At 65.9% G+C, this 56,387-nt stretch carries 51 protein-coding genes, 2 pseudogenes and 1 riboswitch (1 of these 54 running past the window's edge); of the genes and pseudogenes, 31 read left to right on the top strand and 22 right to left on the bottom strand.

Annotation, left to right across the window (positions count from 1 at the left end; all coding sequences use genetic code 11):
* The 5 genes from ACS8YF_RS10070 to ACS8YF_RS10050 all read left to right on the top strand — a co-directional run.
* Positions 1-1,195, top strand: partial view of an ABC transporter substrate-binding protein gene (locus tag ACS8YF_RS10070; protein ID WP_440850090.1) — the 3' portion only. The gene continues 32 nt to the left of window position 1, outside the view; 1,195 of the gene's 1,227 nt are visible here — the last part of the coding sequence; its start codon lies off the left edge, out of view; its stop codon occupies positions 1,193-1,195.
* Between the two features lie 167 nt (positions 1,196-1,362).
* Entirely contained in the window at positions 1,363-2,124 is a 762-nt protein-coding gene (locus tag ACS8YF_RS10065) for an ABC transporter ATP-binding protein (RefSeq protein ID WP_440850089.1), read from the top strand.
* A complete protein-coding gene (locus ACS8YF_RS10060; protein WP_440850088.1) occupies positions 2,124-2,846 on the top strand; it encodes an ABC transporter ATP-binding protein in 723 nt (240 codons plus the stop codon). Before ACS8YF_RS10065 ends, ACS8YF_RS10060 begins: the two co-directional genes overlap by 1 nt.
* 2 nt (positions 2,847-2,848) lie before the next feature.
* Positions 2,849-3,709: a branched-chain amino acid ABC transporter permease gene (locus tag ACS8YF_RS10055; protein ID WP_440850087.1), complete on the top strand. Its 861-nt coding sequence runs from the start codon at positions 2,849-2,851 to the stop codon at positions 3,707-3,709.
* Positions 3,706-4,677, top strand: coding sequence for a branched-chain amino acid ABC transporter permease (locus ACS8YF_RS10050; RefSeq protein ID WP_440850086.1), 972 nt, complete (start codon positions 3,706-3,708; stop codon positions 4,675-4,677). The genes ACS8YF_RS10055 and ACS8YF_RS10050 overlap by 4 nt, the downstream gene beginning before the upstream one ends.
* Positions 4,678-5,068: 391 nt before the next feature.
* Here the strand turns inward: ACS8YF_RS10050 and ACS8YF_RS10045 are convergent, their stop codons facing one another.
* From ACS8YF_RS10045 to ACS8YF_RS10030, 4 genes are all read right to left on the bottom strand, one after another.
* Positions 5,069-5,683 (bottom strand): trimeric intracellular cation channel family protein, encoded by a 615-nt coding sequence (locus tag ACS8YF_RS10045; protein ID WP_440850085.1) that lies wholly within the window; start codon positions 5,681-5,683, stop codon positions 5,069-5,071.
* Positions 5,680-6,384, bottom strand: coding sequence for a class I SAM-dependent methyltransferase (locus tag ACS8YF_RS10040; RefSeq protein WP_440850084.1), 705 nt, complete (start codon positions 6,382-6,384; stop codon positions 5,680-5,682). Before ACS8YF_RS10040 ends, ACS8YF_RS10045 begins: the two co-directional genes overlap by 4 nt.
* Before the next feature lie 96 nt (positions 6,385-6,480).
* Positions 6,481-6,609, bottom strand: coding sequence for a hypothetical protein (locus tag ACS8YF_RS10035; RefSeq protein ID WP_440850083.1), 129 nt, complete (start codon positions 6,607-6,609; stop codon positions 6,481-6,483).
* A gap of 181 nt (positions 6,610-6,790) precedes the next feature.
* Entirely contained in the window at positions 6,791-7,300 is a 510-nt protein-coding gene (locus ACS8YF_RS10030) for a flavin reductase family protein (RefSeq protein ID WP_440850082.1), read from the bottom strand.
* A 281-nt stretch (positions 7,301-7,581) separates the two neighbouring features.
* On the opposite strand from ACS8YF_RS10030, the gene ACS8YF_RS10025 reads away from it, so the two are divergent.
* A complete protein-coding gene (locus tag ACS8YF_RS10025; RefSeq protein ID WP_440850081.1) occupies positions 7,582-7,977 on the top strand; it encodes a hypothetical protein in 396 nt (131 codons plus the stop codon).
* 94 nt (positions 7,978-8,071) lie between these two features.
* On the opposite strand, the gene ACS8YF_RS10020 is transcribed toward ACS8YF_RS10025, so the two are convergent.
* Positions 8,072-8,446 carry a hypothetical protein gene (locus tag ACS8YF_RS10020; RefSeq protein ID WP_440850080.1) on the bottom strand — a complete coding sequence of 125 codons (375 nt, stop codon included), beginning with the start codon at positions 8,444-8,446 and terminating at the stop codon, positions 8,072-8,074.
* Positions 8,447-8,612: 166 nt separating this feature from the next.
* Positions 8,613-9,296, bottom strand: a complete 684-nt coding sequence (locus tag ACS8YF_RS10015) for a nucleoside/nucleotide kinase family protein (protein WP_440850079.1) — start codon at positions 9,294-9,296, stop codon at positions 8,613-8,615.
* A gap of 315 nt (positions 9,297-9,611) precedes the next feature.
* Between ACS8YF_RS10015 and ACS8YF_RS10010 the strand changes: the two genes are divergently transcribed.
* Positions 9,612-10,403, top strand: a complete 792-nt coding sequence (locus ACS8YF_RS10010) for a 3-hydroxybutyrate dehydrogenase (protein WP_440850078.1) — start codon at positions 9,612-9,614, stop codon at positions 10,401-10,403.
* A 75-nt stretch (positions 10,404-10,478) separates the two neighbouring features.
* On the opposite strand, the gene ACS8YF_RS10005 is transcribed toward ACS8YF_RS10010, so the two are convergent.
* Complete coding sequence (locus tag ACS8YF_RS10005; protein WP_440850077.1) at positions 10,479-11,855, bottom strand: NAD-dependent succinate-semialdehyde dehydrogenase; 1,377 nt, start codon at positions 11,853-11,855, stop codon at positions 10,479-10,481.
* A 130-nt stretch (positions 11,856-11,985) separates the two neighbouring features.
* Between ACS8YF_RS10005 and ACS8YF_RS10000 the strand changes: the two genes are divergently transcribed.
* Entirely contained in the window at positions 11,986-12,144 is a 159-nt protein-coding gene (locus tag ACS8YF_RS10000) for a hypothetical protein (protein ID WP_440850076.1), read from the top strand.
* A 3-nt stretch (positions 12,145-12,147) separates the two neighbouring features.
* On the opposite strand, the gene ACS8YF_RS09995 is transcribed toward ACS8YF_RS10000, so the two are convergent.
* The 5 genes from ACS8YF_RS09995 to ACS8YF_RS09975 all read right to left on the bottom strand — a co-directional run bounded on the left by ACS8YF_RS09995 (position 12,148) and on the right by ACS8YF_RS09975 (position 18,770).
* The gene (locus tag ACS8YF_RS09995) at positions 12,148-14,268 is read right to left on the bottom strand and encodes an FUSC family protein (protein WP_440850075.1); all 2,121 of its coding nucleotides are present in this window, start codon (positions 14,266-14,268) and stop codon (positions 12,148-12,150) included.
* 42 nt (positions 14,269-14,310) lie between these two features.
* Positions 14,311-15,201, bottom strand: a complete 891-nt coding sequence (locus ACS8YF_RS09990) for a DMT family transporter (RefSeq protein WP_440850074.1) — start codon at positions 15,199-15,201, stop codon at positions 14,311-14,313.
* A 134-nt stretch (positions 15,202-15,335) separates the two neighbouring features.
* On the bottom strand, positions 15,336-16,286 hold the full coding sequence (locus ACS8YF_RS09985) for a cytochrome C oxidase assembly protein (protein WP_440850073.1): 951 nt from the start codon (positions 16,284-16,286) through the stop codon (positions 15,336-15,338).
* A gap of 345 nt (positions 16,287-16,631) precedes the next feature.
* On the bottom strand, positions 16,632-17,537 hold the full coding sequence (hslO, locus tag ACS8YF_RS09980; protein WP_440850072.1) for an Hsp33 family molecular chaperone HslO: 906 nt from the start codon (positions 17,535-17,537) through the stop codon (positions 16,632-16,634).
* A gap of 408 nt (positions 17,538-17,945) precedes the next feature.
* On the bottom strand, positions 17,946-18,770 hold the full coding sequence (locus ACS8YF_RS09975) for an SDR family NAD(P)-dependent oxidoreductase (protein WP_440850071.1): 825 nt from the start codon (positions 18,768-18,770) through the stop codon (positions 17,946-17,948).
* Positions 18,771-18,940: 170 nt separating this feature from the next.
* Here ACS8YF_RS09975 and ACS8YF_RS09970 point away from each other — a divergent pair, with 170 nt between their 5' ends.
* The 3 genes from ACS8YF_RS09970 (at position 18,941) to ACS8YF_RS09960 (ending at position 22,304) form a co-directional block, all read left to right on the top strand.
* A complete protein-coding gene (locus ACS8YF_RS09970) occupies positions 18,941-19,966 on the top strand; it encodes an alcohol dehydrogenase catalytic domain-containing protein (protein ID WP_440850070.1) in 1,026 nt (341 codons plus the stop codon).
* A 131-nt stretch (positions 19,967-20,097) separates the two neighbouring features.
* A complete protein-coding gene (locus ACS8YF_RS09965; RefSeq protein WP_440850069.1) occupies positions 20,098-21,321 on the top strand; it encodes a multidrug effflux MFS transporter in 1,224 nt (407 codons plus the stop codon).
* Positions 21,322-21,407: 86 nt separating this feature from the next.
* Positions 21,408-22,304 carry a YihY/virulence factor BrkB family protein gene (locus tag ACS8YF_RS09960; RefSeq protein ID WP_440850068.1) on the top strand — a complete coding sequence of 299 codons (897 nt, stop codon included), beginning with the start codon at positions 21,408-21,410 and terminating at the stop codon, positions 22,302-22,304.
* A 4-nt stretch (positions 22,305-22,308) separates the two neighbouring features.
* Here the strand turns inward: ACS8YF_RS09960 and ACS8YF_RS09955 are convergent, their stop codons facing one another.
* Positions 22,309-23,397, bottom strand: a complete 1,089-nt coding sequence (locus ACS8YF_RS09955) for an AI-2E family transporter (RefSeq protein WP_440850067.1) — start codon at positions 23,395-23,397, stop codon at positions 22,309-22,311.
* 168 nt (positions 23,398-23,565) lie between these two features.
* Between ACS8YF_RS09955 and ACS8YF_RS09950 the strand changes: the two genes are divergently transcribed.
* The 5 genes from ACS8YF_RS09950 (at position 23,566) to ACS8YF_RS09930 (ending at position 29,111) form a co-directional block, all read left to right on the top strand.
* On the top strand, positions 23,566-24,876 hold the full coding sequence (locus tag ACS8YF_RS09950) for an MATE family efflux transporter (protein ID WP_440850066.1): 1,311 nt from the start codon (positions 23,566-23,568) through the stop codon (positions 24,874-24,876).
* A 76-nt stretch (positions 24,877-24,952) separates the two neighbouring features.
* Complete coding sequence (locus tag ACS8YF_RS09945) at positions 24,953-25,324, top strand: hypothetical protein (protein ID WP_440850065.1); 372 nt, start codon at positions 24,953-24,955, stop codon at positions 25,322-25,324.
* A 314-nt stretch (positions 25,325-25,638) separates the two neighbouring features.
* A complete protein-coding gene (locus ACS8YF_RS09940; RefSeq protein WP_440850064.1) occupies positions 25,639-27,381 on the top strand; it encodes a methyl-accepting chemotaxis protein in 1,743 nt (580 codons plus the stop codon).
* Positions 27,381-28,850, top strand: a complete 1,470-nt coding sequence (locus ACS8YF_RS09935) for a chemotaxis protein CheW (RefSeq protein WP_440850063.1) — start codon at positions 27,381-27,383, stop codon at positions 28,848-28,850. The genes ACS8YF_RS09940 and ACS8YF_RS09935 overlap by 1 nt, the downstream gene beginning before the upstream one ends.
* A gap of 102 nt (positions 28,851-28,952) precedes the next feature.
* A complete protein-coding gene (locus tag ACS8YF_RS09930) occupies positions 28,953-29,111 on the top strand; it encodes a hypothetical protein (protein WP_440850062.1) in 159 nt (52 codons plus the stop codon).
* Positions 29,112-29,340: 229 nt separating this feature from the next.
* Here ACS8YF_RS09930 and metH read toward each other — a convergent pair.
* The 3 genes and pseudogenes from metH to ACS8YF_RS09915 form a co-directional block, all read right to left on the bottom strand.
* Positions 29,341-32,076: pseudogene (metH, locus tag ACS8YF_RS09925) on the bottom strand (methionine synthase); the annotation flags it as partial.
* Positions 32,077-32,129: 53 nt separating this feature from the next.
* On the bottom strand, positions 32,130-32,519 hold the full coding sequence (locus tag ACS8YF_RS09920; RefSeq protein WP_440850061.1) for a GxxExxY protein: 390 nt from the start codon (positions 32,517-32,519) through the stop codon (positions 32,130-32,132).
* Positions 32,520-32,573: 54 nt separating this feature from the next.
* Positions 32,574-33,608: pseudogene (locus ACS8YF_RS09915) on the bottom strand (homocysteine S-methyltransferase family protein); the annotation flags it as partial.
* A gap of 150 nt (positions 33,609-33,758) precedes the next feature.
* A riboswitch (cobalamin riboswitch) is annotated at positions 33,759-33,987 on the top strand.
* A gap of 113 nt (positions 33,988-34,100) precedes the next feature.
* Here ACS8YF_RS09915 and ACS8YF_RS09910 point away from each other — a divergent pair.
* From ACS8YF_RS09910 to ACS8YF_RS09850, 13 genes are all read left to right on the top strand, one after another.
* Complete coding sequence (locus tag ACS8YF_RS09910; protein ID WP_440850060.1) at positions 34,101-35,993, top strand: TonB-dependent receptor domain-containing protein; 1,893 nt, start codon at positions 34,101-34,103, stop codon at positions 35,991-35,993.
* 18 nt (positions 35,994-36,011) lie between these two features.
* Positions 36,012-36,620 carry a cob(I)yrinic acid a,c-diamide adenosyltransferase gene (cobO, locus tag ACS8YF_RS09905; RefSeq protein WP_440850059.1) on the top strand — a complete coding sequence of 203 codons (609 nt, stop codon included), beginning with the start codon at positions 36,012-36,014 and terminating at the stop codon, positions 36,618-36,620.
* Positions 36,621-37,484: 864 nt separating this feature from the next.
* Positions 37,485-38,918, top strand: a complete 1,434-nt coding sequence (locus tag ACS8YF_RS09900) for a cobyric acid synthase (protein WP_440850058.1) — start codon at positions 37,485-37,487, stop codon at positions 38,916-38,918.
* The gene (locus tag ACS8YF_RS09895) at positions 38,915-39,922 is read left to right on the top strand and encodes a FecCD family ABC transporter permease (RefSeq protein WP_440850057.1); all 1,008 of its coding nucleotides are present in this window, start codon (positions 38,915-38,917) and stop codon (positions 39,920-39,922) included. Before ACS8YF_RS09900 ends, ACS8YF_RS09895 begins: the two co-directional genes overlap by 4 nt.
* Positions 39,919-40,695, top strand: a complete 777-nt coding sequence (locus tag ACS8YF_RS09890) for a heme ABC transporter ATP-binding protein (RefSeq protein ID WP_440850056.1) — start codon at positions 39,919-39,921, stop codon at positions 40,693-40,695. Before ACS8YF_RS09895 ends, ACS8YF_RS09890 begins: the two co-directional genes overlap by 4 nt.
* Positions 40,688-41,230, top strand: a complete 543-nt coding sequence (gene cobU / locus ACS8YF_RS09885; RefSeq protein ID WP_440850055.1) for a bifunctional adenosylcobinamide kinase/adenosylcobinamide-phosphate guanylyltransferase — start codon at positions 40,688-40,690, stop codon at positions 41,228-41,230. Before ACS8YF_RS09890 ends, cobU begins: the two co-directional genes overlap by 8 nt.
* A 768-nt stretch (positions 41,231-41,998) precedes the next feature.
* The gene (locus ACS8YF_RS09880) at positions 41,999-42,373 is read left to right on the top strand and encodes a hypothetical protein (RefSeq protein ID WP_440850054.1); all 375 of its coding nucleotides are present in this window, start codon (positions 41,999-42,001) and stop codon (positions 42,371-42,373) included.
* The gene (cobT, locus tag ACS8YF_RS09875) at positions 42,366-43,427 is read left to right on the top strand and encodes a nicotinate-nucleotide--dimethylbenzimidazole phosphoribosyltransferase (RefSeq protein WP_440850053.1); all 1,062 of its coding nucleotides are present in this window, start codon (positions 42,366-42,368) and stop codon (positions 43,425-43,427) included. Before ACS8YF_RS09880 ends, cobT begins: the two co-directional genes overlap by 8 nt.
* On the top strand, positions 43,420-44,040 hold the full coding sequence (locus tag ACS8YF_RS09870; protein WP_440850052.1) for a histidine phosphatase family protein: 621 nt from the start codon (positions 43,420-43,422) through the stop codon (positions 44,038-44,040). The genes cobT and ACS8YF_RS09870 overlap by 8 nt, the downstream gene beginning before the upstream one ends.
* Positions 44,037-44,807: an adenosylcobinamide-GDP ribazoletransferase gene (locus ACS8YF_RS09865; protein WP_440850051.1), complete on the top strand. Its 771-nt coding sequence runs from the start codon at positions 44,037-44,039 to the stop codon at positions 44,805-44,807. Before ACS8YF_RS09870 ends, ACS8YF_RS09865 begins: the two co-directional genes overlap by 4 nt.
* Positions 44,798-45,727 carry an adenosylcobinamide-phosphate synthase CbiB gene (cbiB, locus tag ACS8YF_RS09860; protein WP_440850050.1) on the top strand — a complete coding sequence of 310 codons (930 nt, stop codon included), beginning with the start codon at positions 44,798-44,800 and terminating at the stop codon, positions 45,725-45,727. Before ACS8YF_RS09865 ends, cbiB begins: the two co-directional genes overlap by 10 nt.
* Complete coding sequence (gene cobD / locus ACS8YF_RS09855; RefSeq protein ID WP_440850049.1) at positions 45,718-46,722, top strand: threonine-phosphate decarboxylase CobD; 1,005 nt, start codon at positions 45,718-45,720, stop codon at positions 46,720-46,722. Before cbiB ends, cobD begins: the two co-directional genes overlap by 10 nt.
* On the top strand, positions 46,719-47,648 hold the full coding sequence (locus ACS8YF_RS09850) for a cobalamin-binding protein (protein WP_440850048.1): 930 nt from the start codon (positions 46,719-46,721) through the stop codon (positions 47,646-47,648). The genes cobD and ACS8YF_RS09850 overlap by 4 nt, the downstream gene beginning before the upstream one ends.
* Before the next feature lie 62 nt (positions 47,649-47,710).
* Here the strand turns inward: ACS8YF_RS09850 and ACS8YF_RS09845 are convergent, their stop codons facing one another.
* Together ACS8YF_RS09845 and ACS8YF_RS09840 are read right to left on the bottom strand one after the other, a co-directional pair.
* Complete coding sequence (locus ACS8YF_RS09845; protein ID WP_440850047.1) at positions 47,711-47,959, bottom strand: hypothetical protein; 249 nt, start codon at positions 47,957-47,959, stop codon at positions 47,711-47,713.
* A gap of 881 nt (positions 47,960-48,840) precedes the next feature.
* Entirely contained in the window at positions 48,841-49,464 is a 624-nt protein-coding gene (locus ACS8YF_RS09840; protein ID WP_440850115.1) for a LysE family translocator, read from the bottom strand.
* A gap of 166 nt (positions 49,465-49,630) precedes the next feature.
* Between ACS8YF_RS09840 and ACS8YF_RS09835 the strand changes: the two genes are divergently transcribed.
* On the top strand, positions 49,631-50,224 hold the full coding sequence (locus ACS8YF_RS09835; protein WP_440850046.1) for a hypothetical protein: 594 nt from the start codon (positions 49,631-49,633) through the stop codon (positions 50,222-50,224).
* 50 nt (positions 50,225-50,274) lie between these two features.
* Here the strand turns inward: ACS8YF_RS09835 and ACS8YF_RS09830 are convergent, their stop codons facing one another.
* The 4 genes from ACS8YF_RS09830 to ACS8YF_RS09815 all read right to left on the bottom strand — a co-directional run bounded on the left by ACS8YF_RS09830 (position 50,275) and on the right by ACS8YF_RS09815 (position 55,438).
* On the bottom strand, positions 50,275-51,210 hold the full coding sequence (locus ACS8YF_RS09830) for a histone deacetylase family protein (protein WP_440850045.1): 936 nt from the start codon (positions 51,208-51,210) through the stop codon (positions 50,275-50,277).
* Between the two features lie 158 nt (positions 51,211-51,368).
* A complete protein-coding gene (gene thiC / locus ACS8YF_RS09825; RefSeq protein ID WP_440850044.1) occupies positions 51,369-53,240 on the bottom strand; it encodes a phosphomethylpyrimidine synthase ThiC in 1,872 nt (623 codons plus the stop codon).
* A 105-nt stretch (positions 53,241-53,345) separates the two neighbouring features.
* Positions 53,346-53,972: a bifunctional nicotinamidase/pyrazinamidase gene (gene pncA, locus ACS8YF_RS09820; RefSeq protein ID WP_440850043.1), complete on the bottom strand. Its 627-nt coding sequence runs from the start codon at positions 53,970-53,972 to the stop codon at positions 53,346-53,348.
* Positions 53,969-55,438, bottom strand: a complete 1,470-nt coding sequence (locus tag ACS8YF_RS09815; RefSeq protein ID WP_440850042.1) for a nicotinate phosphoribosyltransferase — start codon at positions 55,436-55,438, stop codon at positions 53,969-53,971. The genes pncA and ACS8YF_RS09815 overlap by 4 nt, the downstream gene beginning before the upstream one ends.
* A 170-nt stretch (positions 55,439-55,608) precedes the next feature.
* Between ACS8YF_RS09815 and ACS8YF_RS09810 the strand changes: the two genes are divergently transcribed.
* Entirely contained in the window at positions 55,609-56,316 is a 708-nt protein-coding gene (locus ACS8YF_RS09810) for a lysophospholipid acyltransferase family protein (protein WP_440850041.1), read from the top strand.
* Positions 56,317-56,387 lie beyond the last annotated feature (71 nt).

Below are 56,387 nucleotides of genomic sequence, written 5' to 3'. Positions count from 1 at the left end.
TCTGGCCGCCGGCTGTGCACCGTTGGCGGCCATGGCCGCTCAGACGCCGCTGCGTCTTGGTGCAGTACTGGCCTTGACTGGCGACCTGCAGTCCCAGGGCGGGCCAGGCCTGAACGGCGTCAAACTCGCCGCGCAGGAAATCAATGATGCTGGCGGCGTGCTCGGCTCGCCGGTCAAGATCTATTCGGGGGATACCCAGACCCTGCCGCAACCGGGCGTGGCGGCGGCGCAGAAGCTGGTGAACGCGAACAGCGTGGTGGGCCTGGTGGGCGCCATGTCCAGCGGCGTGACGATCCCGATCGCCCTGTCGGTAAGCAAGCCAAACCATATTCCACAGATTTCGACCGCGTCCACGTCGCCCAAGATCACCCATCTGGATGACGACGACTATTTGTTCCGCACCATTCCTTCGGATGCGTTCCAGGGCGTGGCGTTGGCCAAGGTCGTGCACGACGCCGGCGTGAACAAGGTCGGCATCATCTATGTCAACAACGATTACGGCGAAGGGCTGAAGGATGCCTTCGCCAAGGCCTACAAGGCCGATGGCGGCAGCGTCGTGGCCTCGGCCGCCTATGAACAGAAACAGGCCTCCTACGATGCGGAAATCAGCCAGGCCTACGGCGACGGTTCGACCCAGTCGCTGGTGCTCATCGGCTATCCGGAGAACGGTCAGACGATCCTGCGTCAGTCGTTGGAAGGCGGTAAGTTCAACCGGTTCTTCTTCGCCGACGGCATGAAATCGACGACGCTGGTAAAGAATCTGGGCGCGAAGTACCTCAACGGTTCGCTGGGTACGGTCCCGCAGGCCAATACCGATACGCCGGCGGCCAAGCATTTCGAGGCGGCTTACAAGAAGGCCTACGGTCAGTTGCCACCGCAGCCCTATATCGACACCGCCTATGACGCGACCTATCTGCTTGCGCTCGCCGCCGAGGACGCCAAGACGACCACCGATAGCAAGGCGATCAAGGATCATCTGCGCGACGTGGCGGATCCGCCCGGCGTCAAGATCTATCCCGGCCAATGGAAGAAGGCGGTCAAGCTGCTGCAGGCCGGCAAGAAAATCGACTATGTCGGTGCCGCCGGTGACGAGAACTTCGATCAGCATGGCGATGTCGCCGGCAGCTACGCGAAGTGGGCCATCAAGAACGGCAAGATCCAGACGGTCAATATTTTCACGCCGTCCAAGCAGTAGACGATCGACATCGCGATCGCAGACGACCCGACCCCGCTGGATCGGGTCGTCTGCGTTGGCGCGATGTGCCGAGGGCGCGCATCGTCGCCTCTCCGTGTGCAGGCAGGTAGCGCGGGCGGTGGCGGTTGGCGGTGCGCGGTGTTCCGATTCGTTGGACGGGTCCCGCTTTGATAAAAATCGAGAAGATATCCAAGTCGTTCGGCGGTATTCGTGCCGTCAATGAATGCTCATTCGAGGTCGCCAAGGGCAGCATCACGGGGCTGATCGGGCCCAACGGCGCCGGCAAGTCCACCCTGTTCGGCATCGTCGCCGGCTTCATCAAGCCCGATTCGGGGCGCATCCTGCTCGATGGCGAGGACGTCGCCGGCGTCGCGCCGCACCGGCTGTTCCGGCGCGGCCTGGTACGCACGTTCCAGACGCCGCACGAATTCTCGCGCATGACCATTCGCGAGAACCTGATGCTCGTGCCCGAAGGCCAGAGCGGCGAGAGTCTGCTGCAGTCCTGGCTGCACTGGGGGCAAGTCAAGGCTGAAGAGCACGCGCTGCTGGACCGGGTCGACGATGTGCTCGGCTTTCTCAATCTCGCGCACGTGGCCGACCAGAAGGCGGGCAATGTCTCCGGCGGCCAGAAAAAATTGCTCGAGCTTGGTCGCACCATGATGACCGACGCCAAGGTGGTGCTGCTGGACGAGCCCGGCGCAGGGGTCAATCGTACGTTGCTGGCCACGCTGGCCGAGGCGATCGAGCGGCTCAATCGCGAGCGCGGCTATACCTTCTGCGTGATCGAGCACGATATGGACCTGATCGGACGCCTGTGCGATCCGGTCGTGGTCATGGCCAACGGTAGCGTGATCGCGCAGGGCGATTTCGACAGCGTGCGCAGTAACCGGCAGGTCATCGATGCCTATCTCGGCGGCGAGGCGGCCTGATGAGTGAGCGCAATCAACCCATGCTGGCGGTCGAGAAGGTCAGCGGTGGCTACGGCGACGTCAACATTCTGCACGACGTGGACCTGGAAGTTCGGGCGGGCGAGCTGGTGGTCATCGTCGGCCCCAACGGCGCCGGCAAGTCGACCCTGATGAAGGCCGCCTTCGGCCTCGTGCGGATCAATGCCGGCAGCGTACGCCTGGCCGGTGAGGACATCACCAACGTCAGCCCGGACCGGCTGGTGCACAAGGGCATGTCCTACGTACCGCAGGAACGCAACGTGTTCCCGACGCTCAGCGTTCAGGAAAACCTGGAGATGGGCGCCTATATCCGCAAGGATGACGCGCGCCCCCAGATGGAGCGCATTTTCGATCTGTTCCCGCGCCTCAAGGAGCGTCGCCGCCAGCCGGCGGGGCTGATGTCGGGCGGCGAGCGCCAGATGGTGGCGATGGGCCGCGCGCTGATGATCGAGCCGAAGCTGCTTTTTCTCGACGAACCCACCGCTGGTCTGGCGCCGGCCTACGTGCATCAGGTGTTCGACTGGATCAAGGAGATCAACGCACAGAACATCAGCATTCTCATGGTGGAGCAGAACGCCAAGCAGGCGCTGCGCATCGCCGATCGCGGCTACGTGCTGGCTACCGGTCAGAACCGGCACGAGGATACCGGCGCAGCCCTGCTCGCCGATCCGGAAGTCGCGGACATGTTCCTGGGGGGACGATAGGGATGGACATACTGCAGCTGACCTACAACGGCATCGTGCTGGGCAGCATTCTGGCGCTCGGCGCGATCGGGCTGACCATGATCTTCGGCGTGCTGCGGTTTGCGCATTTCGCCCACGGCGACCTGATGACGGTGGGGGCCTACATCGCCTTCACTTTCGTCCACTGGCTGGGCTGGCCGCTCTGGCTGGCCGCGCTTCCGGCGATCATTCTGACCTCGGTGATCGCGGTGATTCTCGACCAGCTGTTCTACCGTCGCATGCGTCGCGTGGCACCGGTGATCCTGCTGATCTCCTCGTTTGCGACCGCGCTCATGCTGCGCGCGCTCGTCCAGATCATCTGGGGCCCGGACAACCAGGTCTACGAGACCGGCATCAGCATTCCCTATCGCGTGGCCGGTCTCGTGGTCACCCCGGACAGCCTCAAGGTGCTCGTTGGCGCGGTGGTGATGGTGGTCGTGGTGCATCTTTTCCTCGCCCATACCAAGATGGGCAAGGCCATGCGCGCGATGAGCGATAACGTCGATCTGGCGCGGCTGTCGGGTGTGCCCGTCAAACGGGTGATCTTCTGGACCTGGGTGTTCGCCGGGGCGCTGACCGCGGTCGCCGGCATTCTGCTCGGCATGGACACCCGCCTGATCCCGACCATGGGCTGGAACACGCTGCTGCCGATCTTCGCCGCGACCATCCTGGGCGGCGTCGGCCGGCCCTATGGCGCCATTCTCGGCGGCCTCGTCATCGGTCTGGCGATGAATTATTCTGTACTGATCATGCCCTCGGCCTACAAGCTCGCCGTGGCGTTCGTCATCATGATCGGCGTACTGATCCTCCGCCCGCAGGGCCTGCTCAAGGGCATCAGTCTATGAGTTACCTCGGTCTTTACCATTACGGCCTGTACTTTCTCGCCACGGCCGGCATCTTCGGCATCCTGGCCCTCGGCCTGAACCTGCAGTGGGGTCTGTCGGGCGTGTTCAACCTCGGCATCGCCGGCTTCTTTGCCATCGGGGCCTATGCCAGCGCGCTGCTGACCGGTGCACCGGACCCGGAGCACTGGGGCGGCTTTTCATTGCCGCTGCCGGTGGGCGCGATCGCGGCGATGATCATGTCGGGGGCAGTGGCCTTTGTCATCGGCGCCGCCACGATCCGCTTACGATCGGATTATCTCGCCATCGCAACGCTGGGCATCGCCGAAATCATCCGTCTGGTGATCAAGAATACCGGTGATCTGACCGGTGGCGTGCGCGGCATCGCCGGTATTCCGTCGCCGTTTCATGCCGACAGCCAGCTGGTACTGCTGATTGTCGTGCTGGTCGTGATCGTTGTGCTCTACTGGCTGGTCGAGCGGGCGCGGGTTTCGCCCTGGGGGCGCGTGCTGCGTGGTATCCGCGAGAACGAAGACGCCGCCATGGCGGCGGGCAAGTACGTCACGCGGTTTCGGCTCGAGGCATTCGTGGTCGGGTCGGCCTTCATGGGCCTCGGCGGCGCGCTCTATGCCAGTTCCATCGGCTTCATCAGCCCGGAAGCGTTCCGGCCGGAATACGGCACGTTCCTGATATGGGTGATGCTGATCGCCGGCGGCAGCGGCAACAACGTCGGCGTGTTGGTAGGTACCTTTCTGGTGTGGCTGGTCTGGTCGTTCTCCAGCCTGTTGACCGACCTCTTGCCCGGCGGGCTCGCCACCCAGGCCGGCGCCGTGCGGATATTTCTGATCGGTCTGCTGCTGCAGGTCATTCTATTGGTTCGCCCGGAAGGCCTGTTTCCGGAAAAATCGCCCCGGCTGATCGGGCGATCCCGCGCCGACGCCAAAAGCCGGCACTCGCCACGCGAAAGCTGACGCCGCGCCAGATTCGACGTCTCGGTGTCGGGCCGAGATCGATTGGAACGCGTGATATCAGTCCGACATGGCGCGCCCGCGGTGGCCACAGGCGCGTGAAGTCGACGCGGAATTTCCCGGCCCTAGGGCCTGTTGCCGTTTTGTACACGTGCCGCGTTGGAGACCGCAAATCCGTCGAGACAAGGCGCGCGTCGCCGGTCGTGGCGAGCCACGATCAAGACGCGCAACGCCGTATCGGCGGATTTGCGGCCCAACCCTTCGGGCCAAGCGCTGTTTTGCGGCAATACAGCGTTGTAGCTCTCTCACGTAGAACGACTACGCTACGTTCGCTACGCCTCGTCTTGCCGCAAAACTGCGCTTGGCGCGGACGCGGACGAAACGGCAACAGGCCCTAGTCCGGCAAACGGGGCACGGGCAGCCGCCAGCCGTGGCGCAGCGCCATGAAGCGCAGGCCGAAGCACAGGGCGGCGCCGGCAATGGCCGTAGCCGCCGGCGGTAGCGCCAGAACCGCGCCGAGTACGACCACCGCGGCCCCCGCGAGCGCAGCCACGGCATAGAGTTCGGCGTGCAGCACCGCCGGGATGCGCGCCAGCAGAATATCGCGCACGATGCCGCCGCCGATCCCGGTGAGCATGCCGAGCACGGCCGCCATGATCGGGTGCAGGCCGAAATCCAGCGCCTTGCGGGCGCCGACCACGGCGAACAACGCCAGGCCGGCGGCATCGAAGATCGAGACCGGGCTCTGGATGCGTTCGACCCGACGGTGGCCGAAAAAAGCCACCAGCGCCGCGATCAGCGATACCACCACATAGCGCCAATGGCCGATCGCGGCTGGCGGCGTCGCGCCGATGAGGACGTCGCGCAGAATGCCGCCGGCGTTGCCGGCCGCGAACGCCAGTACGGCGACGCCGAATATGTCGAGCCGCTTGTTCACGCCGGCCATCGCGCCACTGATCGCGAACACGAATGTGCCCGCCAGATCCAGCACGGGTAGCAGCTGGTTCAAGCGCTGCGTCCGGTCGGCGCCTGCGGGCGATGATGGCCGCTGCGTTGTCGAACCGCGAATCGCGCCACGCAGCCAGTCACGATCATCCGTACATCATCGAACCGGGCCTCGAGTTCGTCGCGCAGGCCAATCAGGCTGTCGTCGACGTTGTCGAAGATGCCGCGGGCGTTGTAGAGCGCCATCAACCGTGTCGCCGCGGACGAACGACGTACGCCCTCGGACAGGATGGTGGCGCCGAACAGCACGCCGCCCGGCGCCAGATAGGGCATCAGGTGATCGAAGGCGCGGGCCTTGTAGGTCATCGGCCCAGGCAGGCAGTGCAGCAGGTAGTTCATCGCGATCGAACCGAAGGGCTCGGTCTCGACCGTGATCTGGGCCAGCACATCGACACGCTCGGTGCGCGGTTCATGGCGGGCGATGCGCGCCCCAGCATGCGCCAGTGTCTCGGCGTTGAGGTCGAACAGCGTCAGACGCGGCCTGGGCACGGGGAAGTGGCAATGGTCGAGGAAATAACCGGTGCCGACGCCGACGTCGAGATGGGCGGCGGCCACGTGGCGATCGTAATCGGCGCGCAGTCTGGACGTCGGGCAGCGCCAGACCCAGCGGTTCGAGGCTCGCAGCACTACGGTGTCGTAAAGTGCCAGATTGCGCCGGGTATGGATGGCCTGGCCGGCATGCGAGGACGGGGTCGGTACGTTCATGGTGTGGGCACGTGCAGGGGGGTCAGATTCGCTTGCGACCCCCGGCGCGGTCAAGGCTGGCGTCGGCGTGGCACCGAGCGACATGGCAACGGTCGCTCAAAGCAGCAGTTCCGGCCGGAACAGGGCGCGCCTTTCGATCATGTCGCGCGACAACCGGAACACGCCGTCGCCGGTGTAACGCAGCATCTCGGGCACTGGCGGGGTCGTCGCGACACGGGCCTTCACGATCTCGAATACATGGGCCTGTTGCCGTTTCGTCCGCGTCCGCGCCAAGCGCAGTTTTGCGGCAGGACGAGGCGTAGCGAACGTAGCGTAGTTGTTCTACGTGAGAGAGCACCAACGCTGTATTGCCGTCGTGTCGTTAATCTTGGGGCGCTTGTCCCTTCGGGTTGGGCCGCCCATAAAATCAGCCAGGGTCCCGATACGGCGTTGCGCGTCTTGTCTCGACGGATTTGCGGTCTCCAACGCGGCACGTGTACGAAACGGCAACGGGCCCTACGAAATCGTAGCCGGCCACCAGGGTGTCGTCGTGTAACCGGCACTCGAAGCAGACATGGCACTCGCCGATCAGCGGTGCATCGACGCGCTCGGCCTCGATCGCGGTCAAGCCGAAGGCGCTGAACTTGTCGATCTCCCGGCCTGTGGTGTTGCCGACACGACAGACCGTGTCGACGAGATCGGCGCTCGGGACGTTGATCCCGCAGACGCCCGAAGCGCGGATCAGACGATGGCTGTGGTTGCCGCCCGAAATCATCAGCCCCACCAGCGAAGGCGAGAACGAGAGAATCGTGTGCCAGCCGAGCGTCATGATGTCGTGCTCGCCGGCATGACGGCACGACAGCAGGACCACCGGCCCCGGCTCCAGGTCGCGACGCGCCTGGGTCACCGGGAAATCCTGTTTGTCCGAAACGATCATGCCCTGTACTCGTGCGGAGGATCGCCGTTCGGTTTTAGCGGGATCGCCAAGGTCGTGCAATGGCCCCGGGGCTGGGCGCGGCACGCTGAGGCCGGCGCGGTATCGTTAATTACGGCCGCCGGCCGGCGAGCGATATGCAATGCAACTTATTGACTATAAATTGAAATACCATTTTTATTCCGGTCGAGTCATTCGTTCGAATTGCTTTTTTAAAGGGAGCAGCGTAATTACTGTTTCCCTTGAATAAAACGGACGGCCATATGCCGCGACAGGAGAACTCGATGCGTTTCATACAGCGCCCCGCCCATACGTCATTCATCGCCATCGGCCTGGCGGCCGGCGCGCTCGGCCTCATGGCCGCGAGTGTCGCGGTTGCCGCCGATACGAGCGATGCGCAGCCGGCCACCGGCGCGGCGTCCCTGCACGAAAAGGCCGGAACGCCCGGCAGCAATGCCATGACCTCGCGCATGGCGCCGACGCAGAATACAACCGGGTCGGGTGCCAACCCGGCCGCGAACAAAGCGCCCCGGATGGGCGGCAACGCGATGAGCGGCAGCAGCGGTCAGATGAAATCCGGCGCCGGCCACACGTCGATGCTGCCGCGGATGGCGCCCACGCAGAATACCAAGGGCTCCGGTCGCAATCCCAAGGCCAATAGCCTCAAGACCCAAAGCTAACCCTGGTCTGTCGCCTATCCCGAGAGCCGGGTCATTCGCCCGGCTTTTTTGGGCCGCGGCCTGGCCACGAAGCGGCAACGGCCACCCGCAGGCCCTAATCGGGCTTGTCGGTTCGGCGCTTGATGCAACTCCAGATGCCTTGATAGTCAGGGGCCCAGCGGTCCCGGCAGTATTGGGCGGCCTTGGCGGCCGGCTTGTCGGGTATGCGGCCCTGGTCCAGCATCTTCTCGCTCAGGTCGTGCTGGGCCAGGAACTGCCGGAATTCCAGCTGGTTGCGATTCTGAAGCTGCTGGCAGAGTAGATAGGTATTGTGATCGTTGGGCCATTGCCGCAGGCAGTACTGGCCCGAAGAAGTGGCCGCGGCGGCGCTTGCCGGGACCAGCATGGCGCCGGCGACCAGCAATGCAGCCAGCCCCGGGCACGCGCGCCCGGCGCGGTTTGACCGCTGCGGCGTAAATAACGAATTCATGTCCGTTTCCACCTGCCGGCGCCGCGAGGCCGCGGCGCGACCCCGATACATGTTTCATTGCCTGCAAGAGCAAGATGCGCCTTCCGCCCGGCGCGTGCAAGATGGCGCCAAGACAAGGAGCCCCGTATTCCGCCGGCGATGCGAAGCGCCGCGACCGCCGGTATTGCTATGTCGCCGGTTCGCTGAAACGCACGCAGGTACCGTCCCAGTACAACATGCGATCGGCACGAGACGCGCTGGCCACGATGCGTTCCGCGTTCGGGCGGTCGGTGGCGGCCATCCAGGCGCGGGCCTCGGACTCGCTGCGGCCGAAGCGCATATGTCGGGCGACCAGCCAATGCTCGCGACGGGCGGTTTCGACATCGAGATACCAGACGGCGTCGAGCTCGGCGGCGACAGCCGGCCAGGGGGCCTCGTCGAGCAGCAGATAATTGCCTTCGGTGATGACCAGCGGTGTGTCGGGCGGCACCGCCAGACTGGCGGCGATCGGCTCCTCGAGCTCGCGGTAGAAACCGGGTGCATAGACGATCTCGCCGGTGCCCGCGGCCGTGCGGATTCGGGCCAGCAGGGCACGATAGCCGTCGCCGTCGAAGGTGTCTGGGGCCCCCTTGCGCTCTGCCCGGCCCAGGATGTCCAGTTGCCGCTGCGACAGATGAAATCCATCCATGGGAATATTGGCGGCCCGGCCCGCCAGCGCGGCTGCCATTGCCGCGGCCAGGGTCGACTTGCCCGAAGCGGGCGCGCCGACCAGCCCCAGTATCCGCCGCTTGGGCCCGGCCGCCAGGGCGCGCACCGCGGCGAGGACGGCCGGGTCGATGGCGATGCGGTCGTCGATTGTGGCGTGGCTCATGGCAGCTGTCCTGATGCGGGGGCCTTGGCCCATTCGTCGTTTCAACGTCAAGTATGCCCAGCCGGGCCCGGGTCGCAACGTACCAGTCGTTTATTGTGCACAAAGTTCAGTCAAGGGCCTGACGGCGCGAGTGCGCGCGCAAATGAATCAGCAGTGCCTTGATCTTCCGTCTTATTCGCGTGCATTGGCGGACAAAATGCCCTGGCTTATTCAGCCCGCGGCCTGTCGTACATCATCAAGACGGACCATGGCCTTGCGGGGCGGTTTCGGCTGACCGATATTGACCGGGTCATTCCGCCTGCAGCTTTTATTGCCATGTCGAACTCGACCGTCAACCCCTCGTCCGTGCCCGCCTCGGGCCGGGCCGCGCTGGTCACCGGCGGCGCCAGCGGCATCGGTTTCGCCGTTGCCGAAGCGCTTCGCGCGCGCGGCGACGAGGTACTCGTCGTGGACTTGCCGGCCGCCGATCACCGGCCCGTGGACGCCCTGGGGGCGTATTTCTTCGCCGCCGATCTCACCGATGGCCTGGCCTGCCGTGACGCGGTGGCGGAAGCCGTGCGGCGGTTTGGGCGGCTCGATATTCTCGTCAACAATGCCGGTATCCAGCATGTGGCCGACATTGAATCGTTTCCGGAAGCACGCTGGCGAATGATGATGGATCTGATGCTCACCGCGCCGTTCGTGCTCACCCAGGCGGCCTGGCCGCACATGCGCGCCGTTGGCTGGGGCCGGATCGTCAACATCGCGTCCATTCACGCCAAGGTCGCCTCGCCGGGCAAGGCGGCCTACGTAAGTGCGAAGCACGGGTTGATCGGTCTGACCCGGACCGCGGCGCTCGAGGGCGGCGCCCACGGCATCACCGTCAATGCATTGTGCCCGGCTTATGTTCGCAGCCGGCTGGTCCAGGATCAGGTCGCGGATCAGGCGCGTCTGCACGACATGAACGAAGACGATGTCATCCGCGAGATCATGCTGGCCGGCGCGGCGATCAAGCGATTGATCGAGCCGAGCGAAGTGGCCGCGACGGTGGCGTATCTCGCCTCGGATGCCGCGGCGGCGGTGACCGGCGCGGCCTGGGACATGGATCTCGGCTGGACCGCGCGCTGACGCCGGCGCGGATCGCCTAGGCAGCAAGGACGAACGGCAGCCTGCGGGCTGCCGTTGGCCGCGGGAAGCCCCCGCCTATTCGGCGATCATCACCGACTTGATATTGACGAACTCGCGCATGCCGAAGCCGCCGTGCTCGCGGCCGTAGCCGCTGTCCTTGACGCCGCCGAAGGGCAGTTCCGGTTGGGCCATGTTGAAGCCGTTGACGTTGACCATGCCGGTGTCGAACAGATCGCGGGCGATATGGGTGGCGCGGGCGCGATCGCCGGCGAACACGCCGCCACCGAGGCCATAGCGCGAATCGTTGGCAATACGGATCGCGTCTGCCTCGTCGGCTGCCCGGATCAGCACCGCCACCGGGCCGAACAGTTCTTCCTCGTAGGCCGGCGTGCCGGCGGCCACGTCCTCGAGCAGGGTGACCGGGTAGAAGCTGCCGGGGCCTTCGGGCCGCTCGCCGCCGAGCGCGCAGGTCGCGCCCGCGGCGATCGAGCGCTGGACCTGATCGTGCAGATTGTCGCGCAGGTCGGCGCGGGCCAGCGGGCCGAGCGCGGTGTTCGGATCGGTTGGGTCGCCGTACTCGATCGCCGAGAGCTGTTCGAACAACCGGCGGCGGAATTCGTCGTAGATCGCATCCACCACGATGAAACGCTTGGCCGCGATGCAGGTCTGGCCGGCATTGTAGATCCGGCCCTGGACGCAGGCCGATACGGCGCTATCCAGATCAGCGTCCGCGAGAATCATGTAGGCATCGTTGCTGCCGAGCTCGAGCACCGATTTCTTCAGACAGGCGCCGGCCTTGGCGCCGACCGCGCGGCCGGCAGCCGGGCTGCCGGTCAGCGTGACGCCGCGCACATGGTCGTTCTCGATCAGGCGTGCGGTCTGGTCGGTGTCGATCAGCAGCACCGTGAACACGCCGTCCGGCAGGCCGGCATCGGCGAACAACCGCTCCAGCGCGAGCGCGGTGCCCCAGACGTTGGGCGCATGCTTGAGCAGCACGGCATTGCCGGCAATGATGCTGGCGATGGCATAGCGCACGACCTGATAAACCGGAAAATTCCAGGGCTGGATGCCCAGGATCACGCCCATCGGCTGGTAGGTGATCAGACCCTGGCCGCCGTCGAACGCGCGTTCTTCGTCGCCCAGCACGTCGGCCGCGTGGTCGGCGCTGTAATCGCAGATCGCCGCACACAGGCCGGTTTCCCCGCCGCACTGGGAGATCGGCTTGCCCATCTCGCGGGTCATCAGCTCGGCCAGTTCGTTCTCGCGCTCGCGCAGCAGCTCGCCGATGCGGCGCACGATGTCGCCGCGTTCGGCCAGCGGCCGGGTCTTCCATTGTGCGAAGGCGGCATGGGCGGCGGTCACCCGGGCGTCGACGGTATCGTCGCTCATCAGGGGATAGGTCTCGATGACCTCGCCGGTCGCGGGATTGATGGTCTGAATGCTGCGTGCCACGGTCGGTTCCGGTGCTGCGAATGGTCGGCTCAGTGTACGCCGTAAAATGTGATCACAAAATATACGAGCTGTTGTTGGCGTGCTGGCGGTCCGCGTTCGATAATGCGGCGAAGACATACGGAGGGTGGCCATGACGACATTCTGGATCGTGATCGGGGTGGCCGTGGCGATCGCGATCGTGGCGATTGTGTTCTTCTGGTATCAGAACCAGCGTGCCAGGGCGTCGATGCGCCGGGTCGATCGCAGCAAGCTCAGGAATCTCGACGAAGACGGCTGGGACGACTGGTAGCGCTCAGCCCGCGGCCCCGGCCGGTTCGGCCAGCGGCGATTCGCCGTGCGCGAAGGCCTGAACATAGTCGGACAACGCCGAGGAGACCAGTTCCGCGCAGATTGCCGCCCGGATGACCAGCCGGCGCTCGGCCGGGTTGGTCCCTGCTTCGCCGTGGCCCCGCAGACGCTCCGCCAGATCGTGCATGGCGCGGGCGCGATCGCCGATCTGCGCGATCGAGCCGGGGCGGCGCCCGGCGAACAGGGCGCGCAGGGCGTCCAGCTCGCCGCGAATGTGCGCGTCCAGGCCGGGCGGCAGATTGATACGCTCGGCGAGCACCACCAGTGAACGCGCTTCCAGCCCGATGTTGATGGCCGCCAGTGCGGCCTGGCGCGCCGAGAAGCGGAACGGCTCGTCGATCTCATCGAGCGCCAGCGCATTCAGCCGGTCGTACATCCGGGTTTCGAAGCGTTCGCGGCTGTGCCGCCCGCCGCCGGCCAACTCGTCGAATACGCCCAGCATCTGTTCGCGCAGCCGCTGGCGCGGCGATACCGGCAGTACCAGCCGGAATGCCAGAACGGTCAACCCGATTGCGCCGAAAATGCCGAGCACGATCTGAATATAAGTGGTGAAACTGGGCAAGGCCCCGTTCTGGACATGCACCAGCAGCGAGAACATCACCACCGAGATCCGCCCCGGCAGCGCCAGCCCCGGGTCGGGCACCGCCATCGCCAGCCCGCCGACGAAAACCACGGGCAGCATCGCCAGCATCAACATGGCGTAGCTGGCGGCCTGCGGCAGGACCAGAAAATCGATCACGAAGGCGGCCGCTGCGGCCATGGTCAGGCCCTTGGCAAACCCGCCGGCGGCCGCGACCGGGTTGGGCAGGGTGGCGAAGATGGTGGTCAGCGCCGACAGCAGAATCATCAGCAGCACGGCCGGCAGCTGGTCGTGAAACTGCACCCAGAAAGCGCCGCCGAGCGATACGGCGGTGAGCGTGCGCAGGCTGTTGCGCAGCGCCTGACGCACGTCCATCGGCTGGCCGAATTCCGAGCGTCGGGAAATGTGATCACGCGGATGCTCACGCTCGGCGATCAGCAATCCGTGCGTCGTCATCGCCGCCCGGCCGCGGCTGGCCAAGCCCAGCGTTCGGCTCAACACCACGTAATCGGCCAGACTGCGAGCGTGGCCGTGTTCGGCGGGCTCGTCGGCCAACGCGCGGATGGCGTCGTGCGCTTCGTCGAACGCCCGTTTGGCACCCTGGGCGTCTTCGGGGTGTTCCGACAACCGATGCGCCGGCGCGGCGAGCGCGGCGACCGGACGGGTGTCGACGGTGTCGGTACGCCCGGCCAGGTAGATATGCAGCGACGAGGTTGCGCTGATCAGTGACAGAATGTCGTAATCCAGTCGCCGGGCGATCCGATCGAAGTTGGCGAACTGCGGGGCCTCGTAGCGCACGTATTGACGTGTCTGTTCGAGTGCAAGCGTCTGTGTTGCCAGCGCCTGCAGCGCGGGATGTGGGTCGTCCGTGCCGGCGACGCGCCCGGTCGTGGTCGATTGCCGTGACGATAATGCGGCCAGTCCGGCGAACTCGCGTCCCACATCCCGCAGCAGCGCGATCCGGCTGTTGAAGTAGTTGCGCATGCCGGTGGGCGGGGCGAACAGCACATTGACCACGGCGGTGACCATCGCCGCCAGCACGCATTCGGACACGCGCGCCACCGCGATATCGAACGGCGGCGAGGACAACGTGTGCGACAGCATCACCGTGACCCCGGCAATGAACCCGGCGATGGCGAAACCATAGGACAGATTGTTGCGCAGCAGATTGGCCCAGAACGCACAGAAGGCCACCCAGATCGCCAGCGCGGCGGCGCTGAGCGCGTAGTACTGGCCGAAAAAACCCATGATGGCCAGGCCCGCGCAGCCGGCCACGATCGTGCCCGTGGCGCGGGCGAAGCCGCGGGCCACGGCCATGCCGGGCACCGGCTGGATCATCACCGCCACCTCCAGCGAGGCCCAGTAGGGCCGGTCCAGCTGCAGCCACATCGACAGATAAAGCGCGAGTGCGATCGCCGTGCACAGCCGCAGCGAGAACAAGAGCTGGTCGATGGAAGGCGTGAGCAGCCAGGCCAGACGCGTCATGGCCGCTACTATGCCTGCGCCGCGGCGGCGGCGAAACGCGTCTCAGGCCTGCCGGGAGCGTGCCCGCTGTACGCTGAGCAGGGTGACGATGCCGATGATCAGGGCCATGCCGACGAGCTGCAGTGGCGCGAGCGTATCGCCCAGCACACCGACACCGAACAGCGCGGCGGTGACCGGCTCCATCATCGCGACCACCGAGGCCAGCACGGGCGAGGTGTCGCGCAGCCCGGCGACATACAACGGAAACGACAGACCGCCACCGGCCAGCCCCAGGGCAACGAAAAGCCCGACATCGGCGGACCCCAGCGCGGCGCCGGCGCGCCCGATATCGATCAGCGGCAGCAGTACCACCACGAATACCGCAAAGGCGATCGCCAGCACCGATGGCGGCCGGCCGTATCGGGTGGCCTGACCGAAGCCGAAGATGAACACGGCATAGGACAGCCCGCCGCCCAGCCCGGCGAGAATGCCGAGCCACGACAGCTTGGCGGGATCGACCTGGAAGACCCGGTTCAGCAGGACCACACCGAGAATGATCAGCGCCAGCGCGAGCAGTCGCGGCCAGCGCGGACGCTCGGTACGCATGACGAGCGCAGCGAGATACACGTAAAGCGGCGCGGTATAGAGCAGCGTCGCGGCGACCGCCACGCTGGTATGCGCGATGCTGATGCAGTAAAACCCCAGATTGCCGGCGACGCCCACGCCGGCGATCGCCGACGCGGCGAGCATGCGCCAGTCCGGCCGGCGATACCGCCCCGGCGCCAGAAGCCACCAGCCCAGGATGAGCGCGCCGCCGATCAGGCCGCGGCAGAAGGCCACGAGCAGCGGTGCCCGGCCATGCTCGATGAGCAGACCGGACAGCCCGCCCGATAGGCCCCAGAACGCGGCCGCCGCGATGATCAGAGGCGGCCCGGACAGCCGCGACATCGGCATGCCCTGCATCGAAGCCAGTGCGTCTATGCTGCCGCATCGGGCGCAGCGACTGAACCGAACAGGGTTGAACGCCGTTTTCAGCGGCGTTCAACGCGCCGGCCGGCGCTCGATCCGGGCCGGGCCGGCCGGTCAGATCAGAACTGCCACTGCATCACGATGGCGGTGGTGATCAGCAACGCCATGATCTGGTGGAACGCCACGATCGCGCCCGGGGCCTTGGGCTTGAGATTCACCGCCTGGAACAACAGGAAGCCCACGCCCACCTGCACCAGAACCAGCGCGAAGGCGACCGGATAGGTCGGCATGTACCAGCCCAGCGTACCGACCACCATCAGCCCGGCGATGCCATGCAGGGCCACGATCCATTGCGGCTTGCGCTCGGGCACGGTGAACTGGCCCAGCGCCTCGCCGAAGCCGCGCCCGCCGGTCACCACGCCGCCCATGAAGACGGCGAACAGCAGCGGATGGGTCGGGATGATGATCTTCAGATACAGCCCGAGCCCGATGTTGGCGTGCGCCAGCGGCAACAGATAGGCCATGAAAACCAGATAAGCGAGCAGGCCGTGGGTGCCGTGCACGATGGCCGGCGCGCGCCCGGCCAGCACATACAGCACGCCCATGCCGAACAGTGCCGTGGCCACGATCAAGCCGAGCCCGAGAAACATCTCGTAGGCCGGGTGCGTGATCGCGAGCGCCACGCCGACCAGGCCCACGAGTGTGGCCACCACACGGTGCGCGGCCTCGGGATCGCCGCGCAGCATGAGTACCACGATGTTCTTGGTATACGGCCAGCGCGTGCCCAGCGCCAGGCCGAAACCGAAGCCCTCGACGATGCTGCCGAGCATGATCAGCACCGCGGCGAACATGACCTGCGCGACCAGTAGCCCGTGCGCGAGCTGGCTGCGCACGCCGCCGCCGAAGGTCAGCCCGTGGTACAGCCCGAGAATCACGCCCACCGCGAGCAGGCCGCCGATGGCCAGCCCCACCGCGCGCACCAGCCAGGTCAACTCGCCTTCGACCACGTGATGGGGGTCGGTCGAGGGATCGCGCGATTGCTGCGCGGAACTCGCGTATTCGGAAGCCATGATATTCCTCGTCAGGATCAGTCGATGAGGTCGGCCGGCGCTCGGGGCGGCCATGATGTATTCGATGCCTCGCGCGGGCAACTGGGACGACGCGTGGCTCGCACGTGGCGATCCGGGCGGCCCCATGTGACCATGCCCGCGGGTATACGCGCACGGTCGCGTTTCGGAGGCAATCGACGCGTCATCCCGGGCGCCGACAACCTATTATGCACCGCGTTGCCGCCGCCGGCCGCGCCCGGCGGCGATTTGCGCGGCGGCCCGAGCGCGAAACCGTGGCCGATGGGCTTCGACGCCCGTGGCTGTGGGGCGCGCAAGCCCTGCCCCGGGGCTGCGATCCGGGCGCGCTCAGTGCATGGTCGGCGAGGGCGCGTCCGGATTGTCGATCAGGGCCTCGACGTCGGCCGGGCTGAACACATAGGTAGTGTTGCAGAAGTGGCACTGGGTCTCGATCTCGCCGCGTTCTTCGATCAGGCCGCGCAATTCATCGGCGCCGAGCTGGTGCAGGGCGACGCCGAAGCGCTCGCGCGAGCAGGTGCAGGCGAACATCACCGGCGCCGGGTCGAACAGCCGCGGTTGTTCCTCGTGGAACAGGCGATACAGCACGTCGCGGGCATCCAGGCCCGTGAGTTCGTCGTCCGTGATGGTGGCGGCGAGATGATTGAGCCGGTCCCAGGCATCCAGATCGGCATCCGTGGCCAGCGAGATTGATTCAGCCGGCAACTTCTGCAGCAGCAGACCGGCCGCGCCCTGATCGTCGGCCGCGAGCCAGAGCCGGGTCGGCAGTTGTTCGGACTGGGCGAAGTAGGTTTCCACGCAGCCGGCGATGCTCGGCTGGTCGAGGGCCACAATGCCCTGGTAGCGCCGTCCTTCGCGCGGGTCGAGCGTGATCACCACCTTGCCGTCGCCGAGCAATCCGTGCAGCGAGGTGTCGGCGAGGGCGGCCACGGCGTCGGGGTCGAAACGCGCGATGCCGCGCAGGCGCTGCGCGCGTTCGTGGTTGCCCGGATTGGACTCGGCCATCAACAGACTGACCGCGCCGTTGCCGCGGATCTCGATGCCGAGGGTGCCGTCGAGCTTGATCGTCGCGGTCAGCAAGGCGCAGGCCGCCAGCAACTCGCCCAGCAGGCGCTGGATGGGCTCGGGGTAATCGTGGTTGGCGAGTGCCTCGTGGTAGGTCGATTCCAGTTGGGCTATCTCGCCGCGAACGGCGGTGCCGTCGAAGAGAAAACGTTGCAGTTGATCGGCGGCCATGCGGTCGTGCTCCTGAGTCCTGTGTCGACGAGATAGGCATCGCGGGCCGGTTATTCAACGTCGTCGCCCGGGCCGGGCCTGTCGCATCCGACGCCGCGGATTGGTCGCCGCGATCGCGCCGTGCCGCTCAACCAGGGTTGTTGCCGATAACCATCCCCACCGCGCCGCTGACTGGCGGCCGTCGGGCGCCACAGGCCGTGATTGACAGGGGCACGAGCTTTCTGGCGGCAATGGTGCCGGCGCATGTGCCGGCAAGCCGGTTCGACAGCGGGTCCGGATCACGGTCGCCGTCTCGACTGGCATGCGCTTACGATAACACTGCGATATCGAGCCGGGCACGACGCCCGCGGGTCGACGCGGTGGCATGTCGCGCCCGTGCTCAGGCCGCGGGTAAACCGCACCCATACGTCAGGTCATGCGCGCTTCGCTTTCCCGCCAGAGCGCGGCGGCCAGGTCCATATCGCGGGCGGCGGCCGTGGTTCGCGCCGGGCGGCGCTTGACGAAGTATTCGCCGCTGGTATCGCCCGCTTGTTCGGCGGTCGCCAGCCAGATGCCGGTATCCGCCCCTTCGGCCGGGCCGATCAGCACAGGCCCGAGCAGGCGCTGGATCGGCGTCGGCAGTTCGCGCCAGAGCCCGGTGGCGACCGCGCCGGGATGGAAGCAGTTGACCGTGACCCGCGTATCCGCCAATCGGCGCGCCAGTTCGCGCGTGAACAGGATGTTGGCGAGCTTCGCCTGGCCATAGGCCAGCACCGCTGCCCAATGCCTGCGCGGCGCGTCGAAGGTCTCGAAGCGCAGCCGGCCCAGCCGGTGCGCCAGCGACGCGGTGATCACGATCCGCCCGGCGGGCGCGGCCACGACCGCCTCGCGCAGCCGCTGCACCAGCCGAAAATGGCCGAAATGCATGATGCCGATCATGGCTTCCAGCCCGTTCGGCAACGAGCGCGTGCCCTGGGTGTACAGCCCGGCGTTGAGAATCAGAACGTCGATGGTCGGCATGCGCTGGCGCAGTTGTTCGGCGAAGCGGTCGATGTCGGCGAAATCGCCCAGATCCAGCGCCATCGCCTCGATCCGGGCCGCGGGATGCGCCTCGCGGATCGCGCTGGCCGCGGCCTGCGATTTGGCCAGATCGCGCGAGGCGATGATCACGTGATCGCCACGAGCGGCCAGCGTGGCTGCCATTTCGCGGCCGATGCCGCTGTTGCCGCCGGTTATCAATACATTGCGCGCCATATCGAAGCCGCCCTGGCTACGGATGTTGTATTCGAATATACAAACATATGCGGACGCCGCGTACATCACACGATTTGCGGTCGCCAACGCGGCGCTCGCACGAAACGGCACCAGGCGCTAGGTGTCCTGTGCTGGCATGATGACTGTCCGCGAAAAACGAGGAGATCGACATGCTTGCCTGCGTGATTCATGGCGTCGGCGATCTGCGCCTCGACCCGGTGCCCGAGCGCAAGCTGGGCGCCCGAGAGGTGCGCCTGGCCCTGGCCTACGGCGGTATCTGCGGCTCCGACCTGCATTATTTCGCCGAGGGCCGGGCCGGCAATTCGATCCTGCGCGATCCCATGGTGCTGGGCCACGAACTGTCCGGACGGGTTGTGGAAACCGGTCCGAATGTCACCGATCTCGCCATCGGCACGCCGGTGGCCGTCAATCCGGCGCTGTCCTGCGGTGTCTGCCGGATGTGCCGGGCGGGCCGCACGAATCTGTGCTTTTCCATGCGTTACATGGGCAGCGCGGCCTGTCGCCCGCACACCGAGGGCGGCTTCGCCGAGCGCCCGGTGGTTGACCGCAGCCAGTGCGTCGTGCTGCCCGATGAGGCCGATCTGTCGCGCGCGGCGCTGGCCGAGCCGTACGCCGTCGCCGCGCATGCCGTGAACCGGGCCGGGGTGGCCGGGGCGCGGGTGTTGGTTACCGGCGGCGGCACTATCGGTGCCTTGACCGCCATCGCCGCCCTGCGTGCCGGCGCCGCGGGCGTGACCGTGGCCGATATCCAGCCGGCTGCGCGCGAACGTGTGGCCGATCTGGCCGATGTGGCGGTGCTGGACGCCGCAGACGAGGACGCGATCGCAGCCATCGCTGCTGATCCGGCCTTCGACGTGGCGATCGAGGCGGCCGGGGCGGCGCCAGCGCTGAATACGGCCATGGCCTGCGTCGAGCCCGGCTCGCGCATCGTGCAGGTCGGGTTTCTGCCGACCGCCGGGGTGGATCTGAACCGTTTGCTCACGCGCGAGATCGAGCTGCACGGCAGCTATCGCTTCGTCGACGAATTCGAGGGCGCCGTGGCCGCGGTGCTGGAAGACGATCGCCTGGCCTGCGCGATCACTGGCACCCATGCGTTCGATGATGCCGAAGCCGCCTTTGCCAGTGCCGCCGACAAGACGTGCCATCTCAAGGTCATGATCGCGACCGAGAGCTAAAGCGGGCCGCGCCGGGCTATGGCGCGCTTGTTACCAGAATGTACGGATAGTCGGCGCCCGGCGCTGTTGCTAGCGTGCGGCGTTTGGCGATCGCACGTCCGGGGCGCCGGGCACGCGCCGGGGAAACACGCATGACCGCGTCGTCCAGCCGCATACCCCAGCCATCGCTGGCGCTTCTAGCCCTGATGATGGCGGTCGGGCCGTTCGGGGATACCGAGTACACCCCGGCGATGCCCGATATCGCCCACGCGTTGTCGACCGATTACGGCCTGGTGCAGTTCACCATGGCGGCGTATCTGTTCGGCGATGCCGTCGGCGAGGTCTGCTACGGACCCCTGTCGGATCGTTTCGGCCGTCGGCCGGTGGCGCTGGTGGGCGCCGGCATCCTGTCGCTGGGCGCGCTGCTGTGCCTGGTGAGTGTGTCGATCTGGCCGCTGATCGGCGGCCGGCTGATCCAGGGCATCGGCGCCTGCGCCGGCGGCGTGATGGCCAAGGCGATGGTGCGCGATGCCTTCGAAAAAGGCCGGCGCGAGCGCATCTACGCCAAGCTCAACGCGGCGTTCTCGCTGGCACCGGCGGTCGGCCCGGTGGTCGGGAGCCTGATTGCGCACGCCATGAACTGGCACGTGAACTTCGCCGTGTTGCTGGGGCTGTCGCTGACGCTCTGGGCGCTGGTCTGGTTCTTCCTGCCGGAGACGAATTTCGAACGCAATCCGCGCGCGCTGGAATGGTCGGGGCTCTGGCAGGCCTATCGCAAGCCGTTGGTCAACAAGGGTTTTCTGTTCCACGCCGGGCTGAGCGGCTTGTGCATCGGCGTGGTCTACAGCGCGCTCATCGGCGCCCCGGATCTGGTGATCAACGTGCTGCACCTGGGCAGTATCGCGGTGGTGATCGTGGCGCTGGTGGTCCTCGTCGGCTTTGCCGGCGGCGCCGGGGCGTGTGCCCTGGCCAGCAGCCGGCTGCGGGATCCGACGGTCATCGGTGCCGGGCTGGCATTATTGCTGATCGGCTCGCTGGCCTCGATGGCGGTGGCGTTCATCGTTGGCAAGCAGGGCAATCTGGCGGAATATCTCGGGCCGGTCGCGGTGTGTTTTCCGGGTATCGGCCTGATCATGCCGGTGTCGACGGCCCAGGCCATGGCGCCGTTCAAGGATATCGCCGGGGCGGCGTCGTCGCTGCTGGGCTTCATGCGCATGCTGCTGGCCGCGCTCGGCACGATGACGATGGCGCTACTGCATCAGTCCAGCGTCTACGACATGCCGATCGTGTTTCTCGGGCTCACCGCGGCCGCGATCGTGGTATTCGCGCTGTTCCGGTTCACTGGGTCGGCCCGGCGCGAGCGGGCGCGACAGTAAGCCTGGCCCGGGCAGGACGATATTCTGGCGGGCCGGTGGTCCGCTGCGGCATCATGGCGCTATTGTTCAGTATTGCGGAGGCGTGAATGCCGAGCCAGGGCAAGTCGCCTGACCGCGACACCCCGCGCCGGGAATGGCCGAGCGAGATTCCGGCGGTGGGGTGGATCGAGATCCTGCGCGGCGTGGCGCGCGGCATGGGACGCGATCAGGTGAGCATCGACGCCGCGGCGATCACGTTTCTGGCGTTGTTCGGTATCTTTTCGGCGGTCTCAGCGTTCGTGGCCTTCTATGGCCTGTATGCCAATCCGGCCAGCGTGGTGGCCGACATGCGCGCCCTGTCCGGTTTCGTGCCCGCGGATGTGGTCGTCTCCATGATCGGGCAGATGAAGACGCTGGCGAGCCGGGGCACGTCGACGCTTTGGCTGGCGGGTACGTTCAGCGGCCTGATCGCGCTGTGGTGCGCTGAGCAGGGTATCGGTGTGCTGCTGCTCGCCCTGCATGCCGCGTATCGCGAGCGGCCCGAGTTCAGCTGGCGGCACGCGCTGCGTTCGCTGGGCCTTGCGGTGGCGGTGATCTGCGGACTGGTGTTCGTGTCGGTGCTGGCGATCGGGCTGCCGGAGATCGCCCGATCGATCTGGTCCTCGCTGTGGATCGCCGAATGTCTGCGCGCGGTGGGCATGGCCTTGGGCGGACTGGTGCTGTTTTTCGGGTTGGCGGCCTTGTATCGCTGGGGACCGGATCGTCGGCCGCCGCGCTGGCGCTGGGTGCGCGTGGGGGCCGGTGTGGTGGTCACCTTCTGGACTATCGCTTCAAGCGTGTTCTCGGTGTTCCTGTCCTACTCGGATTCCTATACCACGCTGTATGGCTCGCTGTCCGGCGTGGTTCTGCTGCTCACGCTCACCTACGTCACCGTGCTGACCGTGCTGGTCGGCGGCGAAATCAACGCGCAGCTCGAGGCCAAGTACGGGCCCTCGGCTGAATAGGCGCTTAGCCGGATTTATTACCCGGCAGATGCGGCTCTTCGCCGATCACGTCCTGAACATAGCTGAGCTGGATGACCACGGCGATTACCAGCGCGATCGGGGTCGCCAGCGCGATGCCCAGCACGCCGGCAGTGGCCCCGCCCAGCACCTGCACAGACAACAAAAAGGCCGGTGCGATCGAGGCCGCGCGGCGCTGGATCAGCGGGGCGAGCAGATAGCCTTCGATGATGTGCAGCGCCAGATACAGCGCGCCGACGTAAAACATCGGCCAGATGCCGTGCATGCCGGCGATCAGCAGCGCCGGAATCGCCGATACCAGCGCGCCCAGGTAGGGGATGAAGGTGAGCAGGCCGGCCAGCAACGCCAGCGACATGGGAAACGGGATGCCGATCGCCCACAGCCCGGCGAGGCTGCCGAGCCCGACCAGACTCATCGAGATGGCCCGCCCGGTCAGCCAGCGCCGCACGGCGTCGGTGGCCTCGTGGGCGATCATGTCGGCCCGGGTCTGGCGCGTCGGCGGAAACAGCCGCAACAGCCCGCTGTAGTAGAGCTTGGGTCGGAGCGCCAGATAAATGCCGATGATCAGGACCACGAACAGATCGGTCAGCGAGGTGATGGTCACCGACAGCGCGCTCGATAGCTCACTGGTGAGCTGCTCGCCCAGTGAATTGCCCGAGCTGGAGCCGCTGGCGCTGCTGTGCGATTGACCGAACAGATGCGCCGCGATCTGATAATGCTGCAGCTTGGCCTGAAGCGCATCGATCGACTGCGCGATCTGGTTCTGCAGCCGCGGCGCCTGCGAGGCGACGTTCATGGTGCCGAGCGTGGTGGCCGCCCCGGCCAGCAGCGCAATGATGGTAAGCACCGCGATCACCGCCGGATGGCGGGCCAGCCCGGTGACTTTCGACACCATGCGCGCCAGGGTGTCGAGCGCGACGGCGACCAGAAACGCCGAAAAAATCAGCAACACGGCGTGGCCGACCGTCCACAGGAACCAGAGCAGGGCGATGCTGCCGATGGCGGTCGCCGCCACGATCAGGCAGCGGCGCCAGAAATCGCGCAGATCCCTGGCCTCGCGCCGCGAACGGCTCATCGCGGTCGCTTCCGTCGTGTTGTCGGCCATGCCAGCAGCCACTCGCATCATCGGATTATCAGACTATCATCGCCCGGCGGCCACGTCCGGGATATCCGGGCAACTGCCGAGGCGGCGTCACGAACCGGCTGTGGCACACTGCACGGCTGCTTCGACGCGCTGTTCGTCATGGCTCAACCGAACGCCGATACCGATGTCACGCTGCGCCGCATCCTCGCGCTCGCCCTGCCTGCGCTCGGCGTGCTGGCGGCCGAGCCGCTCTACGTGCTGGTCGACACCGCCGTGGTGGGCCATCTCGGCGCGGTGCCGCTGGCCGGTCTCGCGCTCGGCGGCACCCTGCTGAGCGTCTTGACCAGCCAGTTGACGTTTTTGTCCTACGGCACCACGGCGCGGGCATCCCGGCTCTACGGTGCGGGGCGGCGCGCCGACGCCGTGGCCGAGGGTGGCCAGGCGACCTGGCTGGCGATCGCCGTGGGTCTGGTCGTATTCGTGCTCGGCGAGATCTTTGCCCGTGACCTGGCCTGGCTGTTGGCCGGCCGCGCGCCCATCGCCAATGCCGCGGCCGAATGGCTGCGCATTGCGCTGCTCGGCGCGCCGGCGATCCTGATCACGCTGGCCGGCAACGGCTGGATGCGCGGCGTGCAGGATACGGTGCGGCCACTGCGCTACGTGCTCGCGGCCAATATCGCCTCCGGCATCGCCTGCCCGATCCTGGTCTATCCGGTCGGCCTCGGCCTGGCGGGTTCGGCGATCGCCAACGTGCTCGCCCAGACCATTGCTGCCGTGCTGTTCGTGATGGCATTGCTGCGCGAGCGCGCGATGCACCGGCCGGGCCTGGCGGTCATGCGCGCCCAGATGGTGCTGGGCCGCGACCTGATTCTGCGCAGCGCTTCGTTCCAGATCTGTTTTCTGTCAGCGGCGGCGGTGGCGGCACGCCACTCCGCCGCGGCCGCCGGTGCGCACCAGATCGTCTACGAGCTGTGGTCGTTCCTGTCGTTGATCCTGGACTCGCTGGCGATTGCCGCCCAGGCCCTGATCGGGGCGGCGCTGGGCGGCGATCGCACCGCCGACGCCCAGCGCGTGGCCTGGCGCATCACCGGCTATTCGCTGGCGCTGGGTATTGTGCTGGGCGGCGTGTTTGCAGCGGCCTACCCGGTGCTGCCGCATGTGTTTACCAGCGATACCGCCGTGCTGGCCCAGATTCCCTATGCCTGGTGGCTGTTCGTGGTCCAGCAACCCGTGGCCGGGGTCGTGTTCGCACTCGACGGCGTGCTGCTCGGGGCCGGCGATACTGCCTTCCTGCGGACCACCACGCTGGGCGCGGCACTGCTCGGCTTCCTGCCGTTGATCTGGCTGTCCTATGTCTTCGGCTGGGGGCTGTTCGGCATCTGGACCGGGCTGACCGTATTCCTGCTCGCCAGGCTGGTCGCGACGGTGTGGCGGACGCACTCCGGCGCGTGGGCGGTCGGCGGAACCTGACGCGTGCCCCGTTCGGTCCTGCGGGCGCCCCGCGCTATCATGGCGCCGTCATTCGGCGGCTTGACCTGATCACGCCATGTCCACGACACGTCAATTGAACCTCATCGACTGGATCTGCGAGGGGGCCGGCCTGGTCGGCATGGCGGCGGCGCTGGTCGCCTGTTCGCTGGCCTACAGCCTCAGTCCGCCGCTGGATCTCTGGGTGACGGTCGGGCTGTCGCTGGCCGGTAATCTGCTCTACATCGTGCATGTGTTCGCGCGGCGTGCGACCGGCAACAGCGCGCTCACCTGGCGCGAGCTGGTGCTGGCGACTCTCGTACCCATCGTGGCGCTGCTGGTGACGATCGTGATCGCGGGCGAGATCGGTGGCCTGTTCGACCTGCCGTTCGCCGGCTCGGCGAATACGCCGGCAAAACACGTCATCACGCTGTCGCCGAACCACCACTAGCACGTCACGCGGCGATGCGCTGACCACCGATGTGCGCCCGGCGCCGGAACCGACCGGCTTGTGCGCTCGCCGCCCCGTCTTTTCCGCACTCTTGAAACTCGGTAGATCCCGGATTGTTTTTGCGGCGTCGCCGTTCGCGGCGTGTGCACGGTCGATGCGCCCGGTGCGGCCCCAGGCCCGACGCTCGGTGCCGAGTCTGAAAGTCGCAATAATATTGTCATCAACTATTAAGCAAGAAACGCTCCCGCCGTTATACGGCGGTAGCAATAACTTGCGGGTGCGGCCCAAAAAGCACCCGTTTCAGGAGTCAGATCATGTCGCCTAGCCCCGCTAACCCGGAAGAGGTTGAAAACAATCACCGTGCCGATGTGCTCGATGCCCTGGATCGGTCGCTGGCCATCATCGAATTCGCCCCCGATGGCCGGATTCTGGACGCCAATACGAATTTCCTGAATTTGATGGGCTATGAGCGCGAGGCAGTGGTGGGCGAGCATCACCGCCTGTTCTGCACTCCCGAGGATGCCGCCGATCATCGGTACGCCGAGTTCTGGCGCAAGCTCGGCCAGAAAGGCCAGTACGACAGCAACGAATACAGGCGCCTGGCCCGGGACGGGCGATCGGTATGGCTGCGTGCCACCTACAACCCGATTCTCGGCGCCGACGGGCGTGTGCAGAAAGTGATCAAGTTCGCGACCGACATCACGGCGGATAAGCTGCGCAACGCCGAATTCGAGAGCAAGCTCGAGGCCATCGATCGGTCGCAGGCGATTGCCGAGTTCGATCTCGAGGGCGTGGTGTTGACCGCCAACGCGCATTTTCTCGCCGCGATGGGCTATTCGCTCGATGAAGTCGTCGGTCGCCATCACCGCATGTTCTGTGAGCCGGATTATGCGCGCAGTGACGCCTATGCCGAGTTCTGGGCCCGGCTGAAGGCCGGCGAGTTCATGGTCGACGAGTTCCGGCGCGTGGGCCGGGATGGGAACGAAGTCTGGATTCAGGCCAGCTACAATCCGGTTCTCGATGCCGACGGGCAGCCCTACAAGGTGGTCAAGTTCGCCACCGACGTCACCGAATCCCGCGCCCGCAACATCGAGTTCCAGGGCAAGGTCAATGCCATCGAGCGCTCGCAGTCGGTGGTGGAGTTCGACCTGTCCGGCAGTATTCTGGCCGCCAACGACAATTTTCTGGCGTTGATGGGCTATCGCCGGGACGAGTTGATCGGTCAGCATCATCGTCTGCTGTGCGATCCCGCGTTTGTCACCAGCGCCGCCTATCGCGATTTCTGGAATGCGCTCGGCGGCGGCGAGTTCTTTACCGACCGCTTCCTGCGGATCGGCCGCCACGGGCAGAAGGTCTGGATCCAGGGCTCCTACAACCCGGTGCTGGATGCCGACGGCAAGCCCTACAAGGTGGTGAAGTTCGCCACCGATATCACCCCGGAAGTCGAGCGCGAGGCGCATATCGGCGAGCAGGCCGATGCCATGGCGGCCGCCATCCGCCAGCTGGATCGCAGCATCCGTTCCGTGGTCGACAATACCCGCGATGCCCGGGGCCAGGCACAAACCACCCGCGGCGAGGCGGAAAGCGGCAGCCGGGCGATTGGCGACTCGACCGAGGCGATGCAGGCGATTCGCAAGTCCTCGGAGGACATCGCCGAAATCGTCGGCGTGATCGGCGAGATCGCCTCGCAGACCAACCTGCTGGCTTTTAACGCGGCAATCGAGGCCGCGCGGGCCGGCGAGCACGGGCTGGGGTTTTCGGTGGTGGCCGACGAAGTGCGCAAGCTGGCGGAGAAATCGGCCGATGCAACACGCCAGATCAATCGCCTTATTGCCGAGTCGCAGCGCCGCATCGACAGCGGCGCGCAGGTCGCCGACAAGGCACGTGATGCCTTCGGTCGGATCAGCGAAGGCGTGGTCTCGACCACCCAGGCGGTCGAGGACATCGCCGGCGCCACGGAGTGGCAGCTGGAGACCGCGCAGCACGTGGTGGAGCTCATCAGCGCCCTGACCGATAGCGCCAGCGGCCGGCGCGAGTCGCAGTCGGCGGCCGCGTAATGAGTGCGCTGAGTCTGGCCACCCTCGTTCTGGCGGGGACCGAGGTCGCGTTGGAAAGCGATGCGTTGCAGGAGGTGGTCCCGCTGCCGGAACGGTTGGCGCCAGTGCCGCAGGCACCGGCCTGGTCGCTCGGGAGCTTCGTGCTGCGCGGCGCGCCGGTGCCGGTCATCGATTTCGCGCAACTGCTGGGCCTCGGCGGCGATCAGGCGCCGGCCCGGCGCCTGGTGGCCATCGTCGCCCGCGAGGGCCAGGTGTTCGGCTTCGCCGTCGACGGGGTCGGGCAAGTGCTGGGGGTCGCCGCCGCCGACTGCCACAGTGTGACCCGGTCGCACGGGGGGCTGGTGCCCCGCATGTTCGCGCGCGACGGCGGCGAGGCGGTGTATGTGCTGGATCTGGACGCCGTATTCGCGCTTGAGAATTTGCTACAGGTTCAACAGGGGGCCGCGGCTGGCAGCGGAGAGCCGGCGACGGCCCGGGCGGCGGGCGGTGAGGTGCGGGCGCTTGCTCTGGGCTGCGGCGAGCTGCGCGTGGCGCTGGCGCTGTCGGTGGTGCACGAAATCACCCGCCGCGGCACGGTGATCGAACCGGCCATCGGCGCCCACGCCTACGTCGGTCATGTCGACTGGCGGGGCCGGCGGCTGGCCCTGCTCGATCCGGCCGCCCTGGTCGGCCGGCCCCGCTCGGTCGGCAGTGAGGGCCTGGTGGTCGTGGTCGAGCTCGGTTGCGGCTGGCTGGCACTGGCGGCCGACGAGGCGCTGGGCATTGTTGCCTGCGACGAAACCCGGCGGCGGACCGCCACGGACTCGGATCGCATCCACAATCACGTCGCCGCGCTCCTCGAGGACGAAGCGCTGGGCCCGTTGTTGCTGCTCGATCATGCGCAGCTCGCGGCCAACGACGCGGTCGCGGCGTATGCGGCGCTCGCCCAGGGCACGGCCGTTCGCGCCAAGGCGGTGAACGGCGCCGATGCCGCAGGCGCCGGCGAAGCCTGGACCCGTTTTGCCTACATGCACTTCACCGCGGCGGGCAAGCTCTCGGCCGCGGTGGAAGATATCGATGCGGTGACTGCTTATCCGTCGGACACCATGCCCTGTCCGGTGGGCGGGCCGTTTCAGGCGCGCTTCGTGCACGGCGGACGCACGGTCATGCTGGCCGATTTGCGGGCGTTGTTGTGGCGCGGTACCCCGACGACGGCCGAGGCCGGCCGGGTGCTGATCGTCACCGCCGATGACGGCGCGGTCGGTTTTGTCGTGGACAGCGTCGAGGCCATCGCCTATATCGAGGCGCCGGCAGCGTCGTATCACGAGCACCGCGCCGGGCCGCGCTCCGACGGCGACGGTCTGGTGGGCTGCAAACGCCTGGTCCGGGTCGGCGTCGGCGCGCAGCAGCAGTTCCTGTCGGTGGTGCGGCTGCGCGATCTGGCCGCCATGCTGCTGGCCGAGCCGTCGCGCGTGCAGGCCGCGGGCTGACGGGGCCGGCTCGTCAAGCCGCGCACCGAACGACGGCCCGCCGTCCGCGCGGCAGGCCGGTAACCATAAGAGTCCATTTGAAAACTTGAAGACGGACACGCCGTGGCAGCAGGCGCCGCCAGGCTTTCGGGCTGCGTTTTCGCGAAGAAAAACAGTCCGCAGATCAACGCCGATGCGGTTATCGTTTGGCGGCATAGCGGATTTGAGGCGCTCACCGGACACGGAGTCGGCCCGAACATCGCATACGAAGGCTTTACGTGAATCCGCGAGCCCGCCGCGAATGGCCGGCCTATTGACTTCGCTTTCGAGAACTATCCGCAGATTACACGGATTTCGCAGATTATTAGGGCGCGCGGTGCGTGGCATCAATGCCTGCCGTTGTTGCCGCCGCATTCGGGATACGCACCGGTGCCCGCTCTCTTTATTCCAATCTGTGCAATCTGCGTAATCTGTGGATAAAGGCCTTAAACAAGGGTTTTGAAACTCACTCTCAGGCTTCGGGCTCGTAGCCGAGATTCGGGCCCAGCCATTTCTCGGCGGTCTCGACGTCCCAGCCCTTGCGCTCGGCATAGTCGCGGACCTGGTCCCTGGCCACGCGGCCGACCACGAAATAGCGCGATTCCGGATGCGCGAAATACCAGCCGGACACGGCCGCGCCCGGCCACATGGCGCGGGATTCGGTGAGCGTGATGCCGGTGTGGGTTTCCACGTCCAGCAGTTCCCAGAGTGTGTCCTTGCCGGTGTGCTCGGGGCAGGCCGGATAGCCCGGCGCCGGGCGGATGCCGGCGTATTTCTCGCCGATGAGTTCGGCGTTGTCCAGATTCTCATCCGGCTGGTAGCCCCAGATTTCGGTGCGCACGTGGCGGTGCATCCATTCGGCGAAGGCCTCGGCCAGCCGGTCGGCCAGGGCCTCGACCAGGATGGCGTTGTAATCGTCGTGCTGGGCCTTGAACTGTTCGACCTTTGCCGATGAGCCAAGGCCGGTGGTGACGGCGAAGCCGCCGATCCAGTCGTCGACGCCGGCGTCGTGCGGGGCGACGAAGTCGGCCAGGCTGCGATTGGGCACGCCACGGCGATGCTCGGCCTGCTGGCGCAGCTGGTGCACCACCGAGACCACTTCGGAGCGGTCGTCAGACAGCACTTCGATATCGTCCAGGTTCCCGGCGGTACGCGCGGGGAAAATCCCGACCACGCCGCGCGCGGTCAGCCACTTCTCGTCGACGATCTGCTGGAGCATGGCCTGGGCGTCGTCGAACAGTTTGCGCGCTTCCTTGCCCTTGTTCGGATCGTTGAGGATGTCGGGGTAGCGACCCTTCATCTCCCAGGACAGAAAGAACGGCGTCCAGTCGATGTATTCGATCAATTCCTCGATCGGGAAGTCGTCGAATTCATACAGACCCGATACGTCGTCGTGGGCGCCGTCGGTCGTGTCGTTGGCATGCGGCAGCGGCTGGCGCTTGGCGTATTTCGTCTCGCCCGGCAGTTTCGGGGCGGGCGGCGTGTAGGCCGACCAGTCGAGTTGGACGCGGTTGGCGCGTGCGGCATCGAGTGACAGGAACTTGGTCTGGCGCTTGGCGGCATGCCGCTCGCGCATCTTGTCGTAGTCTTCCTTCAACTCGGCGACCAGTTTCTCGCGCGATTCCTTGCCGACCATGCGCGAGGCCACCGGCACCGAGCGGGAGGCGTCCTTCACCCACATCACCGCACCCTCGTAGGCGGGGTCGATCTTGACCGCGGTGTGGGCGCGCGAGGTGGTCGCGCCGCCGATCAGCAGCGGCGTCGTCATGCCGCGGCGTTGCATTTCGGCCGCGACATTCACCATTTCGTCCAGCGACGGCGTGATCAGGCCGGACAGGCCGATGACGTCGGCGTTGTGTTTTTCGGCGGCGTCGAGGATGTCGTTCATCGGCACCATCACGCCGAGATCGATCACCTCGAAGTTGTTGCACTGGAGTACCACGCCGACGATGTTCTTGCCGATGTCGTGCACGTCGCCCTTGACGGTCGCCATGATGATGGTGCCGTTGTTTTTCGAGGCGTCGCCGGATCGGGCTTTTTCCTCCTCGATGTAGGGGATCAGATGTGCCACCGCCTTTTTCATCACGCGGGCGGATTTCACCACCTGTGGCAGGAACATCTTGCCGGCGCCGAACAGGTCGCCGACCACGTTCATGCCGTCCATCAGCGGGCCTTCGATCACCTCCAGCGGCTTGTCGGCTTTTTGCCGGGCCTCTTCGGTGTCCTCCACGGCATAGGTGTCGATGCCCTTGACCAGCGCGTGTTCCAGGCGTTTGCTCACCTCCCATTCGCGCCAGGCGAGATCCTCCGTGGAGGCCGCTTTCTTGCCGCCACCCTTGTACTGCTCGGCCAGATCCAGCAGGCGCTCGGTGGCATCGTCGCGGCGGTTGAGGACGACGTCCTCGCAGGCCTCGCGCAGCTCTTCGGGGATATTGTCGTAGATTTCGAGCTGGCCGGCGTTGACGATCGCCATGTCCAGGCCCGCCGGAATGGCGTGGTAGAGAAACACCGAGTGCATGGCCTGGCGCACCCGCTCGTTGCCGCGAAACGAAAACGACACGTTCGACAGCCCGCCCGAGACATGGCAGCCGGGGCAGGACTCGCGCACCCGTTTCGTGGCATTGATGAAATCGACGGCGTAGTTGTTGTGTTCCTCGATGCCGGTGGCAATGGCGAAGATGTTGAGATCGAAGATGATGTCCTCGGGCGGGAAGTCGAGCTCCTCGACCAACATCTTGTACGCACGCTGGGCGATCTCGACCTTGCGATCCTCGGTGTCGGCCTGGCCGTTCTCGTCGAAGGCCATCACCACCACGGCCGCGCCGTAGTCCAGACACGCCTGGGCCTGTTCGAGAAACTTCTCCTCGCCTTCCTTGAGCGAGATGGAATTGACCATCCCCTTGCCCTGGATGCACTGCAGTCCGGCTTCGATGACCTCCCACTTCGAGGAGTCGATCATGATCGGCACGCGGGCGATATCCGGCTCGCCGGCGATCAGGTTGAGGAACTTGCGCATGGCCGCGGCCGAGTCGAGCATGCCCTCGTCCATGTTGACGTCGATCACCTGGGCGCCGTTTTCGACCTGGTCGCGGGCGACCTCCAGCGCGGTGTCGTAATCCTCTTCCTTGATCAGGCGCATGAACCGCTTGCTGCCGGTCACATTCGTGCGCTCGCCGATGTTGATGAAGTTGGTTGCTGACGTCATTGAAACCTCTGTTTTGTCCGCAGATCGACGCAGATCAACGCAGATAGGATGAATGGTTAACCCGGGCGATGACTTCGGATCAGTCGCCGGTGCTGTAATTCGGGCGTGCCGAAGTTCAGCAGCAGACCGCGCTCGATGCCGGTGGTCTTCAGATAGTTGATGACCTGGGCCTCGTGTTGCGGCGTTAGCCGGGATAGGGCCTTGAGTTCCAGGATCACGCTTTCAAAGCAGATGAAGTCCGCCCGGAACTGGCTTTGCAGCGGGCGTCCCTTGTACTGAACGTCGAGCAAGGGTTCGCGAACGTACGGCACGCCGCGCTCGGTCAGTTCGATCGCCAGGGCGTCGTGATAGACGCTCTCCAGAAAACCGTTACGCAAGTAGCGATGGACCTCGAATGCAGCCCCGAGTATCGGATATGTCTGCTCGTCCTGCCCCTCGCTCTTCATCTGCGTCGATCTGCGTTGATCTGCGGAAAAATATCTTCAGGCCGAAGCGGTGAATGGCTCCAGGCCGGACAGGCGCATGGTCCGCTTGATCTCGGGCCGGCGGCGCGGGGCTTTGCCGGCCACGGCGCTTGCGATGGCGCCGATATGCTCCGGGGTCGAGCCGCAGCAGCCGCCGGCCATGTTGAGCAGGCCCGATTCGGCCCATTCGCCGATGTGCTCGGCCATTTCGTCCGGTTGCAGGTCGTATTCGCCGAATTCGTTGGGCAGGCCGGCGTTGGGATAGGCGTGGGTGTAGCAGGGCGCGATGCGCGACAGCTCGGCGACGTACTGGCGCAGCGCGTCCGGGCCAAGCGCGCAGTTCAGCCCCATGGTGAGCGGCCGGCCGTGGGCCACCGAGTTGTAGAACGCCTCGGTGGTCTGACCGGACAGAGTCCGACCCGAGGCATCGGTGATGGTGCCGGAAATCATCAGCGGCACGTCGATACCGCGCTCGCGCATGAGCCTGCGCACGGCATAGATCGCCGCCTTGGCGTTGAGGGTGTCGAAGATGGTCTCCATCAGAATGATGTCGACGCCGCCTTCGAGCAGGGCCTCGGCGGCCTGGCCGTAGGCGGTGGCCAGTTCGACGAAATCGGTGTTGCGCTTGCCGGGATCGTTGACGTCCGGCGAGATGGAGGCAGTGCGATTGGTCGGCCCGATCACGCCGGCCACGTACATCGGCTGCGCGTCGCTCTGGAATTCCTCGACTACCTCGCGGGCGAGTTTGGCGGCCTCGACGTTGAGCTCCACCGCCAGGTCTTCCATGTGGTAGTCGGCCTGGGCGATCGTGGTCGAAGAGAACGTGTTGGTCGTAATGATATGGGCCCCGGCCTCGGCATACTGCCGGTGGATGCCCCGGATCAGATCCGGATAGGTCAGCGTCAGCAGGTCGTTGTTGCCCTGCAGATCGGAGGCCCAGTCGGCGAAGCGCTCGCCGCGGTATTCGGCCTCGGACGGGCCGTAATTCTGGATCATGGTGCCCATGGCGCCGTCGATCACCAGAATCCGGTCGGCCAGAACGCGTTCGATGGCGTGTCGCGTATCGCTCATATCACCCTGCAGCTCGCGAATAGGGGTCGTAGTATATCCGCTTATCCGGATAAGCGAAAAACCCACGAGCTCTGGCCGCGTGCGGGCCGCGGGCCGATCGGGCGCGTTGCCGGCGCCAGGCCCGGCTTGACGGCGTCTCGGGGGCTGCCTAGCATCGTCGACGTGACAGGTGTCGCATCCACGGATGCGGTGAAACGGGAAGTCGGTGCGCGCGCAAGCGCCAGGCCGACACTGCCCCCGCAACGGTAGGCAGCGCCGTGTGATAATCCACGGTGTCGCGCATTCCAGCCACTGAGGCGAACACCTCGCCTCGGGAAGGCCGCGCGCAGACATGGGTCTGACTGCAAGTCCGGAGACCGGCCTGGCACAGGGGATCGTCGCCACACGCGATCGGTGCCGGCGCGTGTTCGCGCGCGGTCCGTTCGTCTTGCCCGGCGATGGTCAGCGACTTCGGCACGCGGACGGGCGTGCCCGCCGATCGAGACGACGACAATGCAGTTTCGCACCGGGCCCGCATTTGCGGCCCTGCTCGGGGTATCGTCTGCCTGGGGGGCGTCGCCGCCGCCGGCCGCGACCACCGATTTGAACCCGGTGGTGGTGACCGCCACGCGCACGCCGCAATCCCGGAACAGTACGCTGGCCGCCACCACGGTCATTACCCGGGCCGACATCGAGCGCAGTCAGGCCCAGAGTCTGGCCGAACTGCTCGGCGATACGCCGAGTCTGTCGATCGCCAACAACGGCGGACCCGGCAAGGCCACATCCATTCACCTGCGCGGCACCGATGCCAATCAGGTGGTGGTGCTGGTCGACGGTGTGCGCTGGGGCTCGGCCACCAACGGCCAGGCCGCGATCCAGGATTTCCCGGTCTCCCAGATTCAGCGCATCGAGATCGTGCGTGGGCCGCGTTCGTCGCTGTACGGTGCCGATGCGGTCGGCGGCGTGATCCAGATCTTCACCCGCGACGGCAAGGGGGCCAAGGGCCGCGGGCCCACGCCGTATTTCTCGGTCACCGGCGGCAGCTACGACACCTGGAAAGGCCAAGGCGGCGTTTCGGGGGCGACGAAACGCCTGTACTACAACCTGAGCGTCTCGGGCGAATATACCGGCGGCTTCAATGCCTGTACCGGCCGGCCATTCAGCTCGCCCAAGGGGGGCGCCGGCTGTTACGCCAATCAGCCCGACCGCGATGGCTACCACCGCGCGGACGGTTCGGCGAACGTCGGTTATACATTCGACAACGGCTGGTCGGTGAACGGTCACTATCTTCGGTCCGATGGTCATGTCGAATACGATGGCCCTACGACCAACCAGTCGCATTCGGTGCAGGCAGTCTATGGCCTGGGCGTGGATGCGCCGCTGACCGATTTCTGGGATGCCAAGCTGCGTCTGTCGCGCAGTCGCGATCGGTCGAAAAACTATTTCGACGGCGATTATGTCAGCCGTTTCGACACGCGCCGCGATAGCGTCAGCTGGCAGAACGATTTCGCGCTCGCCAGACAGCAGAGTGCCACCGTCGGGATCGATTATCGCCGGGACGCGGTGACCAGTTCGGCCGACTACAAGCAGAACAAGCGCGACAACACCGGCGTGTTCGGCGAGTACCAGGGCCGCTTCGGCGCCCACGAGATCGATCTGGCCGCCCGGGATGACGACAACCAGGCCTATGGCAATCATGCCACCGGCTCGATCACCTACGGCTATCACGTCAACAAGACCTATACGCTGACCGCCGCCTACGGCAACGCCTTTAACGCACCGACTTTCAACGATCTCTACTATCCGGACACGCCGGGTTTTCCGCCGGCGTCCAACCCGGATCTCAAGCCGGAGAAATCGCGCACGGGCGAAATCGGCCTCAAGGCCACGCCGGGCTGGGGCCACTGGGCGATCCATGCCTACCAGACCGATATCAACGACGAGATCACGCTGGACGCCAACTACACGCCACGCAACGTGAGTTCGGCGCGCATCCGCGGCGTGGAGGGCGAGGTGACGGCCTATATCGGCCGCTGGCGTATCGGCGCGAATGCCGACTGGCTGGACGCCGAGAACCGCGGGCGCGGGCCGAACCACGGCAACGATCTGGCACGCCGCCCGAACTACTCGGCTTCGCTGCACGTCGACCGCGATCTGTTCGCGCGGTTCGCCGCCGGCGCCAGTGCCAAGCTGGTCGGGTCGCGCTACAACGGTCCGGCCAACACCGACAGGCTCGGTGGTTACGCACTGTTCGGTCTGACAGGCGAAATGCGGGTGACCGAGGCGTGGAAAGTTCAGGCCAAGCTATCCAACATGTTCGATCGTCATTACCAGACCATCGACTTCTACAACCAACCCGGGCGGGCGGTTTATGTCACCGTCAGCTATAGCCCGGGCCATATCTGAGCCAGCAAAGGCCATGTCATGAGCGAATCGAAAAGCGACGCCCGCCACAAGGCGACGATGCAGAAGCACAAGGAAAAAGTCGACGCGGGCATCCAGGCCGCGGATATCGAGCGCGGCGTGTTCGTGTTCATTACCGGCAAGGGCAAGGGCAAGTCGTCCTCGGCCTTCGGCATGGTGATGCGTGCACTCGGCTACGGCCAGAAGATCGGCGTGGTGCAGTTCATCAAGGGCGTGCAACTCTCCGGCGAGGAGATCTATCTGCGCGATCACTGCCCGCAGGTGGATTTTTACCAGATGGGCACGGGATTCACGTGGAACACCCAGGATCGCTCGGGCGATATCGAAGCCGCCGAGCGCACCTGGGCCCAGGTCGAGCCGATGTTGCAGGACCCGGCCTACGATCTGGTCGTCATCGACGAACTGACCTATATGCTCGGCTACAAGTACCTGGACGAAGAGCGCGTACTGAACGCCATCGCCAACCGCCCGGTCGAGCAGTCAGTGATCGTCACCGGCCGCGGCGGCGGCTCGGGCCTGCGCGAACTGGCCGATACGGTGTCCGAGGTCGACAACGTCAAGCACGCCTTCAAGGCCGGCATCAAGGCCCGTGCCGGGGTGGATTACTGACCCCGCTTCGATTCGGTTTTCGATGAATCTGTCCGCAGATCGACGTCGATCTACGCAGATCTCAATACGGTTTTTACAAGGCGGTTATCCGCAGATTTCACAGATTACGCAGATTCAAGAAACGTATGGAAGTGCCTAGATCATGGCAGCGAGGTTGCAATCGATGCCGATTTAACAGCATCGGACCCGTCATCTGCTTTTTGATCGGCGTGCATCTGCATCGATCTGCGGACAGGCTGTCAAAGAACAAAGCCGAATATTTTGGACTGTCTGCAAGCGGAAAAACGCCCGGAATTAATTGGTGTTGCGAGCTGTTCGATAAACCTGTCCGCAGATCGACGCCGATCTACGCGGATCTCAATATGTTTTCACAAGGTAGTTATCCGCAGATTTCACAGATTACGCAGATTCAAGAAACGTATGGAAGCGCCTGGATCATGGCAGCGAGGTTGCAATCGATGCCGATTTAACAGCATCGGACGCGTCATCTGCTTTTTGATCGGCGTGCATCTGCATCGATCTGCGGACAGGTTATCAAAGAACGAAGCGGAATATTCTCAACTATCCTCATGCCTGAAAGCCGCCTGCAGTTAATCTGTGAAATCCGTGCAATCTGCGGATGAATGACTTGAAGAACGAAGCCTCGAATATGTCCGTAGGTAAAGAGCTGCAATCGACATCACGGCTAATCTGTGTCGGCGGAATCATCTGCTTTCCGATCTGCGTGCATCTGCGTCGATCTGCGGACAGGTTCTCAAACAACGAAGTCGAGTATTTTGAGCTGTCTTTAAACCGAAAACCGTCTGCAACCCATCTGTGCAATCCGTGAAATCCGGGGATGAATGACGTGAAGAACGGCCACCCATGACAGCAAGGACGCTGATGATCCAGGGCACGACCTCGGACGCCGGCAAGTCGACGCTGGTGGCCGGGCTGGCGCGGGCGTATGCCCGGCGCGGCGTGGCCGTGGTCCCGTTCAAGCCGCAGAACATGGCGCTCAACAGCGCGGTGACGGTCGATGGCGGCGAGATCGGCCGCTCGCAATACCTGCAGGCACAGGCCGCGCGCGTGGCGGCCACTACCGACATGAACCCGGTGCTGCTCAAGCCCGCCAGCGACATCGGCGCCCAGGTCATCATCCACGGCCATGCCATCGGCACGATGGATGCTGGCTGCTATCACGGCTACAAGCCACAGGCGATGGCGGCGGTGCGCGCCTCGCATGCGAGACTGGCTGCTGCCTACCCGCGTGTGCTGGTCGAGGGCGCCGGCAGCCCGGCCGAGATCAACCTGCGCGAAGGCGATATCGCCAACATGGGCTTCGCCGAGGCCGTGGATTGCCCGGTGATTCTGGTCGCCGACATCGACAAGGGCGGCGTGTTCGCCCAAATCGTGGGTACGCTGGCGTTGCTGTCGCCGTCCGAACGCGAACGCGTCGCGGGTTTCGTGATCAATCGCTTTCGCGGCGATATCGGTCTGCTGCAGCCGGGGCTGGATTGGCTGGAAGCGCGTACCGGCAAGCCGGTGTTCGGCGTTTTGCCCTACCTGACGGGCCTGCATCTGGACGCCGAGGACGCGATCGATACCGGGCAGACGACCGCCGCCGATGCGCTCGTAGTACAGGTGCCGGTTACCCCTCGAATCAGCAACCACACCGATTTCGATGCCCTGCGCGCCCATCCGCGGGTCGATCTGCAGTTCGTCGGCCCCGGCGATACCCCGGGCCCGGCCGATCTGATCGTGCTGGCCGGCTCCAAGAATACCCGTGCCGACTGCGCCTGGCTGGTCAACGCCGGCTGGGCGGATCGCATCAAGCGCCACCTGCGCTATGGCGGCAAGCTGCTCGGCATTTGCGGCGGTTATCAGATGCTGGGCCACGAAATCGCCGATCCGGACGGCGTCGAGGATCGATCGGGGACGACGGACGGCCTCGGCCTGTTCGACTTCACGACGCGGCTGGATACGAACAAGCACCTGCAGAATGTGACCGGCGTGCTGGCTGGCGGTGGCGCGGTCGCCGGCTATCGCATCCACTGCGGCGTAACCTCGGGGGCTGCGCTGGCACGGCCGTTTCTCCAGCTCGATGACGGCCCGGACGGCGCGCTTTCGGCCGACGGCCAGATCGCCGGCACCTATCTGCACGGCCTGTTCGATACCGGCGCCGGCTGCGACGCGATCCTGGCCTGGGCCGGGCTCGACGCGGCCGGTGCCGTCGATCAGGCCGAGCGCCGCGAGGCCAGCCTGGAACGCTTGGCGGATGCGGTCGAGGCGGCGATCGATCTGGAAGCCCTGCCATGAAGCCGCGCCTGCTGATCGTCATGCTGGGCGTGTTGCTGGCGGCGGCTTTTATGGCCGAGCTCGCCTTTGGCGCGGTGCGGCTGCCGATCGGCCAGGTTGTGGCCGCACTTTTCCATTTTCATGATCGCGTCGATCAGACCGCGCTCATCGTGAACGCGATCCGCCTGCCGCGGGCGCTGCTGACCGCGCTGGTCGGCGCGATCCTGGCAATTTCGGGTGCGGCCATGCAGGGGTTGTTCCGCAATCCGCTGGCCGATCCCTCATTGATCGGTGTCACCGCCGGGGCTTCGGCCGGAGCCAGCCTCGCGATTGTGTTCGGCGGCGCGCTGGCCGGTTTTGCCGGGCTGTCGCTGGTGGCACTGGCCGCGTTCGCGGGCGGCGCGGCGGCGGTGGTGCTGGTCTATGTGCTGGCCACCCGGGCCAGCGGCACATCGGTGGCCACCATGCTGCTGGCCGGCATCGCGATATCCGCGCTGGCCGGTTCGCTCACCTCGCTGCTGGAGTTCTATGCCAGCAACGACATGCTGCGGCGCATCAGCCTGTGGCAGATGGGCGGGCTGGAAGGCGCCAACTGGCCGCGCGTGGGCCTGATCGCGGTCGCCGCCGCGGCCGTGCTGGCCGGCCTGCCGGCCCGGGCGCGGGCCTTGAACGCATTGTTGCTGGGCGAATCCGAGGCCCGTCACCTGGGTTTCGCAGTAGACCGGACCAAGACCGTGTTGATCGTGCTGGTCGCCTTCGGCGTCGGTATTTCGGTGGCCCTGGCCGGGGCGATCGCTTTTGTCGGCCTGGTCGTGCCGCATATCGTGCGGCTGGCGATCGGGCCGGATCATCGCACGTTGTTGCCGGCCTCCGCCCTGGCCGGGGCGGTGCTGTTGCTGGCCGCCGATACCCTGGCCCGGGTGGTGGTCGCGCCGGCCGAACTGCCGGTGGGGCTGCTGACCGCGCTGCTCGGCGCGCCGTTTTTCATCGTGTTGCTGCGCGGCACGCGGGATTACGCGCTGTGACGCTGGCGGTCGAAGAACTGGCGATCCGGCGTGGCGGTCGTGTTCTCATCGCCGGCGTGTCGTTTACGGTGGCGCCCGGCGAAATGCTGGCCGTGATCGGGGCCAACGGCGCCGGCAAGTCGACGCTGCTGCATGCGCTGGTGGGCGATCTGGCGCCATCCGCCGGGCGGGTGGCGTTCGACGGCCGCGCGCTGGGCGCCTTCGACCGGCGCGAACGCGCGCGGCGGATCGCCTTTCTGGCCCAGGCCAGCGCGCTGGCGTTTCCATTCACCGTGCGCGAGGTGATTGCGCTCGGCCGCAGCCCGCACGCCACCGGCTGCGCGGCGGATGCCGCGGTAATCGATGCCGTCGCCAAGGCCACGGATATCGCGCACCTCATCCCGCGTGCCTATACGCGCCTGTCCGGCGGCGAGAAGCAGCGCGTCCAGCTTGCCCGCGTACTGGCGCAGATCGGGTCGGCGGAGGACGCGGCGGCGCGGTTGCTGTTGCTGGACGAGCCGGTCGCCTCGCTCGATATCGGCCACCAGAGCCTGATCATGCGCAGCCTGCGTCGGTGCGCGGCCACCGGAGTCGCCATTGTCTTCGTCGGCCACGATGTCTCGCTGGCCGCCGCGCACGCCGACCGGCTGTTGGCCGTGGCCGAGGGCACTACCGTGGCCTGGGGTACACCGGCCGAGGTCGTGACCGAGGCCACGCTGGCCCGGGTCTTCGATGCCGAGACCCATGTCATCCCGCATCCGGTGACCGGCACCCCGGTGGTGCTGCATGATTGAAGCCATGTCGGGCCACCACTTGATTCTGGGCGGCGCGCGCAGCGGCAAGAGCGCGTTCGCCGAACGCACGGCGCTGGCGACACCGAGTGCCGAGCACTTCATCTATATCGCGACCGGCCAGGCGCACGATCTGGCCATGGCGGAACGCATCGCGCACCATCGCGCGTATCGCGATGCTCGCTGGCAAACGGTCGAAGCGCCGCTCGAGCTGGCGGCGACGATTGCCGCGCAGGATGCGCTGGGCACGGTGATCCTGGTCGATTGCCTGACGCTGTGGCTGAACAACGCCCTGGCGGCGGATGCGTGGCCCGCCGAGCGCGATGCACTGCTGACGACGTTGCCGGATTGTGCCGGCCGCGTGCTGCTGGTTTCCAATGAAGTCGGCTCCGGCATTGTGCCGCTCGGCGAGCTTTCGCGCACCTTCGTCGACGAAGCCGGGCGATTGCATCAGGCGCTGGCGGGCCTGTGTTCGCGGGTCAGTCTCGTCGTGGCGGGGTTGCCTCTGGATTTGAAGCCGTTGTCGTCATGGCCGTGAGTCGTCGTGCTTTCAAGTTGGCGGAAGGTTGGAGTTTCGCACTGATGTGCGAGTCACTTTCGTTTGCTTGTCCGAACGAACGTAACCCAAGGAAAGGACACCCTGTCTTGCGCCGAGGCTCCGCATCGGTGCCCTGCGCGGCTCCGGCCGCAAGCGGACCGCCGGAAACTCGCCGCGCTGCGCGCGACTCCGACATTCGGCGGTCTTTGTCGCTTTCGGCCGCCACTGCTCGGCGCCGCGCCCAAGGGGCCCGATACAGGCACGACACGGCAAAACCGGGGAGTTGGCCTGGCTGTATTTTGTCTCGTTACACGGAGACGGGCAGCGGCGACGGGTGTCCGGCGCGCTGCGCCGGTGCGGCAAGGTGTTTGAGGGCCGCCAAAGCGGCCCGAGTTTTTGCCGCATCCCGTCGTCGCGAGCATCGGAGTGAACCGGCATTAGCCGGCGCCGTGTCGGGTGCCTTTTTCTTGGTTCCTTCTTTGGGGCACGCAAAAGAAAGAACGCGCACATCAGTGCGAAACCAAAGCCCTGGTCGCCGCAAAAAAATGCCCCGGCGCCGACACGCGAAAGCCAGCCTCATCATCGTCGTCGGCTTGTCCGCACCGAATAGTTGCGTAGGTGGATTAGGTGCTCGCACCGTAATCCGACAGCCAAGCCTCGGAACCCAGGGATTGAGCGTCGGATTAAGCGCTGCGCGCTCATCCGACCTCCCGCTGCTGTCGCTCACATGAACGGTGTTTCTTATCCGTCGTCCGCCAATGCACGTGAATGGAACGCAAATGGTTTGTCGGCGATAAACAACGGAGTATTTTCGAGTCGTTGTGGCTTGGACGGTTCACGTCGTCGTTTTCGAAGCAATTGTCCGCAGATCGACGCCGTTGCACGCCGATACAAGACCAGAAGATTGTCGATTGCGTCCAGCTGGCTCGCGCACCACTGGGCTATGCCGTGGCGCGAACGACACCGGCCCTCGCACGCAATCATCAACGAGCCCCTTATCGTCCGATGCACGCGCTGACCGTCAAGTCACTGATTTTCGATCTGCGTGTATCCGCGTCGATCTGCGGACAGTCTTGTTATTCGCGCTTCATTCGCATGCATTCGCGAACCGGGTTTTCAACAGGAGCAATGATCTATGCCTGATTTCGACTGGCTCTTCGAACCGGCCGCCCAGCCCGACGAGTCCGCCCGCGCCGCGGCGATCGAACGACAGAATCAGCTCACCAAGCCGCCGGGCTCGCTCGGCCGGCTGGAGACGCTGGCCACGGATTTCGCGGCCTGGCAGGGCACGGACAAGCCCGTGCTGAATCGGGTCGGGCTGGCGGTGTTCGCGGCCGATCACGGCGTGGCCGCGCGGGGCGTGTCGGCGTTTCCACAGGAAGTCACGGCGCAGATGGTGGCGAACTTCGCGGCCGGCGGCGCGGCGGTGGCCGTGCTCGCGCGCGAGGCCGGGGCCGACATGGCGGTGGTCAATCTGGGCACGGTGACGCCGGCCGACGACGTGCCGGGGGTGGTCAATCATCGGCTGGCGCCGGGCACCGCGGATTTCACGCGCGGCCCGGCCATGGATGGCCCGACGCTGTCGGCCGCGCTGCGGGTCGGCGCGGACCAAGTGAACGCGGAGCTGTCGTTATTCGTGGGCGGCGAGATGGGCATTGCCAACACCACCAGCGCGGCGGCGGTGTTCGCGGCCCTGGCGGATCTGGACGGCGCGGCGACGGTCGGCCGCGGGACCGGGGTCGACGATGCCGGGCTGGCCGCCAAGCGGGCCGCCGTTGATGCCGGCCTGGCGCGACACCGTGTGCGCTGGACGGCGCAATCCCTGCCCGATGCCGCGCTGGCAGTCCTCGAATGCCTCGGCGGGCTGGAGATTGCCGCGCTCGCCGGCGCCTATGTCGCGGCTGCGCAGCGCGGCGTGCCGGTGCTGGTCGACGGTTTCATCAGCAGCGTCGCCGCGCTGGCCGCGGTGCATCTGAATGCCGGTGTGGCCGGCTGGTTGATCTTCGGGCATCGTTCGGCGGAAGGCGGCCATGGCCGGGTGCTCGAAGCGCTGGCCGCCGAGCCGTTGCTTGATCTGAATATGCGGCTCGGCGAGGCCAGCGGGGCGATGGTCGCACTGGGCGTGATTCGGTCCGCGTTGGCCGTTCACGGCAGAATGGCAACTTTTGCCGATGCGGGAGTCGCGGATAGTGCCTGATTTCGACATGACCACGACCACGGTCGACATCCTGCGCCACGCCGAATGCGAAGGGGGGCCGATCTTCCGTGGCTCGACGGACGTGGCCTTGTCCGAGGCCGGTTGGGCCCGGCTGCGCCGGGTGACCGAACCGCTCGCCGGCTGGGATGCGATCGTGACCTCGCCGATGCGTCGTTGCCGCGAGTTCTCCACCGAACTGGCCGCGGCCCGCGATGTGCCCTTGAACGTCGACGAGCGCTTCCGCGAGATGTATTTCGGCGACTGGGAAGGCGTGCTCATCGCCGACGTGTGGGCGAACCAGTCCGACGCCGCGCGCGCCTGGTATGTCGATCCGGAGAACAATACGCCGCCGAACGCCGAGCCGTTGCCGTCGATCCGGGCCCGGGTGGCCGAAGGCTGGGGCGAGCTGGTGGCCGCGAACCGGGGCGGCCACGTGCTGCTGGTGTGCCATGGCGGGGTGATCCGCAATCTCGTGGCCCATGTGCTGGATTTGCCACTGGCGGCGACCAACCGTTTCGGCATGCCCTATGGCTGCCGCGCCCGGATCAGCATCACGCACGACGGCGAGTCGTCGATGCCGAGGCTGATGGGTTACAACCTCGACCGGGCATGAAACGCGCCGCCACGCCGCTTCTTCTGGCGCTGTCACTGCTGACTGTATTGCCGGTCGGCCGGTGGCTGCCCGCACGTATCCGGCCGGTCGATCAGGGGCGTTCGGTGGTCTGCTATCCGTTGGTGGGCCTCCTGATCGGTGGGGTGCTCGTGCTCGCAGAAGGCGTGTTGCGCGGTGCGGCGCCTCTGCTTGCCGCCGCCTTGTTGTTGGCGGTGTGGGTCGGTATCACCGGCGCATTGCATCTGGACGGACTGGCCGACTGTGTCGACGCGGGCTGTGCCGGCCACCGCGACGCCTCGCGTATTCTCACGGTGATGAAGGACCCGGCCGCCGGGCCAATGGCGGTGGCCACGATCACGATCGTGTTGTTGGTCAAGTTCGCGGCCTTGGCGACATTGCTGCAGCACCGGGGCGCGATCGTCGGCTTGTTGCTTGCCGTGCCAATGCTGGCCCGTGCCGGTACCGCCGCGCTCATGGCCACCACGGCCTACCGCCGAGACCGGGGCATCGCCCGCGACCAGGCGGCCACCCGTCCGCGCGGGGCGATCACCCTGGGGATTGTCGTGGTGGCGGTGGCGGGCGCATGGCTATTGCCGCTGCCTCTCTGGACTTTAATGGTGCTGCTGGCCGGGGTGATCGTGTGGAGTTGGCGCCGGACCTGGCAGACCCGTATCGGCGGTTATACCGGCGACGTGGCCGGCGCGCTGATCGAACTGGTCGAGGCGGCGTCACTGGTGGCGGCGGCCTGGGGCCTGCCGTGGCATTGAGTCTGATGCTGGTCGCGGCACTGGTGGCCGATGCGGTGCTGGGCGAGCCGCGCCGGCGGCATCCGCTCGCGCTGTTCGGCCGTCTCGCCGATCGGATCGAAGGGCGGTTCAATCACGGCCGTCGACGCAATGGCATGGTCGCGCTCGCGCTGCTGGTCGGACCGCCCACGCTGTTTGTCGGCGCATGCGTCGACTGGGTTCCGAGCGGGCTGGCGTGGTTATTGGCGGGTCTGGTACTCGTGCTGGCGGTTGGGCGGGCCGGCTTGATCGAACACGCCGAGGCGGTGGCCCGACCGCTCGCCGCCGGCGATCTCGAAGGCGCCCGGCAACGCGTGGCCTGGCTCGTCAGCCGCGATACGGCGCAACTGGATGCCGCCGGCGTACGCGGCGCCCTGCTGGAGTCCGTGCTCGAAAACAGCAGCGATGCGATCTTTGCCTCGGTGTTCTGGTGGGTTTTCGGCGCTGCGGCGGCCGGCCCGGCGGGCGCTGCCGCGGCGGTACTCGCCCACCGGCTGATCAATACTCTGGATGCGATGTGGGGCTATCGCAGCCCCCGGTTCGTCGCCTTCGGCTGGGCCGCGGCGCGCCTGGACGACGGCATGAACTGGCCGGCCGCACGTCTCACCGCGCTGGCTTTCGTGCTGGTCGGCGACACCCGCGCCGCCTGGACCTGCTGGCGCGAACAGGCGGGGCGATGGTCCAGCCCGAACGCGGGTCCGGTGATGGCGGCCGGCGCCGGCGCCCTCGGTATCCGCCTCGGCGGCGGCGCCTGGTATCACGGCGCCTGGCGGGAACGGCCGGCGCTGGGTGGCGGGCGCACACCGCAAGACGTCGATGTCGTACGCGCGCTGGGTCTGGCCGATCGGGCATTGGCCGTGATCGTGGTGGCGGTACTCCTGATGGACGGGCTATGGGCATGATCCACGGCGGCAAGCTGCGTGCCGCGGCTGCGCACTACGGCATTCCCCGGCATGAATGGCTGGATCTGTCGACCGGCATCGCGCCCTGGTCGTGGCCGGTGCCGGCGCTGCCCGCGGCTGTCTGGTCGCGCCTGCCGGAGGCCGGTGATGGGCTGATTGCCGCCGCGGCCGCCTACTACGGCTGTGCAGCGGATTGGATCGTGGCCTTGCCCGGCAGCCAGTTCGCCATTCGCGAGGTGCCGCGCCTGTGCGCGCCGGCCACCGTGGCCGTGCCCGCCGTGGGTTATACCGAGCACGCCGCCGGCTGGCGCGCGGCGGGCCATAGCCTCCGGTACTACCGCGATCTGGACGATCTCGAGCGGATGCTGACGGCGGTCGATCGTGCCGTGGTGCTCGATCCAAACAATCCGACCGGCGAGCGCGCCGGTCCGGATCGTCTGCGCCGAGTCGCGCTCGCGCTCGGCCCGGGCCGGCTCATCGTCGATGCGGCCTTCGCCGATGGTGACACGGGGCCGTCTTTCGATCCGGTCGCGCATGAGGCGATTGTGCTGCGATCGGTGGGCAAGTTCTTCGGGCTGGCCGGCATCCGCCTCGGATTCGCCCTCGGTCACAAGGCCACGGTCGATGCGCTGCGTTGTGCCGTGGCGCCCTGGGGCGTGGCGCATCCGACCCGCTGGATCGGCACGCGGGCACTGGCCGACCGCGATTGGCAGATCGATCAGCGCGCCCGGATTCGGGACGCACAAGCGTGGCTTCGGGCGGGCCTCGTCGATGCCTTCCCGCAACAACTCGTGGTCAGTGGCGGGTCGTTCGTGACCGTGTTCTTTGCGGCCGAGGGTGCGGCCGCCGCGGCGCACGCCGAGCTGGCATCTCGGGCCGTGTTCACCCGGCTCGGCGACAACCGGCGCTGGCTGCGTTTCGGCCTGCCGCCGGAACACCAGCGCGAACGGCTCTCTACTGCTCTGTGGCATGTCGACGGGGTTTCCAGGCCATGACCGCGCAGCGCATGCGCCGCACGCGTCGGTGGTCTGTGCTCGGGTTGTTATCGCTGCTGGGCTGGTTGGCCGGACCGGCGGCCATGGCCGCGGCTGGCCCGGTTTCGGTCACCGATTTCACCGGGCATGAAGTCCGGCTGGCGCATCCGGCACGCCGCATCGTCGCCTTGACGCCCCATCTTGTGGAAAACCTGTTTACCGCCGGCCTGGGCAATCGCGTAGTCGGCGCCGTGCGTTATTCGAATTATCCGCCCGCGGCGCAGAGCATCCCGCGCGTGGGCGGCTACGACAGCCTCAGCCTCGAGGCGATCGTGGCGAAAAAGCCGGATCTGGTCGTCGCCTGGGCCGAGGGCGGCTCCCCCGACATCATCGGTCGGCTGCGGGCGCTGGGTATCGCCGTGTATGTCGATGATCCGCGTCGGCTGGCCGGCATTGCGCGCACCATTCGCGATCTGGGCGTGCTGGGCGGCACGGGCGGGCGCGCCGATCGCGCGGCCAGGGCGTTCGAACAGCGCATCGCGGCGCTGCGGCAACGCTACGCACATCGCCGCCCGGTTTCGTTGTTCTGGGAGGTATGGTCGGATCCGCTGCGCACGCTATCCAATGCCGGTATGACCGGCGCTGTGATCCGGTTGTGCGGCGGCCGCAACATCTTCGCCAAGGCCGCGACGCTCGCGCCCCAGGTCAGCATCGAGTCGGTCATCGCGCGTGCGCCACAGGCGATCGTGGCCTCGGGCGTGGCACAGACCAAACCACAGTGGAAAGCCTATTGGCGGCAGTGGCCGGCGATCCCCGCGGTTGCCCACGATCATTTCGTGACCGTCCCGCCGGACCTGATCAGCCGGCCCACCGTGCGCCTGGCCGACGGCGCTGCCCGACTCTGCCACAAACTCGCCCGCGTGCGCCGTGATCAGCGTCGGCCATAAGGCGAGTTTATCCACAGATTAAAAAGAATAGTTGTCCGCAGATCGACGCAGATTAACGCAGATCATAAGCCAGGGATGCGCAACGCTTGTGCAGAGGTTTTATCGTGTGCGGCATGTCGAGGAAAGTGCTTACAACCGCCTCTTGAAAAAATCTGTGCCATCGGCGTAATCCGTGGATAAAAATATTCTGCCGGTTGGCGGCATTGCTCTAGAAGCGGCTTGATCCGCAGATTGTACGGATTGTCACGGATAAAATAATTATCGGCAGATGCGCACCGAAACATGCGGATATGAAGAAGACGATACGTCATCACAGCGATTGAGCGGGGCGCGTGTGTTGTTTCAGGAGGAAAGGCATCTAAATCGCCCTATGCCCATCTGCGTGATTTGCGTCGATCTGCGGACAAAAAATGTGCCGTATCAGCGCGTGAGGAGCGATTACTCGCGCGTTGTGGTCTCCCGGGCTGGGGTTGTTCTGGAAGTCGGTTTATCCGCAGATTTCGCAGATTAAAAAAAACGTTGTTTTCCGCAGATCGACGCAGATTAACGCAGATGCTAAGAAAAGGATGCGTGACGCTTGTGCCGCAGCTGTATCGTGTGCGGCATGTCGAGAAAAAAGATTACAGCTGCCTCTTAAATAATCTGTGCAATCTGCGTAATCTGTGAATAAAAATGTGTCATATCAGCGCGCGAGGAGCGATTACTCGCGTGTCGTGGTCTTCTGGGCAGGGGTAGTTCCGGAAGTAGGTTTATCCGCAGATCGACGCAGATTAACGCAGATGCTAAGAAACGGGTGAATGGCGAGACAGGGTTCCTGATGTCGAGGACAAGTGCATACAACGGCCTCTTAAAATCTGTGTGATCTGCGTAATCTGTGGATAGAAAAAAGTGTCGTATCAGCGCGCGAGGGGCGATTACTCGCGCGTCATGGTCTGCCGGGCGGGGGGGGTCCGGAAGTGGGTTCATCCGCAGATTACGCAGATTTCACAGATTAAAAACGTTGTTTTCCGCAGATCGACGCAGATCTTGAGAAAAAGAATATGAACGCGTGTGCCGTGGTCGTACGTTCGCGTTATTGCGGGGAAGTATATTTGCAACGACCCCCTCAAGAATCTGCGTAATTGTGGATAGAAAGACGCGTCGTGTCAGCACGATCATCCGGTGCCGGGGCGTTTTAAAAAAAATGCGGCGGTCAGCTCAGTGCCAGCCAGACGCCGACGGCGGCGATCAGGGTGCCGGCGACGCGGTTCAGGAGGCGGACGTTGGAGCGTTTGGCGAGCATGGCGCGCGCGGCGGAGCCACCGCTGGCATAGAGGGCAAGACAGGTCAGTTCCATCGCCAGAATCATCGACAGCATTAGCACCAGTTGCGGTGCGAGGGCCTGCTGGAAGTCGAGAAACGGCGGCAACAGGGCGATGAAGAACGCCCAGCCCTTCGGGTTGGCGATGGCGGTGACCAGCCCCTGGGCCGCGAGCTGCGCTCGGGGCGGCGCGGGCGCGTCATCGGCGATTTCGGGAATCGCCAGATTGCCGCGCGAACGCCACATCTGGATACCGAGCCAGACCAGATACGCGCCGCCGACCCACTTGAAGGTGGTGAACACGGCCGGGTAGCGCATCAGGACGGTGGCCACGCCGATCACAGAGCCGACTGCGACCAGGCCCACGCCCAGCAGTTCACCGGTCCACATCCAGGCAGTGCGGCGCACGCCCACCGTCATGCCCAGACTCAGCGAGAGCGTCATGCACAGGCCCGGGGTCAACGAGACCAGGAAGAAGGTGGGGATAAAGATCGAAAGAACGGGGAGCGTCATTATGGCAATCACGGGTTACGGCGAACCGGGCGTGTGGTAACACGCGATGGCCGCTAACGTAACGTATCGTTAATTAGTCTAATTCAAGATATCCGCGCAATGGCCGATTGTGTATGTTGTGTCGACTCAAATAAACCGCCTTCTCTAAATAATTGTCCCAGGGGGAATCATGGATCCGGTTACTTTTGCTGCTTCGCCGTTCGCGCCGGTGGCGCTCGGTTTTTTCGGTCTGGGCACGGGCTATCTCATTCTCGGGCCTCAGGAACTGCTGGGCTGGCCCGAAAAGGATACGAACGTGGCGCGCGCCAACGGCGCCTGGGGCTTTTTCATGCCGGGCCTGTGCCAGGCGCTGGTAGGGTTTTACCTGTTCATCGGCCTGACGTGGTTCCACGTCTTTCATGAAGCCGCACTGTATGCCGCGGCGACCGCCTTTTCGGTGTTCGGCATTCACTGGCTGGCGATGGGTGTCATCAAGTTCGTCCAGGGCGATGCGCGTCCGAACGGCTTCATGTCCGTTGCGTTCTTTCTGGTGTCGATCCTGGGCGCACTGTCGATGGGCATGAACGGTGATACCCCGGTCGCGATTCTGTTCGTCGGTCTGTGTGCGGTCTATTTCTTCGAGTTCTTCGCCAGTTTCGGCATCGCGGTGCCGGCTTCCGAGCGTCTGCTCGGTCTGGCGCATGTGGTCACCGGCTTGTGGCTGATGTATCTGACCTATGCGGCCGTACTTAACCTGGCCAATGGCATGCATCTCTGGCTGTAACGGTAAACTGTCGCGGTTGCCCTACCGGCAGCCGCGGCAGTTGTTGTCGTTCAGCCCTCGCCGGCGCGCAGCAGGGTCTTGATGTGGATGGCGGCGCTTGCCGCCAGCGCATCGAGGGCGTAGCCGCCTTCGAGCAGGCTCACGACGCGACCGTCGCAATAAAGATCGGCCACTTCGGTAATGCGCTGGGTGATCCACTCGAAATCCTCGGCCTCGAGTTGCAGGTCGGCCAGTGGATCGGCGCGATGGGCGTCGAAGCCGGCCGACACCAGGATCAGCTGTGGTTTGGCCTCGTCGAGCGCGGGCAGCCAGTCGCGCTCGATGGCACGCCGGAATACCGAGCCGCCGACACCCGCGCGTAACGGCGTCTTGATCAGCCGGCCAGGAATGCTCTGGTCCGCGGTGAATGGAAACAACGGGTTCTGGTAACTCGAGCAGAACAGTACCCGCGGCTCATGGCGAAAGACATCTTCCGTGCCGTTACCGTGGTGTACGTCAAAATCGAGGATGGCGACACGTTCCAGGCCACCGACGGCCAGCGCGTGTGCGGCCGCGATCGCCACGTTGTTGAAGAAGCAAAACCCCATCGCTCTGGCGTATTCGGCATGATGCCCGGGCGGGCGTACGGCGCAGAAGGCGTTGGCGGTCTCGCCGGCGAGTACGGCATCCACCGCTGCGATCCCGGCACCAGCGGCATGGTGCGCCGCGGGCAGGGTGTGCGGTGTCAGCGCGGTGTCGCCGTCGATCGGCACTTGTCCGGTGGTGGGCGCGCTGGCGAGCAGCTCGTCGACATAAAATTCGTCGTGCACACGCGTGATGGCCTCGAGCGGGGCCTCGGGCGCGGTGCGCCGATCGAGCGCGTCGGCAATGCCGACCACCTCAAGCCCCTGCTCGATCGCGGGCAGCCGGTCCGGCGCTTCCGGATGGCCCCGTCCCATGTCATGGGCGCGGCACAGGTCATGGCGCGAGAAATAAGCTGTGGTCATGCGCGCGCCCCGATCACCTAGCCGCGCCGCGGCGCGGTTCGCCGGCTATGGGCGAAGTCGTCGTGACTTTTCTTGCCGACGGTGTCGGCCGTGGTGCCCGCCGTGGGGGGCTGTCGAGTGCGTGGCATGGCTCAGGCTTTTGCGGGACGGTGTTTTCGTTATTGGTACAGCGCGTGACCGCCGGCCTTGAACTGCTCGGCCTTTTCCTCGAGACCGGCCTCCAGCGCATCCTCGGGTGTGGCGATGCCGCGCTCGGCGGCGAACTCGCGCACTTCCTGGGAAATCCGCATCGAGCAGAACTTGGGCCCGCACATGGAGCAGAAGTGGGCGACCTTGGCCGCGTCCTTGGGCAGGGTTTCGTCGTGGAATTCGCGCGCCTTCAACGGGTCCAGTCCGAGGTTGAACTGGTCCTCCCAGCGGAACTCGAAGCGGGCCTTGGACAGGGCGTTGTCGCGGATCTGGGCGCCCGGATGGCCCTTGGCCAGATCGGCCGCATGGGCCGCGATCTTGTAGGTGACGATGCCTTCGCGGACGTCGTCCTTGTCCGGCAGGCCGAGATGTTCCTTGGGCGTGACGTAGCAGAGCATCGCCGTGCCGTACCAGCCGATCTGGGCCGCGCCGATGGCGGAGGTGATGTGGTCGTAGCCGGGGCCGATATCGGTGGTCAGCGGGCCCAGGGTATAGAACGGCGCCTGGTGGCAGTCGGCCAGCTCGGCGTCCATGTTTTCCTTGATGCGCTGCATCGGTACATGGCCGGGGCCCTCGATCATCACCTGCACGTCGTGGGCCCAGGCGATCTTCGTCAACTCGCCGAGGGTGCGCAGTTCGGCCATCTGGGCTTCGTCGTTGGCATCGGCGATCGCGCCCGGCCGCAGGCCGTCGCCCAGCGAGAACGACACATCGTAGGCCTTCATGATCGCGCAGATGTCTTCGAAATGCGTGTACAGAAAGCTCTCGGTGTGATGCGCCAGGCACCACTTGGCCATGATCGAGCCGCCGCGGGAGACGATGCCGGTGATGCGGTTGGCGGTCATCGGCACATAGGCCAGGCGTACGCCGGCATGGATGGTGAAATAGTCCACACCCTGCTCGGCCTGTTCGATGAGCGTGTCGCGGAACATCTCCCAGGTCAGGTCCTCGGCCTTGCCGTCGACTTTTTCCAGCGCCTGGTAGATCGGCACCGTACCGACCGGCACGGGCGCGTTGCGGATGATCCACTCGCGGGTCTCGTGGATATGCTTGCCGGTGGACAGGTCCATGATGGTGTCGCCGCCCCAGCGGGTGGCCCAGACCATTTTCTCCACTTCCTCGGCGATCGAACTGGTTACCGCCGAGGTGCCCATGTTGGCGTTGATCTTCACCCGGAAGTTGCGGCCGATGATCATCGGCTCGGATTCCGGGTGATTGATGTTGTTGGGGATGATGGCGCGCCCGGCCGCGATCTCGTCTCTGACGAACTCGGGCGAGACATGATCCGGCAGGTTCGCGCCGAACCCTTCGCCTGCGTGCCGGCGCAGCAGACGGGAGTCGCGGATTTCGTCGATGCGCGCGTTCTCGCGAATGGCGACGAATTCCATCTCGGGGGTGATGATGCCGCGCCGCGCATAATGCATCTGGCTGACGTTAACGCCGGCCCTGGCGCGGCGCGGGGCCCGCACATCGGGGAAACGCAGATGGCCGGTGGCGGCATCGGCGGCGCGATCCCGGCCGAATGCGGACGACAGGCCGGGCAATACCTCGGTGTCGCCGCGTTCCTCGATCCAGGTGGCTCGGAGCGCCGGCAGGCCGCGCCGCAGGTCGATCTCGGCACCCGGATCGGTATACGGGCCGGAGCAGTCGTAGATCGTGATCGGCGGGTTCTTCTCCACGCCGAAGGTGGCCGGCGTGTTCGATTGCGCCACCTCGCGCATCGGTACACGAATATCCGGCCGGCTGCCGGTGACATGAATCTTGTTCGAATTGGGAAACGGTACCCGCATCTCGTCGGCTAGACGCGCGGACACAGCCAGATCCTTGGGTACAGCACTCATGGTCGAATCCCGAGAGGAAACATCAAACGACAGACTGGCAATCTAGCAAGGCCCGGGGCGCAATAAAACCGCCCGGGCCGGTCGCCACGAAAGGGGCGGCGCCGGTTAACCGTGCGCCCCCAGGACGGCGCTGTCCACGCATTCGGCGCCGGCCGCGCGCATGGCCTGAATAGCCGCCTGCGTGTCGCCTTCGTGCATGTCCACGCCGCGCGTGCCGTCGACGATCAGGGTGACCGGGAAGCCCTCGGCCAGTGCGTCCATTACCGTGAACTTCACGCAGACATCGGCCGCCAGGCCCATCACGAACAATCGATCCGTGCCCAGACGGCGCAGTACGTCCGCCAGATCGGTTTCGTGCCGGTGATCGTTGTCGTAAAACGCCGAATAGCTGTCGATGCGGCGGTTTTCGCCCTTGCGCACGACGTGATCGATGTGTGCGACATTCAGCGCCGAGGCGAAACTCGCGCCGGGGCTGCCCTGCACACAATGCGCCGGCCAGAGAATCTGCTCCAGGCCGTCGACCTCGGTGACCTGGAACGGCTTGAAGCCGGCGTGCTGTTGGGCGAACGACAGATGATCCGCCGGATGCCAGTCCTGGCTCGCCACCACCGTGGAGAACCGCGGCATCAGGCGGTTGGCGACCGGCACCACGGCATCGCCGTCGGCCACGGCGAGCGCCCCGCCCGGCAGGAAATCGTTCTGGATATCGACCAGCAACAACGTATCGGTCATGACGAACCCTCCGGTTGACGCCCGTCATTATGACGCTGGGCGAGCCAATCACGCAGGGCGTCGGTCGACTCGTCCAGATAATGATCGATCAGCGCCGGGTAATTCGGCCGCTCGGCGAAGCAGGCGAACTGGGCCATGGCGTATGCGCGGATCGCACCGAGCTCAGGCGAGGTGTCCACCCGGGCGCCGCCCTCGATGACCGGCTGCAGCAATTCGATATGCGGCGCGTCGGCGTCGAAGCGATGCTCGTATTCGGCTACACCACCGGCCCAGGCGGTCGACCACGACGCCTCATCGTAGAGCAGGTCGGCGATCGGGGCGCCGTCCGCATCGGTGAAACGACGCACCTGCTGCACGCCGGGGCGCGTCAGTTTGCCCGGCGTATCGCTCATCTTCATGCGATACGACCAGCGCCCCGAATCCTCGCGGATGGCGGCGAGCTTGTACACGCCGTCGAGTGCGGCGTCCGGCTGGGCGGTGGTCAGGCGGGTGCCGATGCCCCACAGCGCGATCGGTGCACCGCGCGACTTCAGGTCGGCGATCGCGCGTTCGTCCAGGCTCGAGCTGGCCGCGATCCGGGCATGGGGAAAGCCGGCCGCATCCAGCCGGCGCCGGGCGCGCTTGGCCAGCTGCGCCAGATCGCCCGAATCCAGGCGGATGCCGGCCATTTCGTAGCCATGTTCGCGCAGTTTATTGCCCGCGCGGATGGCGTTTTCGATGCCTTCCAGCGAGTTGTAGGTATCGACCAGGAACACGCAGTTGTTGGGCAGGGCGCGCGCATAGGCATCGAAGGCATCGATTTCGTGATCGAAGGCCATCACCCAGCCATGCGCGTGGGTGCCCGATACCGGAATGCCGAACAGCTGCCCGGCGAGTACGTTGGAGGTGCCGGCACAGCCGCCGATGTAGGCCGCCCGAGCGGCCGAGACGCCACCGTCGATGCCCTGGGCCTTGCGCAGACCGAAGTCCAGTACGCTGTCGCCTTCGGCGGCGTGGGCGATGCGCGCGGCCTTGGTGGCGACCAGCGTGGGAAAATTCATCAGGTTGAGCAGCGCCGTCTCGAGCAGCTGGGCCTCGAGAATCGGTCCGGTCACGCGCAGCATCGGCTGATGCGGGAACACCGCCGTGCCCTCGGGGACGGCATCCACCCGGCCGGTGAAACGGAAATCCCGCAGATAATCCAGGAAGCCGTCACCGAACAAGGGTTCGCCGGCGTTGTCCTTGAGCGTGCCGAGGTAGGCGATGTCCGCCTCGGTGAAGCGCAGGGCGCAGACGTAATCGATGGCGGTTTCGATACCGCAGGCCAGCGCAAAGCCGTTGTCGAACGGCGCCTGGCGATAGAACAGATGATAGACCGCCTCGCGCTGACCGGTGCCGTTGAACCAGTGGGCATAGGCCATGGTCAGCTGGTAGAGGTCGGTCAGCAGCGCGGGCGCGCGGCCGTAGAGTTGCTCGATTGCGGACATCGCGTCGTTCGTTGAGACCGACCGTGCCGGCCGTGGCGCCGGTCGATCGGTTAGGCTGTGTGGCGAAAATCCGGGCGGCATGCCGCCGGACGGTCATCGCCCTGAATTACGTGCGCGGCCAGTTTACCCACATCCGCGGCTTGCAACACGAGGCCCGGCTTTCCCCGCCCATGAGTGAATCACGCCAACACCAGCAGAAAACCGGCCGCACGCCCTTGTCGTGGCGCCAGCGCCTGCGGGTCGCGATCGCGGCGCCGGTGCTGCGGCTGCTCGCGCGGGCCCTGCTGGCCACCTGTCGCAGCGCCGGCGTGCGGGGCGCGCATCACCTGGACGCACTGATCGAAAACCAGCGCCCGGCCTTGTTGTGCTGCTGGCATCAGCGGCTGCCGTATTGCGCCGGCTGGCTGCTGGCCGCGCGATCACGCGGTCTGGCGCCGGGTTTCCTGGTCTCGCCCTCGCGCGACGGCGAACTGGTCGCTGCCGTGGTTGGCGGCCTGGGCGCCACCGTCCTGCGGGGCTCGGCCAACCGGACCGGAGCGCGTGCATTCCGCGACATGTATGCCACGCTCAAGTCGGGCATATCGCCGGTCATCGCCGCCGATGGCCCGCATGGCCCGGCGCGCCGGGCCAAACCCGGCACCGCCATGCTGGCGCAGATGACGCGGGCGCCGATGCTGCCGATGAGCTTTGCCGCCGATCGCTACTGGCAGCTCGGCTCGTGGGACCGGATGATCATCCCCAAGCCGTTCGCGCGCGTGGTCATGATCATCGGCGAGCCGCTGGCCGGCGCGCGCGGCGACACGCCGGACGCCGCCGCCGCCGAGCTGGGCCGCCGTCTCGACGCGCTCACCCGCGCCGCCGAGGCCGAGTTCGACTAGGGCCTGTTGCCGTTTCGTACACGTGCCGCGTTGGAGACCGCAAATCCGTCGAGACAAGGCGCGCGTCGCCG

The organism is Salinisphaera sp. SWV1, assembly GCF_052044155.1.
In the GTDB taxonomy this organism is placed as follows: Bacteria; Pseudomonadota; Gammaproteobacteria; order Nevskiales; family Salinisphaeraceae; genus Salinisphaera.
The sequence above is the reverse complement of the archived record's forward strand: the minus strand, read 5'-3'. Positions and strand labels throughout refer to the sequence as shown.

Bases quoted from the DNA above. Each gene is read 5' to 3' on its own strand.
- ACS8YF_RS10060 (WP_440850088.1), top strand. From the start codon at position 2,124: ATGAGTGAGCGCAATCAACCCATGCTGGCGGTCGAGAAGGTCAGCGGT.
- ACS8YF_RS10055 (WP_440850087.1), top strand. From the start codon at position 2,849: ATGGACATACTGCAGCTGACCTACAACGGCATCGTGCTGGGCAGCATT.
- ACS8YF_RS10050 (WP_440850086.1), top strand. From the start codon at position 3,706: ATGAGTTACCTCGGTCTTTACCATTACGGCCTGTACTTTCTCGCCACG.
- ACS8YF_RS10040 (WP_440850084.1), bottom strand. From the start codon at position 6,384: ATGAACGTACCGACCCCGTCCTCGCATGCCGGCCAGGCCATCCATACC.
- ACS8YF_RS10030 (WP_440850082.1), bottom strand. From the start codon at position 7,300: ATGATCGTTTCGGACAAACAGGATTTCCCGGTGACCCAGGCGCGTCGC.
- ACS8YF_RS10025 (WP_440850081.1), top strand. From the start codon at position 7,582: ATGCGTTTCATACAGCGCCCCGCCCATACGTCATTCATCGCCATCGGC.
- ACS8YF_RS10020 (WP_440850080.1), bottom strand. From the start codon at position 8,446: ATGAATTCGTTATTTACGCCGCAGCGGTCAAACCGCGCCGGGCGCGCG.
- ACS8YF_RS10015 (WP_440850079.1), bottom strand. From the start codon at position 9,296: ATGAGCCACGCCACAATCGACGACCGCATCGCCATCGACCCGGCCGTC.
- ACS8YF_RS10010 (WP_440850078.1), top strand. From the start codon at position 9,612: ATGTCGAACTCGACCGTCAACCCCTCGTCCGTGCCCGCCTCGGGCCGG.
- ACS8YF_RS10000 (WP_440850076.1), top strand. From the start codon at position 11,986: ATGACGACATTCTGGATCGTGATCGGGGTGGCCGTGGCGATCGCGATC.
- ACS8YF_RS09995 (WP_440850075.1), bottom strand. From the start codon at position 14,268: ATGACGCGTCTGGCCTGGCTGCTCACGCCTTCCATCGACCAGCTCTTG.
- ACS8YF_RS09990 (WP_440850074.1), bottom strand. From the start codon at position 15,201: ATGCCGATGTCGCGGCTGTCCGGGCCGCCTCTGATCATCGCGGCGGCC.
- ACS8YF_RS09985 (WP_440850073.1), bottom strand. From the start codon at position 16,286: ATGGCTTCCGAATACGCGAGTTCCGCGCAGCAATCGCGCGATCCCTCG.
- hslO (WP_440850072.1), bottom strand. From the start codon at position 17,537: ATGGCCGCCGATCAACTGCAACGTTTTCTCTTCGACGGCACCGCCGTT.
- ACS8YF_RS09975 (WP_440850071.1), bottom strand. From the start codon at position 18,770: ATGGCGCGCAATGTATTGATAACCGGCGGCAACAGCGGCATCGGCCGC.
- ACS8YF_RS09970 (WP_440850070.1), top strand. From the start codon at position 18,941: ATGCTTGCCTGCGTGATTCATGGCGTCGGCGATCTGCGCCTCGACCCG.
- ACS8YF_RS09965 (WP_440850069.1), top strand. From the start codon at position 20,098: ATGACCGCGTCGTCCAGCCGCATACCCCAGCCATCGCTGGCGCTTCTA.
- ACS8YF_RS09960 (WP_440850068.1), top strand. From the start codon at position 21,408: ATGCCGAGCCAGGGCAAGTCGCCTGACCGCGACACCCCGCGCCGGGAA.
- ACS8YF_RS09955 (WP_440850067.1), bottom strand. From the start codon at position 23,397: ATGAGCCGTTCGCGGCGCGAGGCCAGGGATCTGCGCGATTTCTGGCGC.
- ACS8YF_RS09950 (WP_440850066.1), top strand. From the start codon at position 23,566: ATGGCTCAACCGAACGCCGATACCGATGTCACGCTGCGCCGCATCCTC.
- ACS8YF_RS09945 (WP_440850065.1), top strand. From the start codon at position 24,953: ATGTCCACGACACGTCAATTGAACCTCATCGACTGGATCTGCGAGGGG.
- ACS8YF_RS09940 (WP_440850064.1), top strand. From the start codon at position 25,639: ATGTCGCCTAGCCCCGCTAACCCGGAAGAGGTTGAAAACAATCACCGT.
- ACS8YF_RS09935 (WP_440850063.1), top strand. From the start codon at position 27,381: ATGAGTGCGCTGAGTCTGGCCACCCTCGTTCTGGCGGGGACCGAGGTC.
- ACS8YF_RS09920 (WP_440850061.1), bottom strand. From the start codon at position 32,519: ATGAAGAGCGAGGGGCAGGACGAGCAGACATATCCGATACTCGGGGCT.
- ACS8YF_RS09910 (WP_440850060.1), top strand. From the start codon at position 34,101: ATGCAGTTTCGCACCGGGCCCGCATTTGCGGCCCTGCTCGGGGTATCG.
- cobO (WP_440850059.1), top strand. From the start codon at position 36,012: ATGAGCGAATCGAAAAGCGACGCCCGCCACAAGGCGACGATGCAGAAG.
- ACS8YF_RS09900 (WP_440850058.1), top strand. From the start codon at position 37,485: ATGACAGCAAGGACGCTGATGATCCAGGGCACGACCTCGGACGCCGGC.
- ACS8YF_RS09895 (WP_440850057.1), top strand. From the start codon at position 38,915: ATGAAGCCGCGCCTGCTGATCGTCATGCTGGGCGTGTTGCTGGCGGCG.
- cobU (WP_440850055.1), top strand. From the start codon at position 40,688: ATGATTGAAGCCATGTCGGGCCACCACTTGATTCTGGGCGGCGCGCGC.
- ACS8YF_RS09880 (WP_440850054.1), top strand. From the start codon at position 41,999: ATGGAACGCAAATGGTTTGTCGGCGATAAACAACGGAGTATTTTCGAG.
- cobT (WP_440850053.1), top strand. From the start codon at position 42,366: ATGCCTGATTTCGACTGGCTCTTCGAACCGGCCGCCCAGCCCGACGAG.
- ACS8YF_RS09865 (WP_440850051.1), top strand. From the start codon at position 44,037: ATGAAACGCGCCGCCACGCCGCTTCTTCTGGCGCTGTCACTGCTGACT.
- cobD (WP_440850049.1), top strand. From the start codon at position 45,718: ATGGGCATGATCCACGGCGGCAAGCTGCGTGCCGCGGCTGCGCACTAC.
- ACS8YF_RS09850 (WP_440850048.1), top strand. From the start codon at position 46,719: ATGACCGCGCAGCGCATGCGCCGCACGCGTCGGTGGTCTGTGCTCGGG.
- ACS8YF_RS09845 (WP_440850047.1), bottom strand. From the start codon at position 47,959: ATGACGTATCGTCTTCTTCATATCCGCATGTTTCGGTGCGCATCTGCC.
- ACS8YF_RS09835 (WP_440850046.1), top strand. From the start codon at position 49,631: ATGGATCCGGTTACTTTTGCTGCTTCGCCGTTCGCGCCGGTGGCGCTC.
- ACS8YF_RS09830 (WP_440850045.1), bottom strand. From the start codon at position 51,210: ATGACCACAGCTTATTTCTCGCGCCATGACCTGTGCCGCGCCCATGAC.
- thiC (WP_440850044.1), bottom strand. From the start codon at position 53,240: ATGAGTGCTGTACCCAAGGATCTGGCTGTGTCCGCGCGTCTAGCCGAC.
- pncA (WP_440850043.1), bottom strand. From the start codon at position 53,972: ATGACCGATACGTTGTTGCTGGTCGATATCCAGAACGATTTCCTGCCG.
- ACS8YF_RS09815 (WP_440850042.1), bottom strand. From the start codon at position 55,438: ATGTCCGCAATCGAGCAACTCTACGGCCGCGCGCCCGCGCTGCTGACC.
- ACS8YF_RS09810 (WP_440850041.1), top strand. From the start codon at position 55,609: ATGAGTGAATCACGCCAACACCAGCAGAAAACCGGCCGCACGCCCTTG.